The sequence below is a fragment of the Agrobacterium sp. ST15.16.055 genome (genome assembly GCF_027956555.1).
Lineage (GTDB): Bacteria > Pseudomonadota > Alphaproteobacteria > Rhizobiales > Rhizobiaceae > Agrobacterium > Agrobacterium salinitolerans.
In genome coordinates this window covers 56,948-114,618 of sequence record NZ_JAQKGN010000011.1, presented here as the reverse complement: position 1 = coordinate 114,618, position 57,671 = coordinate 56,948, and the positions used below count along the sequence as shown (strand labels likewise).

The 57,671-nt window shown below is 58.8% G+C and carries 49 protein-coding genes (1 of these 49 cut by a window edge); 24 read left to right on the top strand and 25 right to left on the bottom strand.

Annotation, left to right across the window (positions count from 1 at the left end):
• The first annotated feature begins 10 nt into the window (after positions 1–10).
• The 3 genes from PL599_RS16465 to PL599_RS16455 all read left to right on the top strand — a co-directional run bounded on the left by PL599_RS16465 (position 11) and on the right by PL599_RS16455 (position 3,422).
• Complete coding sequence (locus tag PL599_RS16465) at positions 11–466, top strand: cyclic nucleotide-binding domain-containing protein (RefSeq protein WP_271359332.1); 456 nt, start codon at positions 11–13, stop codon at positions 464–466.
• 191 nt (positions 467–657) lie between these two features.
• Positions 658–1,518 carry an MBL fold metallo-hydrolase gene (locus PL599_RS16460; protein WP_142913006.1) on the top strand — a complete coding sequence of 287 codons (861 nt, stop codon included), beginning with the start codon at positions 658–660 and terminating at the stop codon, positions 1,516–1,518.
• 209 nt (positions 1,519–1,727) lie between these two features.
• Complete coding sequence (locus tag PL599_RS16455; RefSeq protein WP_269824734.1) at positions 1,728–3,422, top strand: adenylate/guanylate cyclase domain-containing protein; 1,695 nt, start codon at positions 1,728–1,730, stop codon at positions 3,420–3,422.
• A gap of 34 nt (positions 3,423–3,456) precedes the next feature.
• On the opposite strand, the gene PL599_RS16450 is transcribed toward PL599_RS16455, so the two are convergent.
• The gene (locus PL599_RS16450) at positions 3,457–3,939 is read right to left on the bottom strand and encodes a class I SAM-dependent methyltransferase (RefSeq protein WP_077985552.1); all 483 of its coding nucleotides are present in this window, start codon (positions 3,937–3,939) and stop codon (positions 3,457–3,459) included.
• Between the two features lie 4 nt (positions 3,940–3,943).
• Complete coding sequence (locus PL599_RS16445; RefSeq protein ID WP_162520511.1) at positions 3,944–5,284, bottom strand: nucleotide sugar dehydrogenase; 1,341 nt, start codon at positions 5,282–5,284, stop codon at positions 3,944–3,946.
• A 127-nt stretch (positions 5,285–5,411) separates the two neighbouring features.
• Between PL599_RS16445 and PL599_RS16440 the strand changes: the two genes are divergently transcribed.
• Positions 5,412–6,509, top strand: a complete 1,098-nt coding sequence (locus PL599_RS16440) for a glycosyltransferase family 4 protein (protein WP_269824735.1) — start codon at positions 5,412–5,414, stop codon at positions 6,507–6,509.
• Complete coding sequence (locus PL599_RS16435; RefSeq protein ID WP_077985550.1) at positions 6,506–7,249, top strand: polysaccharide deacetylase family protein; 744 nt, start codon at positions 6,506–6,508, stop codon at positions 7,247–7,249. Before PL599_RS16440 ends, PL599_RS16435 begins: the two co-directional genes overlap by 4 nt.
• On the opposite strand, the gene PL599_RS16430 is transcribed toward PL599_RS16435, so the two are convergent.
• Entirely contained in the window at positions 7,241–8,203 is a 963-nt protein-coding gene (locus PL599_RS16430; RefSeq protein WP_162520510.1) for a glycosyltransferase family 32 protein, read from the bottom strand. The two genes, PL599_RS16435 and PL599_RS16430, sit on opposite strands and share 9 nt — an antisense overlap.
• 211 nt (positions 8,204–8,414) lie before the next feature.
• Between PL599_RS16430 and PL599_RS16425 the strand changes: the two genes are divergently transcribed.
• The 7 genes from PL599_RS16425 (at position 8,415) to PL599_RS16395 (ending at position 18,097) form a co-directional block, all read left to right on the top strand.
• Positions 8,415–10,307 (top strand): ABC transporter ATP-binding protein, encoded by a 1,893-nt coding sequence (locus PL599_RS16425; protein WP_142913002.1) that lies wholly within the window; start codon positions 8,415–8,417, stop codon positions 10,305–10,307.
• Complete coding sequence (locus PL599_RS16420) at positions 10,304–12,205, top strand: ABC transporter substrate-binding protein (protein ID WP_269824736.1); 1,902 nt, start codon at positions 10,304–10,306, stop codon at positions 12,203–12,205. Before PL599_RS16425 ends, PL599_RS16420 begins: the two co-directional genes overlap by 4 nt.
• 1 nt (position 12,206) lies before the next feature.
• Positions 12,207–13,205 carry an ABC transporter permease gene (locus PL599_RS16415; protein ID WP_077985547.1) on the top strand — a complete coding sequence of 333 codons (999 nt, stop codon included), beginning with the start codon at positions 12,207–12,209 and terminating at the stop codon, positions 13,203–13,205.
• Entirely contained in the window at positions 13,202–14,377 is a 1,176-nt protein-coding gene (locus PL599_RS16410) for an ABC transporter permease (protein ID WP_269824737.1), read from the top strand. Before PL599_RS16415 ends, PL599_RS16410 begins: the two co-directional genes overlap by 4 nt.
• A 72-nt stretch (positions 14,378–14,449) precedes the next feature.
• Positions 14,450–15,658 carry a glycosyltransferase family protein gene (locus tag PL599_RS16405; protein ID WP_137412242.1) on the top strand — a complete coding sequence of 403 codons (1,209 nt, stop codon included), beginning with the start codon at positions 14,450–14,452 and terminating at the stop codon, positions 15,656–15,658.
• A 43-nt stretch (positions 15,659–15,701) separates the two neighbouring features.
• Entirely contained in the window at positions 15,702–16,949 is a 1,248-nt protein-coding gene (locus tag PL599_RS16400) for a glycosyltransferase (RefSeq protein ID WP_269824738.1), read from the top strand.
• Positions 16,946–18,097, top strand: coding sequence for a glycosyltransferase family protein (locus PL599_RS16395; RefSeq protein ID WP_269824739.1), 1,152 nt, complete (start codon positions 16,946–16,948; stop codon positions 18,095–18,097). The genes PL599_RS16400 and PL599_RS16395 overlap by 4 nt, the downstream gene beginning before the upstream one ends.
• Here the strand turns inward: PL599_RS16395 and PL599_RS16390 are convergent.
• From PL599_RS16390 to PL599_RS16365, 6 genes are all read right to left on the bottom strand, one after another.
• Positions 18,063–18,803: a copper homeostasis protein CutC gene (locus PL599_RS16390; protein ID WP_269824740.1), complete on the bottom strand. Its 741-nt coding sequence runs from the start codon at positions 18,801–18,803 to the stop codon at positions 18,063–18,065. The genes PL599_RS16395 and PL599_RS16390 overlap by 35 nt on opposite strands.
• 26 nt (positions 18,804–18,829) lie before the next feature.
• On the bottom strand, positions 18,830–20,035 hold the full coding sequence (locus tag PL599_RS16385; RefSeq protein WP_269824741.1) for an MFS transporter: 1,206 nt from the start codon (positions 20,033–20,035) through the stop codon (positions 18,830–18,832).
• Between the two features lie 62 nt (positions 20,036–20,097).
• Positions 20,098–21,531 carry a M81 family metallopeptidase gene (locus PL599_RS16380; protein WP_269824742.1) on the bottom strand — a complete coding sequence of 478 codons (1,434 nt, stop codon included), beginning with the start codon at positions 21,529–21,531 and terminating at the stop codon, positions 20,098–20,100.
• A gap of 12 nt (positions 21,532–21,543) precedes the next feature.
• On the bottom strand, positions 21,544–23,463 hold the full coding sequence (locus tag PL599_RS16375) for a beta-N-acetylhexosaminidase (protein ID WP_269824743.1): 1,920 nt from the start codon (positions 23,461–23,463) through the stop codon (positions 21,544–21,546).
• 44 nt (positions 23,464–23,507) lie between these two features.
• A complete protein-coding gene (locus PL599_RS16370) occupies positions 23,508–24,290 on the bottom strand; it encodes an SDR family oxidoreductase (protein WP_271359327.1) in 783 nt (260 codons plus the stop codon).
• Positions 24,291–24,372: 82 nt separating this feature from the next.
• Positions 24,373–25,236, bottom strand: coding sequence for a MurR/RpiR family transcriptional regulator (locus PL599_RS16365; RefSeq protein WP_077985539.1), 864 nt, complete (start codon positions 25,234–25,236; stop codon positions 24,373–24,375).
• A gap of 243 nt (positions 25,237–25,479) precedes the next feature.
• Between PL599_RS16365 and PL599_RS16360 the strand changes: the two genes are divergently transcribed.
• Positions 25,480–25,965 carry a hypothetical protein gene (locus PL599_RS16360; protein ID WP_269824745.1) on the top strand — a complete coding sequence of 162 codons (486 nt, stop codon included), beginning with the start codon at positions 25,480–25,482 and terminating at the stop codon, positions 25,963–25,965.
• A gap of 152 nt (positions 25,966–26,117) precedes the next feature.
• Here PL599_RS16360 and PL599_RS16355 read toward each other — a convergent pair whose 3' ends face one another.
• The 5 genes from PL599_RS16355 to PL599_RS16335 form a co-directional block, all read right to left on the bottom strand.
• Positions 26,118–27,230: an ABC transporter ATP-binding protein gene (locus tag PL599_RS16355; protein WP_269824746.1), complete on the bottom strand. Its 1,113-nt coding sequence runs from the start codon at positions 27,228–27,230 to the stop codon at positions 26,118–26,120.
• Positions 27,231–27,418: 188 nt separating this feature from the next.
• Positions 27,419–28,651, bottom strand: coding sequence for an ABC transporter substrate-binding protein (locus PL599_RS16350; protein ID WP_077985536.1), 1,233 nt, complete (start codon positions 28,649–28,651; stop codon positions 27,419–27,421).
• Positions 28,652–28,689: 38 nt separating this feature from the next.
• Positions 28,690–29,547 (bottom strand): carbohydrate ABC transporter permease, encoded by an 858-nt coding sequence (locus tag PL599_RS16345; RefSeq protein WP_077985535.1) that lies wholly within the window; start codon positions 29,545–29,547, stop codon positions 28,690–28,692.
• Positions 29,544–30,428, bottom strand: a complete 885-nt coding sequence (locus PL599_RS16340; RefSeq protein ID WP_077985534.1) for a carbohydrate ABC transporter permease — start codon at positions 30,426–30,428, stop codon at positions 29,544–29,546. Before PL599_RS16340 ends, PL599_RS16345 begins: the two co-directional genes overlap by 4 nt.
• Positions 30,429–30,441: 13 nt before the next feature.
• A complete protein-coding gene (locus PL599_RS16335) occupies positions 30,442–31,623 on the bottom strand; it encodes a Gfo/Idh/MocA family protein (RefSeq protein WP_077985533.1) in 1,182 nt (393 codons plus the stop codon).
• 151 nt (positions 31,624–31,774) lie between these two features.
• Between PL599_RS16335 and PL599_RS16330 the strand changes: the two genes are divergently transcribed.
• From PL599_RS16330 to PL599_RS16310, 5 genes are read left to right on the top strand one after another with little or no spacing between them, the layout of a single operon-like run.
• Positions 31,775–32,077, top strand: coding sequence for a hypothetical protein (locus PL599_RS16330; RefSeq protein ID WP_271359325.1), 303 nt, complete (start codon positions 31,775–31,777; stop codon positions 32,075–32,077).
• A complete protein-coding gene (locus PL599_RS16325; protein ID WP_077985532.1) occupies positions 32,074–32,826 on the top strand; it encodes a GntR family transcriptional regulator in 753 nt (250 codons plus the stop codon). The genes PL599_RS16330 and PL599_RS16325 overlap by 4 nt, the downstream gene beginning before the upstream one ends.
• Positions 32,827–32,854: 28 nt before the next feature.
• A complete protein-coding gene (locus PL599_RS16320) occupies positions 32,855–33,877 on the top strand; it encodes an SIS domain-containing protein (protein ID WP_173990224.1) in 1,023 nt (340 codons plus the stop codon).
• Entirely contained in the window at positions 33,874–35,046 is a 1,173-nt protein-coding gene (gene nagA / locus PL599_RS16315; protein WP_269824748.1) for an N-acetylglucosamine-6-phosphate deacetylase, read from the top strand. The genes PL599_RS16320 and nagA overlap by 4 nt, the downstream gene beginning before the upstream one ends.
• A 3-nt stretch (positions 35,047–35,049) precedes the next feature.
• Positions 35,050–35,976: an ROK family protein gene (locus tag PL599_RS16310; RefSeq protein ID WP_137412251.1), complete on the top strand. Its 927-nt coding sequence runs from the start codon at positions 35,050–35,052 to the stop codon at positions 35,974–35,976.
• A 6-nt stretch (positions 35,977–35,982) separates the two neighbouring features.
• Here PL599_RS16310 and PL599_RS16305 read toward each other — a convergent pair whose 3' ends face one another.
• Positions 35,983–37,236 (bottom strand): FAD-dependent oxidoreductase, encoded by a 1,254-nt coding sequence (locus PL599_RS16305; RefSeq protein WP_269824749.1) that lies wholly within the window; start codon positions 37,234–37,236, stop codon positions 35,983–35,985.
• Positions 37,237–37,267: 31 nt separating this feature from the next.
• A complete protein-coding gene (locus tag PL599_RS16300) occupies positions 37,268–37,969 on the bottom strand; it encodes a phosphatase PAP2 family protein (RefSeq protein WP_137412253.1) in 702 nt (233 codons plus the stop codon).
• 188 nt (positions 37,970–38,157) lie between these two features.
• Here PL599_RS16300 and dxr point away from each other — a divergent pair, with 188 nt between their 5' ends.
• Complete coding sequence (gene dxr, locus PL599_RS16295) at positions 38,158–39,351, top strand: 1-deoxy-D-xylulose-5-phosphate reductoisomerase (protein WP_142912988.1); 1,194 nt, start codon at positions 38,158–38,160, stop codon at positions 39,349–39,351.
• Positions 39,352–39,386: 35 nt separating this feature from the next.
• Here the strand turns inward: dxr and hemA are convergent, their stop codons facing one another.
• On the bottom strand, positions 39,387–40,604 hold the full coding sequence (hemA, locus tag PL599_RS16290; protein ID WP_142912987.1) for a 5-aminolevulinate synthase: 1,218 nt from the start codon (positions 40,602–40,604) through the stop codon (positions 39,387–39,389).
• Between the two features lie 372 nt (positions 40,605–40,976).
• On the opposite strand from hemA, the gene PL599_RS16285 reads away from it, so the two are divergent.
• From PL599_RS16285 to PL599_RS16265, 5 genes are all read left to right on the top strand, one after another.
• Positions 40,977–41,228 carry a YMGG-like glycine zipper-containing protein gene (locus tag PL599_RS16285; RefSeq protein WP_004443753.1) on the top strand — a complete coding sequence of 84 codons (252 nt, stop codon included), beginning with the start codon at positions 40,977–40,979 and terminating at the stop codon, positions 41,226–41,228.
• 175 nt (positions 41,229–41,403) lie between these two features.
• Positions 41,404–43,329 carry an autotransporter assembly complex protein TamA gene (locus PL599_RS16280; protein WP_269824750.1) on the top strand — a complete coding sequence of 642 codons (1,926 nt, stop codon included), beginning with the start codon at positions 41,404–41,406 and terminating at the stop codon, positions 43,327–43,329.
• 45 nt (positions 43,330–43,374) lie between these two features.
• On the top strand, positions 43,375–47,535 hold the full coding sequence (locus PL599_RS16275) for a translocation/assembly module TamB domain-containing protein (RefSeq protein ID WP_269824751.1): 4,161 nt from the start codon (positions 43,375–43,377) through the stop codon (positions 47,533–47,535).
• A 226-nt stretch (positions 47,536–47,761) separates the two neighbouring features.
• Positions 47,762–48,238 (top strand): chemotaxis protein CheW, encoded by a 477-nt coding sequence (locus tag PL599_RS16270; RefSeq protein ID WP_003504949.1) that lies wholly within the window; start codon positions 47,762–47,764, stop codon positions 48,236–48,238.
• A gap of 331 nt (positions 48,239–48,569) precedes the next feature.
• Positions 48,570–50,345, top strand: coding sequence for a methyl-accepting chemotaxis protein (locus tag PL599_RS16265; RefSeq protein ID WP_077985524.1), 1,776 nt, complete (start codon positions 48,570–48,572; stop codon positions 50,343–50,345).
• Positions 50,346–50,391: 46 nt separating this feature from the next.
• Here PL599_RS16265 and fdhD read toward each other — a convergent pair whose 3' ends face one another.
• The 8 genes from fdhD to PL599_RS16225 all read right to left on the bottom strand — a co-directional run.
• Complete coding sequence (fdhD, locus tag PL599_RS16260) at positions 50,392–51,198, bottom strand: formate dehydrogenase accessory sulfurtransferase FdhD (RefSeq protein ID WP_269824752.1); 807 nt, start codon at positions 51,196–51,198, stop codon at positions 50,392–50,394.
• A gap of 354 nt (positions 51,199–51,552) precedes the next feature.
• A complete protein-coding gene (locus PL599_RS16255; RefSeq protein WP_003492358.1) occupies positions 51,553–51,963 on the bottom strand; it encodes a F0F1 ATP synthase subunit epsilon in 411 nt (136 codons plus the stop codon).
• Between the two features lie 129 nt (positions 51,964–52,092).
• Positions 52,093–53,547 (bottom strand): F0F1 ATP synthase subunit beta, encoded by a 1,455-nt coding sequence (atpD, locus tag PL599_RS16250; protein WP_269824753.1) that lies wholly within the window; start codon positions 53,545–53,547, stop codon positions 52,093–52,095.
• Between the two features lie 23 nt (positions 53,548–53,570).
• Positions 53,571–54,449: a F0F1 ATP synthase subunit gamma gene (locus PL599_RS16245; RefSeq protein WP_077985522.1), complete on the bottom strand. Its 879-nt coding sequence runs from the start codon at positions 54,447–54,449 to the stop codon at positions 53,571–53,573.
• Between the two features lie 31 nt (positions 54,450–54,480).
• Positions 54,481–56,010 (bottom strand): F0F1 ATP synthase subunit alpha, encoded by a 1,530-nt coding sequence (atpA, locus tag PL599_RS16240; RefSeq protein WP_077985521.1) that lies wholly within the window; start codon positions 56,008–56,010, stop codon positions 54,481–54,483.
• Positions 56,010–56,576: a F0F1 ATP synthase subunit delta gene (locus PL599_RS16235; RefSeq protein ID WP_170985684.1), complete on the bottom strand. Its 567-nt coding sequence runs from the start codon at positions 56,574–56,576 to the stop codon at positions 56,010–56,012. Before PL599_RS16235 ends, atpA begins: the two co-directional genes overlap by 1 nt.
• Positions 56,577–56,837: 261 nt before the next feature.
• Entirely contained in the window at positions 56,838–57,224 is a 387-nt protein-coding gene (locus tag PL599_RS16230) for an AGROH133_08824 family phage infection protein (RefSeq protein ID WP_137412261.1), read from the bottom strand.
• A gap of 80 nt (positions 57,225–57,304) precedes the next feature.
• Positions 57,305–57,671, bottom strand: partial view of a primosomal protein N' gene (locus PL599_RS16225; protein ID WP_142912981.1) — the 3' portion only. It continues 1,850 nt past the right edge of the window; only the last 367 of its 2,217 coding nucleotides appear in the window; its start codon lies beyond the right edge, outside the window; the stop codon is at positions 57,305–57,307.

Below are 57,671 nucleotides of genomic sequence, written 5' to 3'. Positions count from 1 at the left end.
GGGTAAGGCAATGCTGTTTAAAGACGAAATTCAGATGTTGAAGAGGGTCCCGTTTTTTTCGGAAATGGAACCGTCGAAACTCAAGCTGCTCGCATTCGCATCCGACCGGGTGTCCTATCACGCCGGGGATATACTCTTCCGCCAGGGGGATGTCGGCGATGCGGCCTATGTTCTCCTGACCGGAAAAGTGGATGTTCTGGTCGATTCCCCATCGGGCACACTGAAAGTAGCTGAAATGACCGGTAACGCCATTGTCGGCGAAATCGCCATCCTCTGCGACAGCGTCAGAACCGCAACCGTTCGCGCCTCCACCAATGTCGAGGCTCTGCGCATCGGAAAAGAGCAGTTTTTCAAGCTCATGTCAGATTTCCCCGACATCACAATCAAGGTCATGCGCGTTCTGGCGGAACGCCTCACCCAGACGACGACCGAACTGACCAAAGCACGGGCGGGCGCCAAAACATAACCAACAATTCCTTGCTACCGTGAATGGCGATATTGGAAAAATAAATGTCGTACTATTGCAATATAAATGAAATGCTGACTGAATAAGGGGTAAAGGCAGCCGCTCCTACGAGGGCGGATAATAAGAATCTATAGAGACAACGGGCTTCATGGGAGGAAGCGTGCAAGATTCCGTTGTTATTGGGGTGTGCTATGGCGTTGGATTCCGACACAACACGTCGGGAAAGTAATAGAAATTTTCGGGTAAAGATCTGGGGTGCGCGGGGAACGCTTCCTGTTTCAGGTGAAAACTTCCGAAAATACGGCGGGAATACCATCTGCATCGAGGTGAGATGCGGCGATCACGTTCTTTTGTTCGATGCGGGTTCGGGCTTGCATCCTGCCGGCCTTGCTCTGCGGGCGGAAGGCATTACTGACGTCAACCTGTTTTTCTCGCATTGCCATTACGACCACATTGTCGGCTTCCCCTATTTCAAGCCCTTTTATAACAGCTCCAACGATGTCGCCATCTGGTCTGGTCACCTCGCTGGCACCATGACCACCCGGGAAATGCTCAAGGACTTCATGAGCCCGCCTTGGTTCCCCGTGCCGCTGGAAATTTGCTGCGCAAAAATCGACACGCGGGACTTCATGCCGGGTGACGTGCTCGATGTGCATCCCGGCCTTTCGATCAGGACCGGAATGCTCAATCATCCAGGCAACGCCATCGGATACCGGTTGGACTGGGAAGGAAAGTCCCTCGCCATCATCACCGATACCGAACATGAGCCGGGCAGCATCGACGAAACTGTGCTCGATCTGATCAGGGACGTCGACCTTTTCCTTTATGATGCCATGTTCACCGATGAGGAAATGGGCCTATACCGTGGTTACGGCCATTCCTCCTGGCAACAGGCGATCCGCCTCGCCAAGCTTGCAGGTGCAAAAAATGTCGGCTTCATCCATCACGCCCCAAGCCGCAGCGACGAAGAACTGGATAATATCGAAAAACAGGCGAAAGCCGAGTTCAGCGGTGCGTTCGCGGCCATGGACGGGCAGATCATAGTGCTTTGACGCAATCTGGCTCCGGCGAAGTCAACTTGCGAGACCGCCTTCTCGAAATCCTGATTTCAATATCCTATGCGACGCGGGCATTCGAACACGCACAATTGACCGTTCCCGATCGATTGCTCCACGATATTGCCACGAGACGGCCTGCAATAAGGGTGCCACCACTTACGACATGATGATTCTGCGCCGAATGACCACATGATGGGATTTGCATGATCCGTTTCTTTTCGGAGACCAATTTGAGACGCGCCCGGATTTTATCCGGCCTCATCATATTTGCTTTCGTATTTTCCCACCTTTTCAATCACTCCCTCGCACTCATCTCCATCGATACCGCCGAACGGGCGCGAAAATGGTTCAGCCTGATCTGGCTCAATCCCGTCAGCAGCCTGCTTTTTTACGGTTCGGTCGTGCTGCATGTCTGTCTTGTTCTACGCTCGCTTTATTTGCGCAGAACACTGCGAATGCCGCTCCGCGAAGCACTTCAGGTCATCTTCGGTCTGTCTATCCCGTTCCTGATCATCGGCCACGCCGTCAATATCCGTGTGTCGCATATGCTTTATGGCATTGATGTCGGCTATTATTCGGTCATCCGCAGGCTGTGGATCAACAACCCGATACAGGGCGCCTGGCAAAGCCTCGCCTTGATCGTGATCTGGGTCCACGGATGCATTGGCCTCTATTTCTGGCTGCGTTATCGAGACTGGTATCCGCGAATAGCCGGGCTGTTCATGACGGTGGCCGTGATGCTGCCGCTTCTGGCGCTGCTGGGCTTCAGCGATGCCGGTCGATGGCTGGCGGAAATAGACAAAAAATACGCGCTTCCGCCCGGACTTGTCGACAATACGATTCAAAAGGACGAGCTGCCACTGCAGCGGGAAATGGAAACACGGATCCGTTTCATCACCGGCACAGCGGAGACGCTGTTCGTCGGCGCGGTGATGCTGGTCTTCGCCATGCGTGGCGTACGCAGCTTTCGGCAACGATTGACGGCGATAGAAATCCGCTATGAACACGGCGCGCAGGCGCATGTACCGGCCGGTCTCAGCATTCTGGAAGCGAGCCGCCTTGCCGGAATTCCGCATTATTCCGTCTGCGGCGGCAAAGGGCGCTGCTCAACCTGTCGTGTCAAGGTTCTGAACAGCAAAGGCCCGCTGCCGCCACCGGGAGACATTGAGCAAACCACATTGAGGCGCATCCATGCCGATTCCGATGTCCGGCTCGGCTGCCAGCTACGCCCCACCAGCGATATTGATATCGCGCTTCTCGTTTCGCCGCCCCAGCAGAGCGACCTGCCAGCCGATGCACAACCGGCCCGCCCCGGCCGGGAAGAAGAAATAGCCATACTTTTTTGCGATTTGCGCAACTTCACCACGCTTTCCGAAGCGAAGCTGCCCTATGATGTCGTCTTCCTTCTGAATCGCTATTTCACCATCGTCGGGCAGGCGGTAGAGCAGGCGGGAGGCCATCTCGACAAATTCATCGGCGATGGCGCCATGGCGCTTTTCGGACTTGGCGAGGACGCGGAACATGCCTGCCGCAAAGCCATGAAGGCGGCCGCAACCATATTGCGGGATATCGCAATCCTGAACGAGGGGCTGGAGAAACAATTCACCGTCCGCCTGGAAGTCGTCGTAGGAATTCATTCCGGTCCGAGCATCGTCGGCGTCATGGGATATGGCGCGGCCAAAACCCTCACGGCCATCGGCGATACCGTCAACGTGGCAAGCAGGCTCGAATCCAAGGCCAAGGAATTCGGCGCCGCCATCGTTGTTTCCGAACCGGCCATCATTCAGGCGGGACAGGAGATTGCCGATCTCAGAAGCGAAGAAATCGCCATCCGCGGCCGCAACTCGCAAATGAAGGTCTTCCTGCTCTCGAAAGAAGAGAGCGAGCGCTATTTATGAGATAGCCCAGACACGAGTGTCGGAGCGTCCAATCTCAAATCTTGCGATACAGAAAATAGCGGTCCGTCGGTACGCTTGCCGGCACCGGCAAAGGCTTCAGCATGGGATGATCCAGAGGCAAGCCGCTGACCGCGATGCCGCCTTTCGCCAGCATGCCCGCCGCAAGATCGGGCAACCATGTGAGGGTGACAGCATCCTTTTCCGGATAACCCGTGCCGATATCGGCATGCACGAACGCCGCTTCCTTGCCAATGAAAGCTGGAGCGGTTTGCGATATTTCACCGATCACCAGATCTTCCTGCACCGGAACGGAGGAAGCGTGCGCACCCATGGCCCTGTCGAAAGCGACAATGCGGCGGTTGGGAAACAGCTCCCGCAGATGATTGAAAGTGCGCCCGTTGCCAAGGCCAATTTCCATAAGCGCGCCTTCACCCGGCAGATCAAGATCAGCTGCAACATGGTTGAGAATATCCCGCTGCGCGGTCAGTCGGCGGATGAAACTATCGAGTCTGCTCATATTATCAGGCCTTGATGATGTGTTTTGCAGCCATATCCCGACGCGCGAAAACATTTCGCGTGTCAATGATAAGCGGCGCCCATTCGCTTAGAGCGGCATAATCGACGTTGTCATGGTCGGTCGCAACGAGAACGGCGTCGAAAGCGCCGATCGCCTCCCTTTCCCACGGCACGGATTTCATGCCCATCAGATGGCTATACTCCCGGGTTTTCGGGATTTCTGCAACAAAGGGATCGAAGTAGGCCGCTTCGCCGCCACGCTCCTGAATAATCTCGATGAGCTTCAGCGAGGGGCTTTCGCGAATGTCAGGCACATTCTTTTTATAGGCGAGCCCGACGACCAGCACCTTCGAGCGGCTGAGCGCCTTGCCGGAATGAATATCGAGCGCCTCCGCGACCCGCCCGATGACATGACGCGGCATGCCGGTATTGATCTCTCCGGCCAGCTCGATGAATCGCGTCGGCAATTCATATTCACGCGATTTCCAGGTGAGATAGAACGGGTCGATCGGTATGCAATGGCCGCCGAGACCCGGACCGGGATAAAACGGCATGAAACCGAACGGCTTGGTCTTCGCCGCATCGATCACTTCCCATATGTCGATGCCCATTGCCTCGTAGACGACCTTGAGTTCGTTGACCAGCGCGATATTCACGGCACGGAAGACGTTTTCGGTAATTTTTACCGCCTCGGCCGTGGCGTTTGTCGAGACGGGGACGATCTTTTTGACCACCGAACCGTAAAATGCCGCCATCAGCTTTCCGGCCGCCTCGCCATCGCCAGCGACAACCTTCGGAATTGTCGAGGTCTCGAAATCGCGATTGCCGGGATCTTCCCGTTCAGGTGAAAAGCCGATGAAGAAATCGACGCCGGAGACAAGCCCGGCACTTTCCAGAATGGTCTTTACCACCCCGTCAGTCGTACCGGGATAGGTGGTCGATTCCAGAACCACGAGCTGCCCCTTGCGCAGATGGGCGGCAATATCGCGGCAAGTCTTTTCGACATAAGAAAGGTCCGGCTCGCGATATTTCGTCAGGGGCGTGGGCACGCAGATGGCGATGACATCGCATTCGGCCAGCTTGGAGAAATCCGAGGTGGCGACAAAACCTTCATCCTGTCTCACACTCGCCAGCACCTCATCGGAAACGGCCTCGATATAGCTGCGCCCGGCCTCGATCGCGGTAATTTTGCCGGGATCGATATCGAAACCGACAACCTTGAAACCGCCCCTGGCGATCGTCATGGCAAGCGGCAGACCGACATAGCCGAGGCCGATCACCCCCGCTTTGGCGCTTTTGTTTTCAATACTGGAAAGCAGGTTCCGGGAGATGTCTGGGGAAGTCAAAGCGTGTCACGCTCCGCGCATGTGCAAAAGATGCCTCTCAGTTGGGCAAGAATGACGGACCTGTCAAGGCTCGGGCCTTTCAAATTCCGGTTGACGCGCGAGCCGCCGGCAACGCACAACCTTCGCCATGAAGATCGCCTTTTATGCGCCGCTCAAATCTCCCAACCATCCGGTTCCCTCCGGCGACCGGCTGATGGCTCGCCTGTTGATGAAAGCGATGACGATTGGCGGTCACGATGTTTCCGTTGCCTCGGAATTGCGCAGTTTTCTGAAACAGGCGGATGCCCCGGCAAGAGTCTTGCTCGCCGATGAGGCCGAGCGGGAAATCGAGGTCATCACGCGACGCTGGGAGCGGGAGGGCGTGCCGGATCTCTGGTTTTGTTACCACCCCTATTACAAGGCACCGGACTTGCTTGGACCGGAACTGGGCAGACGTTTCAGCATCCCCTATGTCACTGCCGAAGCGTCCTACTCGCCGAAGCGAAATGGGATGGGATGGCAGGCGGTCCAGGATGGGTTGCTGGCCGCATGGAACGCCGCCGCCATCAATATCTGCTTCACCGCACGGGATCGTGAAGGCCTCTTGCGGGCCTCGCCCGCCCTTCGCTGGGCCATGCTGCCACCTTTCATCGATGCCGAGGCCTTTCTCAGAAACTCACCCCAGCCGACACCTGCAAGGCTCATCACCGTCGCCATGATGCGGGCGGGTGACAAGCTCGACAGCTACCGCGCCCTTTCCGAAGCGCTCGCCCTGTTGCCGCAGGATCTCGACTGGACGCTGGATATCGTCGGCGACGGACCGGAACGCACGGCCGTGCAGGCCATATTCAGCGCGTTTCCCAATCGCCGTCTCGTCTGGCACGGGGAAAAAACCGCGACCGAGATCGCCATGCTTCTTTCAAAAGCCTCTCTCTATGTCTGGCCGGGCCATGGCGAGGCCTATGGTCTCGCCTATCTCGAGGCGCAGGCTGCCGGCCTGCCCGTTGTGGCCGAAGAAGTGGCTGGCGTCCCCGAAGTGGTAAAATCCGGCGCCACAGGATTACTGACACCAGAAAATGATAGAGCCGCCTATGCCGAAGCGATTAAAACCCTGCTCGGCGACGACACACAGCGCAAAGAACTGGCGCAGACGGCCCGGCAGTTCGTCAGGAATGAACGGTCTCTGGAAAACGCCGCAAAAGAACTGAACCATATACTGCTGCAAGCAAAGGCGCGAACATCATGAGTCTGGAAAAACTCGTTGCGGCACTCGACGAATGCGGGCGGCGCGGCATATCCGCCGATCTCTGGCTCCGCGACGACGATGCGGTGGAGCCGACGCCCGCGCTCGACACGTTGCTCGATCTTTGCGGCGGCTTTTCCGCTCCGGTCACGCTCGCGGTCATTCCCGAGATGACGACCGATAAGCTCGCACGGCATCTGGATGTGTCGGACATTGCCCAGGTCGCCGTGCATGGCTGGTCCCATACGAATTATGCCAGCGAGAAGGAAAAGAAACAGGAACTCGGATCGCATCGCGATCCCGCTGTCGTTCTCGATGAATTGCAATCCGGACTGGATAAACTCCACGACCTGCATGGCGGGCGTTTGGTGCCGATGCTCGTGCCGCCGTGGAACCGCATAGATCCCGGTATCGTGAAGGCACTCGCGGGCCTCGGATATCGCGCCCTATCCGTTTTCGGGCCGGAGAAAAGCACCTTGCCGCCCTGCCTGAACACCCATGTCGATGTGATCGACTGGCACGGCAGCCGCGGTGGCCGCGACGACGACGTGCTCTTTGCGGAAACCGCCGCCCGCATCCTGATGACCGCCGAAAACGGCGGCACGACCGGCATCCTCACCCACCATCTCGTCCATGATGACAATGTCTGGCGCTTTCTGAGACGGTTTTTCAAGGTGACCACCGATCATCCCGCCGCCCGCTGGCGCTCTTCAAGAGACCTCATCGACGAAATCTCACCATGATTTCCAGGCAATCAGCAACCCGCTCGCCTCGGTAGAAAGTTCCCGCCTGACCGCTTCCACCGCCTCAAAAGGCGCGCGATCGGGAAGGGACGCGGCAACGAACCCCGCCGGCGCGAGGCTGATGCTCCCTGCCCGGGCGATGACGGTGAAGATCAAGGGGCCGGTCGACCACCAGGCGGGCGCGCGCGGCATGTCTTCGATAATTCCGGGGAAGGCTTCCAGCATCCTGCTGAAAACAGGATGTCCGGCAGGCGCTGCTATGAAGGAATTGGCAAGCAGCATGCTACCCTGCCCCGTGTCCCGCGGGGTTTTTTCGTCAAACGCCGTCAGCCCCGTCAGAGGCAGGAATGTATCGAAACTCGCGTCGTCCCGTGCCGGATACCAGTCGCAATCGAGATAGATTCCGCCAAACCGCTCCAGCAGCATATAACGGGCCACATCCACCGCGCCCGGATAATCGCCCTTTTCCAGCATGATTTTGAAGACGCCGTTGGAAAACACGCCTTGCCGCTCAAGATCGGCCTCCCGCCAGAGCCGATAGCCGTAACCGTGGTTCGAAGCGTGGGCGGCCCATGCCTCAACCGACACTGGCGGAGCTTTCTCCCCGATCCATATCTGGTGGATGAGCCTTGGCACATCTTCACGGCTTTTGACACTGATCGCGCGACGGTCTTGCGTGGAAAACCGCACATATTTCTCCAGCACCTGCGGCGGTGGAACCAGCGTATATTGATAACCGATCTTGGCGATCACATCGCCCTCGGCCTTGGCGAGGCGCAGCCTCGCCGCATGCAAGCGGCGCGGCAGGCCGAGCACCGTCCGCTCACCCATCAGGTGGCTGTCCTTTGCTGCAACCAGCGATAAGAGAAGCGCATTGGCTTCTACATACTGGCCGCCATTTTGCAACTGCCGGGCTTTATCCAGCTGGGCGTCGTAATATTTCTTGTCGGACATGGACCCTCATCCAGAAACGCACGTTAACATATCGCCAAACAAAAGGCGTCAGGCAAGCCGTCGTGTTTCGGAAGCCGGCTTCGAATTTGCTAAACAATTCGATGTTTCAGAGGCATAGACAGACAACAAACCCTGCGATAACGTTGATTTAAGCCCTCCTAAGCAAATTGTCACAACGCAACGATAAAGAGACGGCAAGGAACCCTTTGGCATGAGCGCAGGCGCAGATTTGCTCCGTATTGAAAATCTGCAGGTCTCGTTTTCTCTCATGGGCGGCACCATCAATGCCGTCAGGGGCACAAGCCTTCGCATTCTTCCGGGGAAAGTCACAGCGCTCGTCGGCGAGTCCGGTTCGGGAAAATCCGTCATCGGCCAGACCATCATGGGCATCCATCCCAAGACGGCGCGTGTGAATGGACGCGTGCTATTCACCGATCCGGAAAATGGCGCGGCCGGCCCTGTCGATCTGCTGCAATTGCCGAAGGACGGCCGAGAAATCCGTTCGATACGCGGAAATCGCATCGGCCTGATCTTTCAGGAGCCGATGACATCTTTTTCGCCGCTGCACACCATCGGCAACCAGATCGACGAGGCGCTCAGGATTCACAGCATCCTGTCACCGGCCGAACGCGCGGAAAAAATGCATGAAACGCTCGACCTTGTGGGGTTTTCCAACCCCAAGAAGGTCGTGAACATGTATCCCTTCGAGCTGTCGGGCGGCATGCGCCAGCGCGCCATGATCGCCATGGCGCTCATCTGTCGGCCTGCACTTTTGATTGCCGATGAGCCGACGACGGCGCTGGATGTGACGATACAGGCGCAAATCCTCAAGCTGCTGCGCGATCTCCAGAGCCGGCTGAACATGAGCATGCTGCTCATCACCCACGATCTCGGCGTGGTGGCGAACATCGCCGATGAGGTCGCCGTAATCTATCAGGGCGAGATCATGGAGGCCGGAACCGTCGACGATATTTTCAGGGCCCCAGCCCATCCCTATCTCAAGGGCCTCATGGCGGCCGTGCCCCATTTCGACATGAAGCCCGGCGAAAGGCTGAAGGCGCTGCGCGAAATCAACATCGACCACGAAAGCCTCGTCGGCAAGAAGACGGCCGCATTCAATAAAACACCCGGCCCCCTCCTGACCGTGAACAATATCAGCAAGACCTTCACTACCCGGAAATCGAGCTGGTTCAGCAAAAGCGCCGCCAACGCCACCAAGGCTGTCGACAGCGTCAGCTTCGAAATCCGACGTGGCGAATGCCTCGGACTGGTCGGCGAAAGCGGCAGCGGCAAAACCACAGTCAGCAAAATCCTCATGCGCGCCGTACGCCCGGATGAGGGTTCGGTGACCTTTCACCGGCCTGAAGGCGACATCGATGTCCTCAATGCCAGGGATGGAGACCTGAAAGAGCTGCGGTCGAAGATACAGATGGTCTTTCAGGACCCGATATCCTCGCTGTCTCCGCGCATGACCGTGGGCAACATCCTGAGCGAACCCCTGGAAATCCACGGGCGGGGTGACGCGAAATACCGCGCGGAGAAAGTTCGCGGTCTCGTCAGGGCCATCGGGCTTGGAGAAAGTGCGCTCAACCGTTATCCCCACAGCTTCTCGGGCGGACAGAGGCAGCGTATCGGCATCGCCAGGGCATTGGCGCTCGGCCCCGAACTTCTCATCTGCGACGAACCCGTTTCCGCCCTCGATGTCTCCGTACAGGCGCAAATCCTCAATCTTCTTAAGGATTTGCAGCAGGATCTCGGGCTGACCTATCTCTTCATTTCGCACAATCTCGCGGTGGTGGACTATATGGCCGACCGCGTGGCCGTGATGTGCGAAGGCCGTATCGTGGAACTGGCGCCGCGCGAAATCCTGATGCGCTCTCCAGTCCATCCCTATACCAAATCCCTGCTGGCGGCCGTGCCTTTCCCCGATCTCGACCGCCCGCTCGATTTCCGCACCATCGGCAAGATCAGCGCGACGGGCAAATTCGACTGGGGCAAGCAATTCCGGGACGAGGGTGATGGCGACATGATTTCCGCCGATCTCGGCGAAGGCCATTTCGTCCTTGCAAACGGCAATGCCGATATCCGGGAGCTTCGCCCTTGATCACGCGTCGCACCACCCTTGCCCTCTTGGCTTCCGTCTTCCTGCCGGCCTACGCGCGGGCCGCCTACACCGACCCCAGCTATTTCAAGGAAAAACGGGAAAAGGGTGAATTGCCCGACGTGGCCGAGCGCCTGCCGAAAAACCCGCGCGTCATTGACATGAAAGCGCTTGGCCGCGAGCCGGGAAAACATGGCGGCTCGGTGCGTATGCTCATTGGCGGCCAGCGCGACATTCGCCTGATGCCGATCAGCAGCTATGCCCGTCTTGTCGGTTATGACGAAAAATTCGAACTGCATCCGGATATCCTCGAAAGTTACGAGGTTCAGGAAGAGCGCATCTTCACCTTCAAGCTGCGCGAGGGCCACAAATGGTCCGACGGCAGCGATTTCACCTCCGAGGATTTCCGCTATTTCTGGGAGGACGTCGCCCTCAACAGGGAAATCCACAAGGGCGGCCCGCCGATCGAACTTCTGGTCAACGAGAAGCCGCCGCTTATCGAAGTCATCGACCGGCAGACGGTGCGCTACACCTGGGATGGCCCCAATCCGGATTTTCTGGCGAAACTCGCAGCGGCCTCACCGGCGCGGCTGTTCCTGCCCGCCGCCTATATGAAACAGTTCCACATCAAATATCAGACGGCGGAAAAGCTCGCCAAGCTGATCAAGAAAAACAAGACGGATGACTGGAGCGGGCTGCATATCAAGATGTCGCGGCAGGTGCGGCCCGAAAATCCCGATCTGCCGACCCTGGATGCCTGGCGCAACACCACCGCGCCGCCCTCTGAGCAGTTCGTGTTCGAACGCAACCCCTATTATCACCGGGTCGACGAAAACGGCCTGCAGCTGCCCTATCTCGACCGTTTCCTGCTCAACGTCACCTCCTCCGATATCATCTCGGCCAAGACGGCATCGGGCGATAGCGACCTGCAATATTTCGGCCTCGATTTTGCCGACTACACCTTCCTGAAGGATGCCGAAAAGCGCTTTCCCCTGAAAGTCAATCTCTACAAGCGCTCCCAGGGTTCACGCATCGCGCTTTTGCCCAATCTCAATTGCGCCGACGCGGTCTGGCGCAGCGCTTTCCAGGATGTGCGGGTACGCCGTGCCCTGTCGCTCGCGATCAACCGGCATGAAATCAATATGGTCTGCTTTTACGGATTGGCCAAGGAAAGTGCCGATACCGTGCTCCCGGAAAGCTCGCTTTACCGGCAGGAATTTGCCGATGCCTGGAGCGCATTTGACCGCGCAACCGCCAACCGGCTGCTAGATGAAGCCGGTCTCGACAAGCGCGATGACGCGGGCTTGCGCCTTCTGCCCGATGGCCGCTCGGCTTACATCATCGTCGAGACGACAGGCGAAAGCACGCTCGAAACCGACGTGATGGAACTGGTGACGGATCACTGGCGACATATCGGTATTGCGGTTTCCGTCCGCCCCACCCAGCGCGATGTCTTCCGCAAGCGCGCCATGGGCGGCGAAGTGCTGATGTCCGTTTGGATGGGCATGGACAACGGTGTTCCGACACCAGACATGCTGCCTTCCGGCCTCGCCCCCACCGGCGATGACCAGCTGCAATGGCCGGTCTGGGGTGTGCATTATCTTTCGGGCGGCCGCGAGGGCAAGGAGCCCGATCTGCCGGAGGCGGCGCACCTGCTCGATCTGCTGAAAAAATGGCGCAGAAGCGTCACCGAGGAAGAGCGCGAGGCCATCTGGCTGGAAATGCTGGAGATTTATACGCAGCAGGTATTTTCCATCGGCATCGTCAACGGCGCGCTGCAACCCGTCGTTCACGTCAAACGCATGCGAAACGTGCCGGAAAAAGCGCTTTTCGGTTACGAGCCCACATCCTATCTCGGCGTCTATATGCCGGATAGCTTCTGGTACGACGGAGACGCCTGATATGCTGCGGTATATTTTAAAGCGCGTCCTCGTCATGATCCCCACGCTAATCCTGATCTCTATGCTGGTTTTCACCATCATCGAGCTGCCTCCGGGCGATTATTTCGAAAGCTATGTCGCCGAGCTGCGCGCCATGGGCGAAACGGCAAACCTTGCCGAAATCGAGGAGCTGCGCACCCGTTACGGTTTCGACCAGCCAGCCCCGATCCGTTATTTCCGCTGGGCAACCGGCATGCTGGTCGGCGATTTCGGTTATTCCTTCGAATATCAGCTGCCGGTCAGCGATGTGGTGGGAGACCGCCTGTGGCTGACGGTGCTCGTCTCCTTCGTCACCATCATCGTCACCTGGCTTATCGCCTTCCCGATCGGCATCTACTCCGCCACGCATAAATATAGCTGGGGCGATTATGGCCTCACCTTCCTCGGCCTGCTCGGCATCGCCATTCCCAACTTCATGCTGGCGCTGATCCTGATGTATTTCGCCAATATCTGGTTCGGCATCTCCATCGGCCATCTGATGGACCGGGAATATCTGAACCAGGCGATGAGCTGGGCGAAGTTCAAATCGATCCTCGAACATATCTGGATTCCCGTCCTCATCATCGGAACGGCGGGCACCGCCGGCATGATTCGCCGCCTGCGCGCCAATCTGCTCGACGAATTGCAGAAACAATATGTGGTCACCGCCCGCGCCAAGGGGCTGCACCCCTTCAAGGTGCTGACCAAATATCCGCTGCGCATGGCGCTGAATTTCTTCATCTCAGATATCGGTTCGATCCTGCCCGCTATCATATCAGGCGCGGAAATCACCGCTGTCGTCCTATCACTCGAAACCACTGGCCCCATGCTCATCAGGGCGTTGCAGAGCCAGGATATGTATCTGGCCGGTTCGTTTCTGATGTTCCTGGCATTCCTGACGGTGATCGGCGTTCTGGTGTCGGATATTGCCCTTGCCATACTCGACCCGAGAATCCGCTTCGGAGGTGGTAACGTCAAATGACTTCGTCCATTCCGAAACCCGGCGAAACGCTGCCCCATTACGTCTCGACCGCACCCTTCGATCCTTCGCTGATCGAACCCAACACATCTGGAATGGCCGCCTTCAGCAAGGCCTCGCAGCTGCGCCTCATGTGGTGGCAGTTCCGTCAGCACAAGATCGCCGTGTGGTCCGGCGTCTTTCTGGTGGTGCTTTATCTTTCGATCCTGATCTGCGAGTTTCTGGCGCCCTATAATCTCCACACCCGCAATATTGAAAATATCTACGCCCCTCCGCAGGCCATTCACCTGTTCAATGATGGAAAATTTGTCGGCCCCTTCGTTTACGGCCGGGAAATGACGCTCGACATGGAGAACCTGCGACGCGTCTACCGGGATGTGCCGACGGATATTCAACCGCTGCGCTTCTTCTGCAAGGGAGATACCTATCGCTTCTGGGGCATGTTCGAGGGCAGAACCCATCTCGTCTGCCCGGCCGAAGGTGGTGAAATGTTCCTGCTCGGCACGGATCGTCTCGGGCGTGACGTGCTGTCGCGCATCATCTATGGTGCGCGCATTTCGCTGACCATCGGCCTTCTCGGCGTCGCCATGAGCTTCGTTCTCGGCATTGTGATCGGCGGTCTGGCGGGCTATCGCGGCGGCACGTTTGACCTGATCGTCCAGCGCATCATCGAAGTGCTGCAATCCATTCCCAGCATTCCGCTGTGGCTGGCGCTTGCCGCAATCATGCCGGTGACCTGGAGCCCGATCCTTGTCTATCTCGGCATCACCATCATTCTCGGCATGCTGGACTGGACGGGCCTTGCACGCGCCGTGCGCTCGAAACTTCTGGCGCTTCGCGAAGAAGACTATGTTTTGTCTGCACAATTAATGGGTGCCGGCACGCCGCGCATCATCGGCAGACACCTTATTCCCGGCTTCATGTCACACTTGATCGCATCGGCCACTCTGACGATACCCGGCATGATTCTCGGCGAGACCGCACTGAGCTTCCTCGGCCTCGGTCTCAGACCACCGATCACAAGTTGGGGAATTCTGCTCACGGAGGCGCGCAGCGTCAGCGTCATTGCGCTATATCCATGGCTTCTCATCCCGACGATCCCGGTCGTTCTCGTCATTCTGGCCTTTAATTTCTTCGGTGACGGACTACGTGATGCTGCGGATCCCTTCAGATAAAATGGAACACCCTTTGATAAACTGCCCTTCCGCCATCGCCTTTTTTGTGAAAGGCAAAAAGAGGTGTGGCCCATGACCTCCCGTTTGAATGACGCGCGTATTCTCATGTACAGCCACGATTCCTTCGGGCTCGGGCATCTGCGGCGGTGTCGCACCATCGCGCATGCGCTGGTGGAGGATTATCGCGGCCTCAACGTCCTCATCATTTCCGGCGCGACGATTGCCGGCGCTTTCGATTACCGCGCCCGCGTCGATTTCGTGAAAATCCCGAGCGTCATCAAGCTGCGCAACGGCGAATATACGTCCATGGACAGGCATATCGATCTTCAGGAAACGTTGAAGATGCGCCGCTCCATCATCTACCACACCGCCGAAAGCTTCCAGCCGGATATCTTCATCGTCGACAAGGAGCCCATGGGCCTGCGCGGCGAGGTGGAGGAAACGCTTGCCTATCTCAAGGGACAGGGCACCAAGCTCGTCATCGGCCTGCGCGACGTCATGGATGCGCCGCAGTTGCTCGAGGCGGAGTGGAAGCGCAACAATGTCATGACAAAGATCGGCCAGTTCTATGACCACGTCTGGATTTATGGCCCACCCGATTTCCACGATCCGCTGACGGGACTCGACGTTCCGCACACCGTTCGCGACAAGATGGATTTCGTCGGGTTTCTGCAAAGGTCCAAGACCCAGGCCGAAACCGTATCGCATCGGCCGGAAGGCGATTATCTTCTCGTCACCACGGGCGGGGGCGGCGATGGCAGCGAATTGATCGACGACGTCATCAACGCCTATCGCCATGACAGCGAACTGACGCACAAGGCGCTGGTGGTGCTCGGCCCCTATATGCCAGCGGATCAACGCCAGCGCTTCATGAGCAGTGTTGCCGACATTCCGCATATCGAGATCATCGAATTCGACAATCGCATGGAAGATCTCGTCGCCGGCGCACAGGCCGTCGTCTCCATGGGCGGATACAACACCGTCTGCGAGATATTGTCCTTCGACAAACCCGCCCTCGTTGTACCGCGCACGGTGCCGCGCGAAGAGCAGCTTATCCGCGCCAGTCGCGCCTCGGAGCTTGGTCTTTTCGACATGCTTCTGCCGGAAGATGCCGAAAACCCGGCAAAAATGGCCGCGGCTCTGAAAGCCCTGCCGCACCGCGCGCCGCCCTCCGTCAATGCGTGCGGGCTGAAGCTGGACGGTCTTGAAAACATATCGCGCCGGATAGCCGAATGGCTGCCGCCCGAAAGCGATAAGGCACCGATTACGCTCTCCGCGTGACCGGTTCCCCGACAAACACGGCTTCAAAAGAGACACGCGCAACGTGACCGATACAAAAAAAATCGTGGTGCTCCTCAAGGGCTATCCGCGCCTGTCCGAGACTTTCATCGCCCAGGAACTTCTGGGACTGGAGAAGGCCGGGCTGAAGCTCGAACTCATGTCGATGCGCCGTCCGACGGATAAAAAGCGCCACCCCGTTCACGATGAAATCCGCGCGGCCGTGACATACTTGCCGGAATATCTGCATGAGGAGCCGCTACGGGTTTTGAAGGCGCTTTGGGCGTGCCGCGGGAAGCCGGGCTTCACCAAGGCGCTTCGCCGCTTTTTCAACGATCTGCCGCATGATCTCAGCCGCAATCGCTTCCGCCGTTTCGGGCAGGCTGCGGTGCTCGCGCATGAATGGCCTGAAGATGCCGAATGGCTGCATGTCCATTTCATCCACACCCCCGCCTCGGTCGCCGCCTATACTCACCTCATCACCGGCACGCCCTGGACGATTTCAGCCCACGCCAAGGACATCTGGACCTCCAGCGACCGCGACCTTGCCGCCAAACTGCAAAGCGCACGCTGGGCGGTGACCTGCACCGCTGGCGGCTTCCAGCATCTGCAAACCCTTTCCGGGCCCCGTCGGAACGTGCATCTGAGCTATCATGGCCTCGATCTCACCCGTTTCCCGCATTTCGACACGCCGCGAACGGCAAGAGACGGTTCAGACGCCAAAGATCCGGTGAGGATTTTGAGCGTCGGCCGGGCGGTCAAGAAAAAGGGCATCGATATTCTCCTGCGTGCGCTCGCCTCGCTGCCGCAGGATATGCATTGGCGCTTCACCCATATCGGCGGCGGCGATGAACTGGGCGGACTGAAGAAACTCGCAGACGAACTCGGCGTCGCCGACAGGATCGTCTGGACCGGGGCCATGGACCAGAAACAGGTGCTGGAGAACTATCGCGAAGCGGACCTCTTCGCTCTAGCTTGCCGCATCACCAGCGATGGCGACCGCGACGGCCTGCCAAATGTGCTGGTCGAGGCCGCGAGCCAGGCGCTGACCTGCATCTCCACCAATATTTCCGGGATACCGGAGTTTTTTGTCAGCGGTCAAAACGGCCTGCTGACGGAACCGGAAAATCCGGCCGCTTTCGCAGAGGCGCTGCGCATGGCCATCACCGATCCGCAATTGCGCCAGCGTCTTGGCAGCGCCGCCGAAGACCGTGTGCGCACCGCCTTCGACCATCGCACCAGCATTATCGAGCTGAAGGCCCTGTTCGAGAAAGAGTGGGAAAAAACGCCATGACCGATACGGAAAAACGCCCCTGCGTCTTCTTCTACGTCCAGCACCTTCTCGGCATCGGCCATATCGCCCGCGCCAGCCGCATTGCCAACGCCCTTCAGGCGAACGGTTTCGATGTCGTGCTGGTCACGGGCGGCACGCCTGTTCCGGGCTTTCCGGGCGAGGGTATCCGCCATGTCGAATTGCCGCCCATCGCCGTCAGCGACGGCAGCTTTGCTGGCCTGGTCGACAGCTCCGGCAAACCGGTGGACGACGACTTCAAGAGGCTGAGAACCGATATGCTGATCGGGGCCTATCACGGCGCCAAACCCGATATCGTTATCATTGAAGCCTTCCCGTTCGGCCGCAGGCAGGTGCGTTTCGAATTGCTGCCGCTTCTCGATGAGATAGAAGGCAGCGAACCGCGCCCGCTCGTCATGGCGTCGCTGCGCGATATCTTGCAAGAAAAGACGAAACCGGGACGGGATGAAGAGACCGTGTCGCTGGTTAAGAAACATTTCGATGCGGTGCTCGTCCATGGCGATCCGGATTTTGCCCGGCTGGAAGACACTTTTCCCCTCGCAGGCGAGATCAGGCAGCGCATCGTCTATACCGGCCTCGTCGCTCCTCTTCCGCCGCCGGAACCGGCGGAAAAATTCGATATCGTGGTTTCCGCAGGCGGAGGCGCCGTTGGCGCCGAACTCATCCGGGCCGCTCTCGAGGCTGCCCCTCTACTGGATGGCATCAAGAACTGGTGCCTCGTGACCGGTCCCAACATGCCGCAGGCGGATTTCGATGCAATCTCGGCGCAGGCGGCGGGCAATGTGTCCGTCTTCCGTTTCCGCAAGGATTTCGCAAGTTTGCTCGCCGGCGCACGGCTTTCGATTTCACAGGCCGGCTACAACACCGTCTGCGATATTCTTCAGGCAAAATGCCGCTCGCTTCTGATCCCCTTCGCAGCCGGAGGCGAAACCGAACAGAGCGCCCGCGCCGAACGGCTGGCGCGGCTGGGGCTGGCGTATGTGCTGGAGGAGAAGGATATTTCGGCGCAAGCGATGGCCGATGCCATCAAGACGGCATTCTCCCTACCGGCGCCCGGCACGATCGCGCTCGATCTCGATGGCGCGGCCGGAACAGCTAGAGCGCTGCGCCGCCTTTATGATGAGCGGTGAGGATCGTCTTCAACTCGCGAACCGCCGCCTCATCGGTAATCTTGCGCCCTGCGCCGGTGAAACCGAGCTTCGCCACCCTGCTGTCTAGATCATAGGATGGAACGGCGGAACAGGATGCGTGGATTTCCGTTATCGGAAAGCGATCCAGCAATGTCTGAACGCTCTGCGGACGCACCCCGGCGCCGGGCATGATGACGATCCGGCTTGCCGCCGTCTCGGACAGGTGGGCCAGAGCCTCAATCCCTTCAAGCGCCGAACGCGCCCCGCCTGAGGTGAGAATTCTTGAGAACCCCAATGCGATGGCGGCTTCCAGCGCCTCTTCCATGTCAGGCACGACATCGAAAGCCCGGTGCAGCGTAACATCCAGCCCGTCGGCATGACGACGCAGTTCTTCAAGTAAGCCGATATCGAGCGAACCATCGCCATGCGACGCGCCGAGCACCACGCCGGAAAGGCCGGCGGCACGCGCCGCGTCGATATCGCGTTTCATCACATCCGCTTCGTCGCGGGTGAAGACAAAATCACCGGCGCGCGGCCTGATCATGACGCTCACCGGCAACCCGCAGGACGCCGCACGCTGCATGAAACCCGCCGAGGGCGTCACACCGCCGCCGGAAAGAGCCGCACAAAGTTCGATGCGATCGGCCCCGCCGCTGACCGCCGCTTCCAGACCGGCGACATCGTCCACGCAAATTTCGAGAATCATCGTAACCTCTTTCATTTGGGTGGCCGTTACCTGCGGCGGCCCTTTCCATCAAGCGCGTAAAGCATATAAACGCCGCCCAGCCCCACCATCGCACCCAATATGGAAGTCCCCGAATAGCTGGAAACCAGTGTTCCAATGGCAAAAATCAACGCACCCAGACCGGCACCGAGGAAGATATTTACGGCGATCAGCGAGCTTCCGAGTCCCGGCCGGTCCGCGATCAGCTCCTGCAGGTAGGTAATTGGAATGCTGATGATCGCGGCAGCGCCCAGCGCACTGATGACCGTTTGGGCGTAGATATGCCACGGCGCTGAAGCAAGCCCCTGCAGAATGAGATAGATGGCGTAGAGCCCCGCTCCCGCCGCAAGTGTCAGCGTCTGCGGAACCTTTTTCTCGATCCAGCCCCACAGGAGAATGAAGACGATTTCCAGCGCAGCGACGATGCCCGCGACAATGCCGATATCCGCCACCGTGCCCTTGGCCTGTCCGGTTATGATGAGCGAACGCACGGAATCGTTGAGATGCAGCATCGAGCAGATGAGCGCGATGGCGATGATCCGGAGCAGCACCCGCCGGGATCCGATTTCCGCAAGCGAGGCGCGCAAGCCGAACCGCGCTTCGGTATTTGCCGATGCAGGCGTGGCGGCCCGCGGCAGGCAGAAGGCGACAAGCAGAAAGCAGACAAGCGCGCAGATGCCCGAAAACAGGAACGCCATCAGCATATTGCCGGAATTCACCAGAAAAACACCGACAATGCCCGGCACCAGCACCCAGGAAAGCGAGATGGTTGCCCGCATGATCGAATTCACCGCGATCATCTCACCCGTCGAAAGATTGCGCGCGTCGGCACGCACATGGGCGAAGATCAACGAATTCATCGCTCCGAAAATCGGCAGAAGCACCAGCTTTGCAGCGACGAAGGCGGTGGCGTTGCCGGCCAGATAGACCAGCATATAACCACTGACACCGAAGAGCGCGATATAGAGCATTGGCTTGCGATATTCACCCAGCCTGTCTGCAACAATACCCATCAACACGCTGGCGCTGACGTTGATGACGGCAGCAAATAGCATCAGCAGCGAATAGACGCTGTTGCTCAGCCCGATTTCGCGAATACCGATGACCGCCTGATAGGGGGCGGTCGCCGCATTCGAAAACCCGAAGAACAGGATGGCGAGCGCCCCGATGCGGATCGACGGATTGTTGATGACGATGGAAAGAGCCGACGGCATGGATATTCGCCTGAGATGATCCGGCGCCGCCGGATCGCTGGGTAAAAGCTACCGGACCGCTGTCATCGCCAGCGGGCCGAAAGGATGGGTTGAGGGGTATAATCGAAATGCGGCTTCCATGGGTAAAAATCGCCGTCCCGGCGGCGATTGGGAAGATTTTCGATATCCTGATTGATGACCCCTTCCGTCAGCGCCATGAGGTTGGGATTGGCGATAGGCGCAAGCTCCGGCGAAAGATAACCGGACTTGACGACCAGTAACCGCACCTCCTTTGGATTAAAGCCGAGACGGGTGAAATCGGAGATCATGTGATAAGGCCTGCGCCGCGCCGCCAGAATGACCGTGACGCCGCCGATGGCGACCACTGCCTGCCGCTGGTCAGCAGCACCTGGATCGTCCAGTTTCACAACGCGGGCCTCGACGGTCACGGACGGGCTCTGCGGATCGAGACTGCCACCGATCTTCAGGGAAAGGCTCGCACCTTCGCCGGCCGCAAAACAGGCTTCGACCGCCGGCCTGTCGGTGATGCCGCCCAGCAGCGCACCCTGCCAGTTGCGCGCAATCAGCGCGGCCAGAACATCGGCGCGATCGCCAACCCCACCGCCGGTTGGGTTATCGCCGGAATCGGCCAAGATGATCGGCCGCGTTGCCGTGTTTTCGGCGATATCCAGAACGGCCTCGAGCGGCTCCGTCACAGGCCCGAAACGAAAATCCTGCCGGGCATTCCAGTAGGATTGCGCAATCTCGGCCGCGACCGCCTGTGCGGCCGCTTTGTCCGTTCCCGTCACCACGGCGCAGGCCGTCGCCCGGGGTTCGTCCGCCCAGACGTAGCCGATCATGAAATTCGCATCCCATATGCCGGACCGCGCATCGTAATCAGGCAGCACGGCATAGAGGCTTTTGGCGGGTTCATCCTCCGTGGAGGTTTTTTCACCCGGCAGCAGAACAGGGATTTTCGCCCAGGTCACGCCGGGTCTTTCTCCCGACTTCAGAGCCTTGAGCAACATCGTCCATGCCCGCACCATCGTCTCGCGCACATCGATATGCGGCGCGGTTCGGTAGCCGGCAAAGATATCCAACTGATCGATAATCGTCTGGCTGACATTGCCATGCAGATCATAACTCGCAGAGACCAGGACATCCGGCCCGACGACGGCGCGGGCGCTTGAAATCCAGTCACCTTCCGCATCGTCCATGCCTTCGACATTCATCGCACCGTGCATGGCGAGATAAAGCCCGTCCAGCGGCAACGACGCCTTCAGGCGTTCGAGGAACTCCCGCTTGAAAGCGTCATAGGCCACGCGTGACACCGGACCACCCGGCACCGCCCGCGCATGCAGAAGCGGCAACACGTCCGCCCCGCCTTCACCGAGGAAACTGAAATACTCGGCCTCCAGCATTTCGGCGCCGCGAAAGACGCGGAAGTCCTGCTCGCCCATCAGCACCGGCGAGTAGGTGCTGCATTCGGTATGAATTCCACCAACGGCAATACGCATGTCGGTTTCCCCTCAATAAACCGGGCTCAAGGGGACGATGGCCGCAAAACGCAGCCAGTCCTTTTGCGCCCTTGGCGTCCACGCCGCCTCGGCAATCGCTGGCAGACGGGGGAAAACCAGATGGTTGAAATAGGCGCGATTGAGGAAATGTTCGGACCAGATGCAAGCCTGAACGCCCTTCATCCGCTCCTTCAACTCCTCGGGAAATTCGCCAACGGCTTCATAGGCATAAGTATGCGAAGGCGGAACGGTGCCGGCCCAGCTTGCCCCCGGCTCCTGCCAGGCTTCATCCTGCACCATGTCGAGATAATAGGCCTGACCCGGGGTCATCACCACGTCGTAGCCCTGCTTTGCAAGCTCAAGGCCGACTTCCGGCTTCTGCCATGCCATCAACAATGTTCCGGCCGGATCGACGCCACCACCATGGGAAACTTCGTCCCAGCCGGCAAGCTGGCGGCCGCGCTCATGCAGCATGCCCTGTATGCGCTTCATGAAATAGGACTGAATGCCGAAGGTGCCGTCGAGCCCTTCCTTTTCCATCAGCGCCTTGGCAAGCGGCGAGGCCAGCCACGACCCATCCGCAACCTCATCGCCGCCAATATGGATCAGCCGCGACGGGAACAGCTCCACCATCTCGTCGAATATCTTGCCGAGGAATTCATAGGTCGGCTCTATCGCTGGGTTGAGTGCATTGTTCGGATATCCCTGCACAGAGCGGTAGCTATCCGGCGCTTCCTGCCCATCCGTCAGCTCCGGATAGGCCACGAGAGCCGCCGTGCTGTGGCCGGGAATATCGACTTCCGGCACGATTTCGACGTTCAATGCCGCCGCATGCGCGACAACCATGCGCACCTCATCCTGCGTGTAATAGCCCGACACCGGCTCAGCCCCGTTACCGAGCTGCGGCAGGAGCGGCGCATCCGGGCCGCGCGTGGCGCCGACGGTGGTCAGCAGCGGATAGGCCTTGATTTCGAGCCGCCATGCCTCGTCATCCGTCAGGTGCCAATGGAAGCGGTTCATGCGCAGCCATGCGAGAATATCGATAAGCCGCAGGACATCGCCTGTCGGATAGAATTGCCGCGAAACATCGAGGTGGCAGCCACGCCAACTGTAACGCGGCGCATCGCTGATGGTGCCGGAGGCCGGGAAACGGAATTTCGGATCGATGCGCGCACCATGCAGCAGCTGCGCCAGAACCGTCAGACCATATTGCAGGCCGGCAGCGGCCGAATATTCCACGACAACGGCTTCTTTGGAAAAGCTGAGGCGATAACCTTCCGCTTCCAGTCCGCTATGCCGCTTGAAACGCAGCGGTTTTCCCTCGTGAACCGGCGCGAGGCTGAAAGGCACGTGGCCGACGGCAAAAAGCCGGCGGAACAGCGAAAGCACGGTTTCCACCGCAAGCACTTCTTCTGCGCCCGCATCTTCCGCCGGGAAGAGCGCGACGGGAAAACCCTCCCCCGGTTCTGCATCGATTTCAGCGGGCCATGGCTGGATCGAAAAGGGCAGATCGAGCTTGCCCTCCGGAAGCAGCACCGGCGCCGGCTCGCTGTGGCGTCCATCCATCATCAGGTCACCGACATCGACGGCGCGATGTGTGCCATCGGCAAGACTGATATAGGCAGATTTCGCGCCGTCTGTGCGATGTCGGGCGGGCCGCAGCAGGCCATCGACGGTGAAGCACCAGGATTTTCCGGACTCCAGCACGAAACCCGGCGGCGGTGCAAATTCATGGAAATTGGCATTGCGGCGCAGATAAACGGCATTGTCGCACGTAGGTTTGTCTACCGTCCGCGTCAACGACGTGTAGACGATGCGAAAATCCTTCAGCGGCTCGCGGGAAAGATTGACCAGCGTGAAGGTGAAGCCGCCGGATGCGGAGTCTGCGAGCGGATGCCACGAATTTTCAAGACGATACTGTGCGAGCGCCATGATGCTCCCCTTTATTGCGCATTGAACCCGTCAGCGGGTTTCGGTCAGTAATGTTCGGATTGCGAAAATGTCCGGGCCAGCGGCGCCTGCCCTGCCGTGAGACCACAATCGACCGGCAGGCACACGCCGCTGATGGCGGCGGCCTGCGGGCCGGCCAGAAAGGCGACGGCATTGGCCACGTCTTCAGGTTTCACGATGCGCTGCAGTGGATACCAATGCTTTGCTTCCTCAAAGACCTGAGGATTGCTTGCAGCCCGCGCTTCCCACGCCTGCGTGCGCACGGTGCCCGGTGCCACGGCGTTGGCGCGAATGCCGAATTTGCCGTATTCGACGGCGATCAGCTTGGTCAGATGGATCAGCCCGGCCTTTGCCGCGCTATAGGCAGGATGCCCGAACACCGCCATGCCATTGACGGAGGTGATATTAACCACCGCCCCCTGGGTTTTCTTCAACGCCTCTTCGAAAGCCATAAAGCAGAGAAACGGCGCTTCCAGATTGAGCGCATTGTCCTTGCGCCATATATCGGCGGTCGTGTCATGCAGGCTGACCGCCCTTGCGGCGCCCGCATTGTTGACGAGGGTTACAACATCGCCCAGCGCCGCAACCTCGGCGGCCAGCCTTGCAAGGTCCTGCGGGTCGGTGACATCGCAGGTTTTCGCAACGAAGCGGGGATCGGAAAGCGCCGATAGCGCGCTCGAAAGGGCGCCGCGGTCGATATCGACCAACACGACCTTTGCATGGCTTTCAGCGAGCGCCGCGGCAATCGCCCGGCCAATATCACCTGCCGCGCCGGTAACGACGGCGAGCTGGTCTTTCCTGTCCTTCATCTCCTGAAACTCCCTTGAAGCTTTCCGACCCGCCACAAAACGGATCTCAGGCAAAGCAGCCTATGTTGTTTGTCAGCCCGCCTCAGTCACCGAGCAATTGTTTGTCATCCGGATCGCGATGCTCCACCAACTGCTGCTTGATGTGACGTAACGTCACCATCGATCGTTGCCGTTGATGATAGGCAGCAAGCGTTGCCAGAACATCGACGGCGGCCAGATAGGCGTAGCGCGATGAAGTGGGGCGGAAGATATTGTTCCCCTCGGGCACATTGACGGCCACCACCATGTCGGCGGCCGCGGCAACAGGCGTGTCGCTCTGGGTGAGCGCAATGGTGGTGACCCCCATTTCCCGCGCCAGCTTGAAACACTTCACTAGTTCCATGTTACGGCCGGAAAAGGACGAGCCGATGACGACATCTTCCTTGCGCGCAGCGGCGGTCATCATCAGCTGCATGCTGTGATCGGCGCTGGTCGAAACGCGCAACCCCAGGCGGAACAGCCGGTTCTGGATTTCCGAAGCGATCATCGAGGAATTGCCGCCAGCGCCGAAGGCATAGATCATGCCGCTATTGGCGATCCTGATCGCCGCTTCATCGGCAAGGGCCGGATCGAGCGTCCTGTGCAGCAGGAAAAGCGCTTCCTGCGCCTTGGCGAGCACCTCTTCCGCAACATCGGAGGGTCCCGTGCTGGAGGGTTCGGAGGTGAGATATCGGATACCCACATAGGCCGTCTTGGCGAGGCTGACCTTGAAATCCGAAAAGCTCTGGCACCCCAGCCGGCGGCAGAACCGCGTCACGGTCGGCGGAGACACTTCCGCGCGCGCCGCCAGCTCGATGATCGAGGCATTGACGGCGAATTCGAAGTCCGAAACCAGAATATCGGCAATCCGTCGCTCAGACTGCGAGAATTGTCCCCTGTCTTCCTGTATTCTTGCAAAAATATCCATGTTCACCGGTCTCCGTTCCGCCAAAACTTAAGGCTTGGCCCCGTTTCCGATGCACCCTAAGAAAGCGCGCCCGTCAACCGCATAGATCCATGAGTCAAGGATGTTTCGTCTTGCTGACGACACCACGCACACCTTTAATTTGAAAATTATTTTCTTTGTTGATTGAGAGATGAGCATATGCCAACAATCAACACCAGAGAAATCTCCAAATCTTGAAAATAATTTCAACACCGGACCGAAACCATGCGTGATCCCTTCAAAAACCCTTTTCCCGAAACAGACATCGCCCGCCATTCCATCTGGGAGATGCTGGTAACGCGTGACATCGACGCTTTTCTGGCCGCCGACTGGTCGAAGGTCGCGGATGATTTCGTCGAGGACGGCTTTCTCGGCATCAACGCCAACCGGGATGCGAACCCGGACAATTGGCGCTTGTCCTTCCCTTCGCTCAGCGCCTATCGTGACGAGTGGCTGCGGCAGGCGCAGGATTTTCAAACCCAGCAATTCGCAGAGAACCCGCGCGATGCTATCTTTGCGACCACCACGCTGGAAGAAATCGAAGTGGAAGGTGAGACCGCGCTGGTGCGCAAGAAGTTCGACGGTGGGCTTCGCAAGGCCGATGGCAGCTTCGACGTCATGAAATGGCAGACGCTCTATTATTGCCGGCTGCATCAGGGACGCTGGAAGATCACCGGTTTCACCGGCTACATGCCCAACCCCATGCCGTGATCCAGAAGAAATCTTGACAAGCTTTGCATGCCGGGCCGAAAGCCCGGCTTTATTTTTTCGTCTGGAATGAGCAGGAAAATGCTGCTGGAGACGGATCGCCTCAGGAACAGCCGGGCATGGGGAAACAGAGAACATGGCCCGGCTCCTGCGCCTTATTGGATCAGCTTGAGGACTGAAAGATCGACGCGCCTTTCCAGCGCAACGCCGCTCTCATCAAACAGATGGCAGTCCGAAGCCTTGATACCGGTGACGATGGGCTCATCCACGACCACAGGTGCGGAGCCGGAAAGCAACGCGCAATAATTCTCACCCGTCGGCGCGACACCATAAGCAATGGTATTGACCCCGAGCCGCTCGATCACGCTGGGTGCGACCGTGACATTGAGGTCGGCCGGTTCGAGACCGGTATGTTCCGGGCGGATGCCGAGCGTCAGCTGCGCGCCTTCAAGACCGGCACGGGGTTCCACCGGCACGGTGACCGTCTGTCCATCATAGTCCACAGTCACACCCTCGGCGCTGACGGATTTGCAGGTGACCTTCAGGAAATTCATTTTCGGGTTGCCGATGAAGCCGGCCACGAACAGGTTAGCCGGCTTGTGATAAAGCTCGAGCGGTGCGCCGACCTGGGCAATTTTACCGGCGTTCAGCACCACGATGCGGTCGGCCATGGTCATGGCTTCCACCTGGTCGTGGGTGACATAGATCATCGTTGCCTTCAGCGTCCGGTGAAGATTGGTAAGTTCGATGCGCATGTCGGCGCGAAGGGCAGCGTCGAGGTTGGAAAGCGGCTCGTCGAACAGGAATATTTTCGGCTCGCGAACGATGGCGCGGCCGATCGCCACGCGCTGGCGCTGACCGCCGGACAACATGCCGGGGCGCTGCTGCAGACGCTGGTCGAGCTGGAGGATCTTGGCCACACCCTCGACCTTCTGCCTGATCTTGTCCTCTTCCATCTTTTCGACGCGCAGCGGAAAAGCAATGTTTTCAAACACCGTCATGTGCGGATAAAGCGCATAGGACTGGAACACCATGGCGATGCCGCGCTTGACCGGCGGCAAGTCATTGACCTTCACGCCATTGATGACGACGTCGCCGCCGGAAATATCCTCAAGACCGGCGATCATGCGCAGCAATGTGGATTTGCCGCATCCCGAGGGGCCGACAAAAACGACGAACTCGCCATCCCTGATGTCGAGCTGAACGCCCTTGATGACTTCGAAGTGTCCATAGTTCTTGCGGACGTTGTTGAGATAAAGCTGACCCAAGACTTGCCTCTCCCGTCAGCGGCCGACATCAGGCCGCGTTCAGAGATGTTCCGAAACAGGGGCAAAGCCACACCGGATCGGGACCGTTGAAAAACAGGGGGAAAAAGCATCCCGGAAGACGCAGGCGTTCCCTCGGCGAAACTTGCCGGATGCGGACGGCTCCCGCCCGCATCCGTGCTCATGAAAGATTATTTATACTGCTCGAGAGCCGAAGCCGCTTTCTTCGCGGCATCTTCCGGTGTTGCCTGGCCCGTGACGACAGACTGCACCATCTCGATCATCGTGTCCTGGAAACCCTTGTAGTCCGTGAAGAGCGGCTCGGGACCGCCATAGGCGATACCGTCGATCAGCGGCTTCCAGAAGGGATCCTTGGCGATGAACTCATCGACCTTCGGCGACGGACGCAGCGGGGTGAGGCCGGCGCCGCCCTGCAATTCGTATTCACCCTGCGGACCAGGCGAGGTGATGAATTTGGCGAATTCGGTCGCCTTTTCTTCCACGCCCGTTCCCTTGAAGATCGCAAGGCTGTCCGTGATGAGCAGCGTGCCAGGACCCTTGGCTTCCGGGCCGAGCGGCAAGGTCGCGATGCCCCAGTTGATCTTGGTTTCCTGCAGGCGCGTGGCCGCACCAGAACCTGCCTGGATCATGCCAACCTTGCCGTCGAGGAAGATGGCGCGAATTTCGTTCTGCTCATAGGCCGTCGGGCCTTCGACGGAATAGGGCGTGATGTCCTTGTAGGCTTTCAGTGCCTCGACAACCTGCGGGCTGTCGACCGTGATCTTGTCGCCGTCGATCACCTTGCCATTATTGGTATAAACCCAGTGCATGAACTGGTGCATGGTGTTGTCAAAGGTCTTGGCGGACAGACCGTAACCGGCAACGCCGGTCTTTTCCTTGATCTGCTTGGCAAAGGCGATTTCTTCGGCCCAGGTCTTCGGCGGCGTTTCAGGATCGAGACCTGCCTGCTTGAACAGGTCCTTGTTCCAGTAGAGCGCCTTGGTCGAGAAGGCGACCGGCACGCCCCACTGCGTGTCTTCGAAAGTGACCGTATCGACGATGTTGGGATAATAGCTTTTCTTTTCGTCTTCCGTCATCGGCACCGGAACGATGAGATCGTTCTGCGCGAACTGCTTCAGCGTGCGCGAACCGACATAGGCCATGGCGACCGGCGTGCCGGCAGCGGCGAGCGTGGTCGCCTTATCCTGGCACTGGGCCCAGCCGACGACTTCCGGCACGACCTTCCAGCCTTCGTTTTTGCCTTCCCATTCCTTGATGTACTTCTCATGGATGGGGTCCATCTTGTCGCCGCAATAGATCCAGCTGATCTCCTTGTCGGCGGCGTGCGCCGTCACCGTCGTAAGGGCAGTAGAACCGGCAAATGCGAAAGCGCAGAGCGCCAATCCGTAATGTTTCAGTGCCATAGGTAGTCTCCCGTTTTGGTGGTCGTTCCGGTTGTTGATTATTTCACCGCGCCGGCGGTAAGGCCGCTGACGAGATATCGTTGCATGAAGAAGATCACGACCATCGCCGGCGCAATGCCGACGAAGCTGGCCGCCATCAACTCATTCCAGATGACTTCCTGACGACCGAAATAAGCGAAGAGGCCGATGGGCAGCGGCATATATTCGGTCTTGGAATTGAAGGTGAGCGCGAAGATGAACTGCTGGGCATAGGCGCCGATGAAGGTGGTGATGGAAACCACTGCGATGCCCGGCATCGCCAGCGGCAGGATCACCCGGCGGAAAGTATAGAAATAGCTCGCACCGTCCACATAGGCCGCTTCTTCCAGTTCCCGCGGGATACGCAGCATATAGGTGCGCAAAAGCCAGATGGCGGTGGGGATCAGGAAGGCCGCGCCGGGAATGATCATTGCCAGATAGGTGTTCAGCACACCCATGTTGCGCATCAGCCGGAAAAGCGGGATCAGAAGCACGGCGCCCGAGAACATGTTGATCGCGAGAAATGCGCCAAGCAATTGCCCTCGTCCGCGAAACTTGAAACGGGCGAAAGCATAGGAGGCCGGCACCACCAGAATAAGGACGATAATGGTCGAAATGGTGGAGATGAAGAAGGAGTTGAAAACGTAGCGGGCAAAACCGGGAACGCTGACCCACATGGTCCGGTAGGCCTCGAAGGAACCGTTTTCCGGCCAGAACGTGTAGGGCGATGAGAAAAGCAGACTGAGCGGCTTCAGCGAAACCAGAAATCCTTCCACGAAGGGCGCCAGCACGAAAGTCAGGAATACGGCGATGCCGCAATAAATCCCGACGATTTCATACCACCTGTAGCGGTTGATCATCGCATTCTTGTCGGTCATCGGCTGGCCTCCTGCGAGATGCGGCTGGTGATGCGGAAGTAGAAATAGGTAAAGATCGACAGGAAGATGCAGATCAGCACGGCGCGCGCAGCACCTTCACCGTATTTGTAAGAACCGATCGCCGTCTTGTACGTGTCGATGATCATGGTCGTGGTCTGGCCAGTCGGACCGCCCTGCGTCAGGATCCAGATGATATCGAAGGAATTGAAAGTCGAAATCAGCGAGATCATCGACATAGTAATCATCGCAGGCAGCATGAGTGGCAACGTGATGCGGCGGAAGCGGTAGAGGCGGCTTGCCCCATCTGTCCACGCGGCCTCGTAGAGATCCTGCGGGATGGCCTGAATGGCGGCCAGCAGATAGAGCGTAACCATTGGCACACCGATCCAGACGTCGGTGATGATCGTTGCCCAAAAGGCCGTATTGCCGTAGGCGAGGAACGCGACCGGCCCATCCACCAGACCGATGTTCTGGAGCACGCCGGAAATCATGCCGAACTGGCCGTTATACATCCAGCCCCACATGAAGATGCCGATAGCCATCGGCACGATCCATGGCGGCATGGTCAGGAGACGGAACAGCGCCCGGCCAGGCACGGCCGAATTCAGCAAAACCGCACCCAGCGTGCCGATAATCATCTTTATCGAGACGGAAAAGAACGTCCAGATGAAGGTCCGCGTGATGACATCGGCAAAAGTCGCGTTGAAAATCTTCTCGTAGTTGATGAAACCGACCCAGTTCGTCGTTTTTCTAAGCGACGCATCGGTAAAGGACAGGATGAAGGTATCGACGAGCGGATAAGCAACGATAACCGTGATGTATAAAAGCGCCGGCAGAAGAAGAAGCCAGGCGAAGACGACCGCGCTGCGTTTCGCATCCATCGCGCCGCCCCCCTTAAGCAGATTTCGCGGCGGGGGATTTCAGCTGACCGTGCAGTGCAAGATCGTACTCCTCCCATACCGGCTTGAGATCGATCACCTTGCGGCCATGGCGCGCTTCGTCCATGGCAAGCGCCAGAATGCCGGCCTCAATCGCGTCGAGCGCGGAAACCGGCAAGGGCGCGCCCTTGACGATATGGGCGATGACGTCCTCCGCCATCTGCTCGTCCGCACCATAATGCTGTGAGAGCGCGGTTGCCGCAGAATAGGTCTTGGCGACGGTTTTTTCATTGGTCCGGGCATTGTGCACGTTCAGGAAGCCGCGCACGAAATCGCCCTCTGCCATGCCCTTGGCGCCGATGACGCAGAAACGGCGGAAATCGTCGGGAACGTTGAGATTGGTATGGAAGGCAAGCGATGCGCCGTTCTCATATTCGACGATGGCCGTCTGGTAATCGATGATGTCGCCGTCGCTGTCAAAAACCTTGTCGGAACCCATCCAGCCGCTCGGCTTGCGATGGTAGACCTCCATGTCGTTGATGCCGTCATTCTGCGGCGCGTTTGCCGGCGTGAAGCTCTTGCGTCCGCCAAAGCTCGACACGAAACGCGGCCGCGCACCGACCACGCCATTATAGAGATCGAGGTCGTGGCAGCATTTTTCCAACATGAACGAGCCGGAGTAATTTTCGTAGCGTCGCCAGTCGCGCATGAAGAATGCGCCGTGATAGGGCGGGATATGCTCCGAGGCCTCGATGGAAACGACATCGCCCAGCTTGCCTTCCGCCTGTGCGGCGCGCAGATCGCGGTAGAGCGGGGAATAACGCAAAACGAGACCAACGAGCAGCCGCTCGTGACCATGCTTGTTGAGCAACCGGGCAAGCTCGAGGCTTTCCTCGATGCTGACGACGATGGGTTTTTCCGAGAAGATGGTGCAGCCGGCCTCAAGTCCGATACGGATATGCTCCAGATGCATGTGGTTCGGCGAGCCGATCATCAAGAGATCGAATTTTTCGTTTGCGATCAACGCCTCGGGACTATCGTAAGTCTTGCCGGCCGAAATGCCCTTTTCCTGCAGGCCCGGCAGGCCCGCCGGCGCGGGATCGACGTAACCGACGATCTCAAAATCCTTATCGATCTCATGAAAAACGTAGCCCAGATAACCGAGACGGAATCCGAGTCCGATAATTCCCACCTTCATGAACTTTGTTCCCTGTTCATTCGTAATTCATTTTCGCAAACGCGACCATTTCTCTGCTGGTCGTCCAGATATCTGCGATAATTTCTTGCCACGATGAAATTAATTTTCACAACGGTCAAGCTAAATTCGATTTCGCAAACGCTGCCGCGAGTTGGAAACCGATTTTCCGGCGCGACGGATGCGAGACGGATCGCCGCCGACCACCGACGCAAAAAACAATACCAAAAAAATGCCAATCGTCCAGAGCAATTCCGTTATCGAGAAAATTTTTTTGGTTAATGCGAAAATATCAAGCATTAAGCCTCATTATTCGGCAAAAGATCGAAAAAACCACCGATTAATCGTACAAATACAGCAATGGTTCTATTTTGGTATTGCCGATTGCGCGGCATATGATATAGCCAGAGCCGGCCATATCGCCGACCACATGGATCGTGACAGAGGTTATGGATGAACGGGGCAGCGCTTAATCTGGACGACCTGCAATCAGGCGGCGGCCCGCTTTACCTGAAACTGCGCCAGACGATTGAAGACGCCATCAATGGCGGCCGCCTGAAGCACGGCGACGCCTTGCCGCCGGAGCGGGATATCGCCGAAAGCGCCTGCGTCAGCCGCGTCACGGTGCGCAAGGCGGTGGACGATCTCGTCCGCGACGGTCTTCTCGTTCGCCGGCACGGCTCGGGTACTTTCGTCGTCAAGCCCATCACCCGCATGCAGCAGCCCCTGACCAAGCTCACCTCGTTTACCGAGGACATGCGCCGGCGCGGCATGACGGCAAGCACCCGCTGGCTGGACAGGGGCCTGTTCCACCCGACCGGAGACGAGATGATGACGCTCGGCCTTTCCCAATCGGCCATGGTGGCCCGGCTCACGCGCCTGCGGCTTGCCAATGACCAACCTATCGCGCTCGAAGTCACAAGCCTGCCGGGCGATATTCTGCCTGACCCACAATTGGTGGAAAACTCGCTTTATCTGGAGCTTGAGAAAAACGGCATTCGCCCGGTGCGCGCCATTCAGCGCATCTCCGCCCGTAACCTCACCGATGAGGAAACATTGCTGCTTGGGGTTCCGCCGGGCTCGGCAGCGCTTTCCGTTCAGCGAATGGCCTATCTGGAAAGCGGGCGCCTCATGGAAATATCCCGCGCGCTGTACCGCAGCGACGCCTATGACCTCGTCGCCGAACTGACGATGGGGCCCGAGTGACAAATCTCTTGATCAAGGACACGAAACGATGACAACCCTGATGCGCCAGGAAATCGATGAGATTCCCGATGCAGTCGCTCGCCTGCTGGACAATGCCAATGCCGACTTCCACGAAGCCGGAGGCAGGCTGAAGGCCCGTGACCCGGCCGTTATCGTCACCATTGCACGCGGCTCCTCCGACCACGCCGCGCATTTTTTGAAATATGCGATCGAATTGCAGACCGGTCTACCGGTCGCGTCGCTCGGCCCCTCGCTCGCCTCGATCTACCAGACGAAGCTGCGGCTGGACCGGGCGGCGGCCTTCGCCGTCTCGCAATCGGGTAAAAGCCCTGACATCGTCGCTCTGTCGGAAAGCGCCCGCAAGGGCGGCGCGCTCACCTTTTCGCTTGTCAATACCCTGCCCTCCCCGCTCGGCGATGCGGCAAATCACGCCATCAATATCCAGGCGGGCCCTGAAAAAGCGGTGGCCGCAACCAAATCCTTCGTCAACTCCATCGTCGCCGGCCTCGCGATCCTTGCCGAATGGACGGAAGACAGCCTGCTCGCCAAAGCCGTCAACGCCCTGCCGCAGAATTTCGCCAAGGCCATCGCGCTCGACTGGAGCCAGATCAGCGAAGCGGTCAGGGGCGAGGAATCGCTTTATATGCTGGGCCGCGGTCCCGCCCTCGCCATCGCAGCGGAAGCTGCGTTGAAATGCAAGGAAACCTGCGAGCTCCACGCAGAGGCCTATTCGTCGGCGGAAGTCATGCACGGCCCCGTTTCGCTGGTCGCACCGAAATTTCCCGTCATCGCCTTTGCCGCACGTGACCGCGCCGAAACCTCGGTGACGGATATCGCGGCCGGCCTCGCCGGCAAGGGCGCAAGTGTTTTTGTCACCTCCGCAAAGGGCAGCCCGGCGAAGTCCCTGCCTTTCGTGGAAACCAATCATCCGCTGACTGACGCCCTGTTGCTGATCGCACCGTTTTACGGCTTCATCGAGCAATTGTCGCGTGCCCGCGGCTTCAACCCGGATGCGCCGGTGGCGTTGAAAAAGGTGACGGAAACCCAATGAGCAGCAGCAAGGCATTTGTCGGCGCCCGTATTTTCGATGGCGTCGCGTGGCACGATGGCAAAGCGCTCGTGACCGGTGATGGCCACGTTGCCGACATCGTCGACCGCGTATCCGTGCCCGCAAACGCCGACATCTTCGACGCGGAAGGACTGTTCATTGCGCCGGGCTTCATCGACTTGCAGGTCAACGGCGGCGGCGGCGTGATGTTCAACAACGAGCCGGATGTGGAAGGCATTGCCCGCATCTGCTCGGCCCATGCGCAATTCGGCACTACGGCGCTGATGGTCACCCTCATAACAGACAGACCGGATATCACAGCCAAAGCCGCCGAAGCAGGCATCGCCGCGCACGAAGCAGGGGTGCCCGGCTTTCTCGGCCTGCATTTCGAAGGGCCGCATCTTTCTGTCGCACGCAAGGGCACCCATGACCCGGCGCTGATCCGAAAGATGGAAACGGCCGATCTCGCTGTTCTGACGGGCTGCAAGGCGAAGCTTCCTTTTTTGCTGACAACCATCGCCCCGGAAAACGTAACCGAGACGCAGGTCGCAGCGCTGCACAAAGCCGGCATCGTCGTCAGCCTCGGCCATACCGATGTGGGCCTCAGCGTCGCGACGGCCTATGCCGAGGCCGGCGCATCCATGGTGACACATCTCTTCAACGCTATGAGCCCGCTCGGCCATCGCGAGCCGGGACTGGTGGGCGCGGCACTTTCCAACGGCAAGCTGGATTGCGGGCTGATCGCCGATGGTTTCCATGTCGATCCCGCAGCGATCGGCATTGCGCTTCGCGCCAAGAATGGTCCCGGCCGCATTTTCCTCGTCACCGACGCCATGTCTACTATCGGAACGGATGATGACGGTTTCGAACTGAACGGCAGGCGTGTCTATCGCAACGGCGGTCGGCTGACGCTGGCCGACGGCACGCTGGCGGGGGCGGATATCGATATGCTTTCCTGCATCCGTTTCATGCATGAAAAGCTGGCGACACCGCTGGAAGAGGCCTTGAGAATGGCGTCTGCCTATCCCGCCGAGGCGGTCGGCGCTTCCGGCAAGGGTAAGCTCCTGTCCGGATTCGATGCGGATTTCGTCATGCTGACACCCGACCTTCAGATGCATTCGACATGGATCGGCGCAGAAAAAATCCACGATGCCACCCGTTCCGGAGCCTGAATCATGATCGTTTGTTTCGATATAGGCGGAACGACCATCAAGGGCGCGATTGCCTACGCTCCCGACGATATTCGGCCCGTGCCGCGCATCCCGACGCCCAAGACCAGTTTCGAAGACTTCGCCGCCGGACTGAAATCCATCATCGACAATAGCGGCGGCACACCCGCCTGCGTGTCGCTGTCGATTGCCGGCGTCATCGACCCCGATACCGGCAAGGCCACTGTCGCCAATATTCAGAGCATCCATGGCAGGGTCCTGAAGGACGAGCTGGAAAAGGCGCTGAACCTTCCCGTCATCGTATCGAACGATGCGGATTGCTTCGTGATCGCTGAATCGGAAATCGGTTCCGGACGGGGTCATCGCGTGGTCTTCGGCGTCATCCTCGGAACGGGTGTCGGCGGCGGCCTGGTGATCGACGGCAAGCTCATCAACAGCCACGGCGGTTTCGCCGGCGAATGGGGCCATGGGCCGGTGGCCGCGACATTGGCCGGAAATCCGCCGGTTTCGCTGCCGCGTTTCGAATGCGGTTGCGGGCTTACCGGCTGCGTCGACGCAATCGGCAGCGCCCGTGGCATGGAAAAACTGCATTCGCATCTTCACCGGCAGGCGATGACCAGCGAGGACATCATTGCGGCCTGGCAGGCGGGCGATGCGAAGGCCGCAAGAACCATCGATGTCCTTATCGATATTCTCGCCTCGCCTCTGGCAATGGTGATCAACGTTACCGGCGCAACCATGGTGCCGGTCGGCGGCGGACTTTCCAATTCGAAAGCGCTTCTGGCCGCTCTGGACGAGGTGGTAAGGAGCCGCATTCTGAGGCGCTTCGACCGCCCTCTGGTCGTGCCCGCCATCTGCCGCATCGAGCCGGGGCTGATCGGATCCGCCGTTATCGGGCTGAAACATGAGAAAGAAGCCGAAGGCACTGCCTGAGCGGCGTCACATCGTCTCGATCTTTTCCCGGCGAAAACCCAGCCCTACCAGCCGGCCGGTCAGATGGGAAAGGAGCGGAAACCGCATGATGGCCAGCACAAAAGCTGGCGGTCCTTTCGGTTTTTCCGCATCCGCCCGTCCCTTCTTGCGGCCGATACGCATCATGCGCTGCAGAAATTGCGTGGCCTTGGTCGGGAAGGATCGCCGCTTTTCAATTGCGGCAAGATCCTCGTCGGTAACGGCGCGGCCGGATACGAGCACCGGCACCAATATATTGGCCGCCGCAACCGCATCCTGAATAGCCAGATTAATGCCGACACCGCCGACGGGGGACATGGCATGGGCCGCGTCACCAATGCAGATCAGACCCGGTTTCCACCAGCGCTTCAGCCGGTCGATACGGACGGTGAGGAGATGCACATCGTCCCAGCTCTTGAGCTCATCGAGCCTTTCGCGTGGGAAAGGGCAGATTTCCGCGACCCTGTCCCTGAAGGCTTCAATTCCCTGCAGCTTTATGTCGGCGAAAAATCCCTTTCGCACCACATAGCCGCATTGCCAGTAATCACCCCGGTTGATCATGACGAAACCCTGCCGCGAGCCGGCATGCCCCATGGTTTCCGTCGGATCGTCGGGCTGTTTGGAAAGGCGCATCCACAGCACCTCCGTCGGAATGCCGAAGCGCTGCACTTCCAACCCCGCCGCCTCACGGACGATGGAGTTGCGCCCATCCGCCCCCACCACCAGATCGGCTTCGATCTCGATGATGCCTTCAGGTGTGCTGACCGTGAGACCCCCGACATGCTCGCCGCTCTCGATCAGTCCGGTCACCGGCGCATTCATCAGCAATCGGAAATTTTCGTATTGCCCCGCCTTGCCGACGATGAAATTGAGAAAATCCCATTGCGGCATAAAGGCGATGAAGCGGTGGCGGACCGGCAGGCGGGAAAAATCCGCGATCGTGATACGCTCGCCGCCGATAACCGCATTCAGTCTTGGCGCGCGCGTATGAGGCAGGCTCAGGAACTCATCGATGAAACCGAGTTGCTCCATCAATTCAAGCGTTGAAGGGTGGATGGTGTCGCCGCGAAAATCGCGGAGAAAATCTCCATGTTTCTCAACGACGACAACATCTATACCGCTGCGCGCAAGCAGCAGGCCAAGCATCAAGCCCGCCGGCCCGCCGCCAGCCACGGCGACTGATGTACGGATATGCTGAACGGACTTGCCGTCATTTTCCGGAGCGTTTGTCGCTTCCTCCATCACCTTCCCCCTTACATCCTGCTTGAGGTCCTTATCGTGTATCCGCCGTCGGGAGGTTTGCATTCTTCGGCTGCGGCCAGCCATGCGCATCGAATCGGAACAGCATTTCGGACCGGGCAAAGATAAAGGCGAAGGCCATGGCCGTCCACATGCCGAGCAACAGCCCGGCGGCGACATCGCTTGGATAATGTGCGCCGACGATGACACGCGAAACACCGATGACAAGCGCAAGCAGGAGAAACACCCAGCGGAAGCGCGGCATCAACATGGCGAAAGCGCCGAAAAACACCCCGGCGGCGGTCGAATGGCCTGAGGGGAAACTTTCATAGAGATTGTCGCCGGTAAATGGAGTGAGGCTATAGGCGCCCATTTCAAGGAGAAGCTCCGGCCTTGCCCGCCCGATCAGGAATTTCAGCGTATGGACGAGAATGCTCGCCGTTCCGATCGTCAGGAAGAAATAAGCCAGAAGCCGCCATGCCGTCCTCAGCCGTCCATTGTAGGTCTGCGCCTTTAAAACCCGTGCGGCGACATAGGCCAATATCGCCAGAAGGCCGGTGGAATAGAGCATCCAGCGGAAGGTTCCGAAATCGGTAATCGCGCGGTTAAAGGAAACCACTCCGCCCGGCAGGGCCTGCGCACTTTCGGAAAGACGCGGATCAAAAGGAATGAAGGCAAGGACCAGCACAAGGCTTGCCGCAAAGACCCACCCACTGGAAACCAGAAAACGTCGCATCGATATCCTCTCATTGTTTTTCTTGCATATGGCTTTGCCTTCCGCAAAAACAATAGCCTGGGCTTTGTCCTTGTGATGGCTGGTTTTCGCGGGTAGAGGCTAAGGAATGTTGCCTGAAAGTGCATGGCGTTTTCGGGAAAACGACGTGCACCAAGGGGTGCGAACCGGAAACGACCGACGGACTGAAAATGACGAATGCCAGTGACATGCCACGCAAGCTGACAATATTGGGTTCGACCGGTTCGATCGGCGCCAATACGCTGGATGTCGTCCGCCAGCTGGGTGGCCGCGACGCGTTCGAGATCACGGCTTTGACCGGCGCGGGCAACGTCGCGCTTCTGGCAGAACAGGCGCGGGAATTCGGCGCGCGGCTGGCGGTCACCGCCGAAGACGACAAATACGAAGTGCTGAAATCGGCCCTTGCCGGCACCGGCATCGAGGTTGCGGCGGGCAAATCCGGCCTCGAAGAGGCCGCGTCGACGGATGCCGGCTGGGTGATGGCGGCGATTGCCGGAACCCCCGGCCTTGCACCTACTGTTACAGCCGCGCAACGTGGCGCAGACATAGCGCTCGCCAACAAGGAATGCCTGGTTTCGGCTGGCGATGTTTTCCTGCGCACGGTCAAGCAGGGCGGCGGCAGGCTGATCCCGGTCGACAGCGAGCACAGCGCAATCTTCCAGTGCCTGACGGGCGACCATAAGCAGGCCGTGGAACGCATCGTGCTGACCGCATCCGGCGGCCCGTTCCGCACCTGGTCGCGCGAGGAGATGGCCAATGTTACGGCGGATATCGCCCGCGCCCATCCCAACTGGTCGATGGGGCTGAAGGTCTCCATCGGCAGCGCCTCCATGTTCAACAAGGGGCTTGAAATGATCGAGGCGAAATACCTGTTCGATCTCAGGCCCGATCAGGTGGAGGTAATCGTCCATCCGCAGTCGATCATCCATTCAATGGTGGGCTACACCGACGGCTCCTATATCGCCCAGCTCGGCTCTCCAGACATGCGCACCGCTATTTCTTATGCCCTCACCTATCCGCAACGCGGCAATCTGAACGTTGAGCGGCTGGATTTCGCAAAACTCGCGCGGCTCGATTTCGAAGCGCCGGATGAAGCCCGTTTCCCGGCGATTCGTCTGGCCCGCACCGCGCTGGAACGCGGCGGTTTGCAGGGCGCCGCCCTGAACGCCGCCGAAGAAGCCGCCTTTCACGCCTTCGTTGCGGGCAATATCGGTTTTCTCGATATGGCCGAGATCGTTGAAACGGTCATGGACCGCATGCATGACGGCCGCTCCGCCGCCACGATTGAAGATGTATTCGCAGCGGATAAGGAGGCCCGTCGCCACGCCCGCGAATTGATCGCCACCAAAGAAAAGGCCGCTTAAACGCGGCCCGATCTACTCTTATCTAAACAGCGGCCTCACGCCACCGCACGCGCCAGTGCACAATGCGACCAAAGCTGATGCAGCGCGCCGACGAGATGCTCGATATCGGCATCGCTATGCAGCGGCGTCGGGGTAATGCGCAGACGTTCGGTCTTGCGCGGCACGGTCGGATAATTGATCGGCTGAACATAGACGCCGTGATTGTCCAGCAGGATATCCGAAATCCATTTGCACTTGGCGGCATCGCCAACCATGACAGGCACGATGTGACTCGGGTTGTCCATATGCGGAATACCGCGTGCATCGAGAAGACCACGCAGCTTGCGCACCCGGTCCTGATGGCGGGCGCGCTCGAAGGGGCTCGCCTTCAGATGTTGGATCGAAGCAATGGCACCGGCAGCAAGAGACGGCGGCAGGGCCGTCGTGAAGATGAAGCCGGAGGCGAAGGAGCGGATGAAGTCGCAGACCGCCGTGGATCCGGCAATATAACCGCCCATTACGCCAAAGGCCTTGCCGAGCGTTCCCTCGATGATCGTCAGGCGATCCATCAGGCCTTCGCGCTCGGCAATGCCGCCGCCGCGCGGGCCGTACATGCCGACAGCGTGAACTTCATCGAGATAGGTCATGGCGCCATAACGGTCTGCCAGATCGCAGATTTCCTTGATAGGCGCGATATCGCCATCCATCGAATAAACGGATTCGAAGGCGATCAGCTTCGGCGCATTCGGATCGGCGGCCTTAAGCTTGGCTTCGAGATCTTCGAGATCGTTGTGCTTCCAGATCACCCGCTCGCAGCGGCCGTAACGGATGCCTTCGATCATCGATGCATGGTTGAGCGCATCCGAGAAAATGATCAGGCCTGGAATTTTCTGACCGAGCGTGCCGAGGGTGGCCCAGTTGGATACATAACCCGACGTGAAGATCAGCGCCGATTCCTTGCCGTGGAGATCGGCAAGCTCCCGCTCCAGCAGGACGTGATAGTGGTTGGTGCCAGAAATATTCCGGGTGCCTCCCGCACCCGCGCCACAGTGATCAATGGCGGCCTTCATGGCTTCGATGACTTTGGGGTTCTGGCCCATGCCGAGATAGTCGTTAGAGCACCAGACAGTAACGTCCTTGCGTTCGCCATTGGCGTTGTACCGTGTGGCGCGGGGAAAATTGCCCTGCTGGCGCTCGATATCTGCAAAAACGCGATAGCGTCCCTCGGAATGCAGGCTTTGCAGTTCCGTCGTGAAAAATGCCTCGAAGTCCATGCCATGCTCCAGAATTGACCAGATCGTTTTCTGCCTCGTCGCCGGGACCGTCAACCCTTTCGGGCCACATTAACCGCGTCTGCGTCAATTCGCCGTTGTTTTGAACCATTCCAATAAAGCGCTTATAGGCGCCTATGAAAAGCGCAAAATTGATTCACATCAAAAAAGCGGATTTTTGGAACCTTTTTTGCGCCGCGCCGTTGTTTGGGGCACAATCGATTTACGCTCGGAGGAATGCCTGCAAAGAGGAGGCTTCCCTAAACGACATCGAATTGTTAGTTATCTGTGGCGGTCGGAGGTAGCAGTCGCCGCAGATAAATATGGGACGCCTACCGAGCCACAAGAGCTCATTGTAACGTTGGAGAGAGTTTCATGAAAAAGGCAATCATATTTGCGCTGGTCGGCCTGTCGCTCGCAAGCTGCACGCAGACCGAAAAGGGTGCTTCCATCGGTGCCGTTTCCGGTGCGGTCATCGGCGGCGCCGTGACTGGCAACGTTCGTGGTGCGGCAGTAGGCGCAGCAATCGGCGGCGTGGGCGGCGCCCTCATCGGCAATGCTTCCGAACCGGGCTATTGCTATTATCGCGACCAGTACGGTCAGCGTTACACGGCGCGTTGCCGCTAATCGCTTCGCGAAATACCGTTGCACAGAAGCCCCGGTCACCCGGGGCTTTTTGCGTTATGGCAGGCAAAACACAAGCGCAAGGGTCCTCAAAGCAGTTTATTTATGATTAAATTGCACTGTTAACGGACAGGAAACGGGTTAGGGCGACAATAAAGGCTCAACCATAAAGCAGCTTATGCGAAGAACACGAACTAACCCGAAGACAGGTATTGCGTATCGGAAAGCTGGCACCGCGCTTGCGGTCGCCGTGACGTTCGCCCTGTATCCGGCGTTTACCCGTGATGCATTTGCCTTCAAACTGTTTGGCATGCGCCTCTGGGGTTCGGAAGAACCGGAAGTGGAGGTTATAAACCCTGTCAAATTCACCGTCACGCTTGATGCCGCGGACGCCGATAAATCCCTGAAAAACAGCCTGGAAAACAGCTCGCTCCTCCTGGCTGACAAGGACAAGCCCGCCTCCGGCGATCTCGGACTTCTGATAAAGGCAAGAGACGACAGGGACAGGCTGATCGCGGCGCTTTATGAAAACGCCCGTTATGGCGGCATCGTCAATGTTACCGTCGCCGGCAAGGATGTGGATAGCCTGCCGCCCAATCCTGTGTTCGATCATTCCGCTCCCGTACCCGTGGTGATCACGGTTTCGCCCGGCCCGGTTTTCAAACTTGGAAATGTACGGCTGGAAGGCGATGTGACCGGCCGTAACCTTGAGGAATACGGCCTGATAGCCGGGGGTGACGCCGGTTCTCTCGCCATCATCCGCGCCGGCAACAAGCTGATCGATGACCTGAAGGCCGAAGGCCGTCCGCTTGCGAAGCTGACGAAACGCGAGGCCGTCGCCAACCACGCGACGAACACGGTGGACATTACCATGGCGGCTGAAGGCGGTCCCGTGGCACCCCTCGGCACGGTCACCGTCACGGGTGAAAAAACCGTCGACGGCGATTTCATCCGCCGTTATTCGCGCCTCAATGGCGGCGAACCCTATTCGCCGGAAAAACTGCGCAAGGCCGCCGACCGGCTGCGGCAGCTCGGCGTCTTTTCCAGCCTGACGATCAAGGAAGCGGGAACACTGGCGCGCGACGGCACCATTCCGCTGACCATCGAGGTTTCTGAAGGAAAGCACCGCTATTTCGGCGTCGGCGCACAATACTCAACCACGGAAGGCATCGGCCTTCAGGGTTATTGGGGCCACCGGAACCTGTTCGGACAGGCGGAATCGCTGCGTATCGAAGGTTCGGTTTCGCGCATCGCCGAAGCATCGAGCGTCGATGGCATGGATTATTCGGCGGGCATTACTTTCACCAAGCCCGGCATGTTCAATCCGCGAACCACCTTCAAGACCAGCCTGATTGCCAAGACCGAACACCCCGATACATACGACGCCAAGACAGTGACGGGCACAGCCGGTTTCGCCTACGAGCTCAACGATACCGATACAGCCGCAGCCGGCCTTGAGGTGCAATGGGCCGATACGGAAGACGCATTCGGCAAAAACGAATACCTCACTACCTCGATCCCGCTGGAATTCGTTCGTGATACACGCGACGACAAGCTCAACCCCACCGAAGGCTTCCGTGCCTCGCTGGCCGCCAAGCCTAGCTATGAAGCGCTGAACGGCACCTTCTTTTCCTCGTTCGAAGGCTCCATCTCGGGCTACAAGGGGATTGGCGCCGAAGACCGGCTGATCATGGCCGGAAAGCTTTCCGGCGGCGTGCTCGTCGGCGGCAGCGATCTGCAGGACATTCCCACCACAAGGCGCTTTTATGCCGGTGGCGGCGGATCGGTGCGCGGCTACAGCTATCAGGAAATATCGCCGTATAATGCCGCTGGCGACGCGACCGGCGGCCGTTCTTATGTGGTCGGCTCCGTTGAGGCCCGCATCACGGTCACCGAGACAATCGGCATCGTGCCATTCATCGACGCCGGCGTGGTTTCGGATGAGGTGACCCCTGATTTTTCCGATATCCGGGCTGGCGCCGGTATCGGCCTGCGTTACGCGACGCCCTTCGGGCCTCTGCGTCTTGATGTCGCCATGCCGCTCGACAAATATGACGGCGGCAACAGTTTCGGCATTTATGCTGGCATCGGTCAGTCTTTTTAAACGCCGCAGTCGAACACCCTTACAACAGAGTGTAGATTATCCTTTATGAAAACGTTGATTCGATTGCTGAAATGGCTGGGCTACGCTGCTTTATGCTGCGTGGTGCTGGTGTTGCTTGCGGTTCTGTTCGTCGGTTTCACGCCGATGGGCGCGAGAATTGCCGCAAAGCAGATTTCATCGCTCGTTTCCACACCCGATCAGGTAATCGATATTTCTCCCCCGAGCGGCCTTTTGACCGGCCGCCTGCGGCTCGACAATGTCACTCTTTCAGACCGGCAGGGACCCTATGCGCGCGTGAACCAGATCGCCGTCGACTGGTCGCCGCTTTCGCTGCTTGCCGGCACCTTCCATGCCGACCGCGTCTCGGCCGGATCGATCGATGTCGAGCGCAAACCGCTTGCGGCGGAGCAGACATCGACCAAAAGCTCCGGTAACTCCTCGTTGCCGATCGAAATCGCCGTCGACAATTTCAGCCTTCCCGATATCAGCCTTGGCACGCCGCTTCTCGGCCGTCCCTTCGACCTGAATGCGGAAGGCAGTTTGACGGCTGCGCAGGACGATATGCGGCTATCGCTCACCGCCCATCGGCTCAATGCGCCGGATGCGGAGGTGAATACCGACATCGCCTTCCTTCCGAATGAAAACGTCCTGAAGCTGAAAGCGGAGATGAAGGAGCCCGAAGGCGGTCTTCTCGCCACGCTGCTTTCGCTTCCCGGAACACCTGCGGTGGCGATAGACCTCAACGGCGAAGGCCCGCTTTCCAACTGGACAGGAACGCTGCGCGGCAATGTCGCCGGCAACCAAGTCGTCAACGTCACCGGCCGCCATCTTCTTGCTGATGATGGCACCCGCCGTATCGAAATTGCAGGCGGTGGTCAGCCCGATCTGCTTCTGCCTCCGGCCTTCCGCCAGCTTTTTGCCGGCGAGACAAAGCTCGACGCAAACGCCGCGCTTTCCCCGCAGGGCCGCATCGAAATCGGCAGCAGCACGCTGGAGACCGGCACCCTGCTGTTGACGGCGTCAGGCACGGTCGATCCGAACGGTCAGAACGATCTCGTCGCCAATCTCATCGGCACCGCCGGCCCCGTGGATTTTCGCTGGCCGCTGGAGAATGGCGAGGTTCAGGCCCTCATCAACGGCCTCGATCTTTCCCTCAAAGGTGGCGCAGACGCCGCGCATCTCAACACGACGGTATCGTTGCGCAGCCTTTCCCTGCCGCAAGGCAGGCTCGATGACGTCAAGCTGACGGCCGAGAGCGCCGATCTCAACATTGCCAACCGCAGCGGCACGATCGCGACGGTCCTGTCCGTGGCGCAATCCTCCTTCGTCAGCCCCGATATCGACCGGCTGGTGCGGGCGCCCCTCACCGTCAAGGCGCCGCTCAGCCTCACCTCTTCCGCCATAGGCTTTGATGGCGCGACGCTGGAAAGCGCCAGTGTCGGCGGAACGCTGAGCGGCAGTTTCGATCTCGCCAGCAATCGCCTGACCTCCAGCGTGCAGCTCTTCGCGCTGCCCGCCACCCTTCCACCGGTTCTCGCGGAAAAGTTCGACACCACCATCGCCCTCCAGGGCGATGTCGACGTGACCATCGGCGGACGCACCAGCCTTGAAAACCTCGTCGTCAAGTCGGGAACGATCGAAGCAACCGGCAATGTCGGCCTCGAAAACGATACATTGAGCGCCAGCCTGACGGGTAAATTTCCCGCTCTTGAAAAACTAACGCCACAGGCGAAGGGCGTCGCCGATTTTGCAATCGAGGCCAGCGGCGCGCTGGCAGCACCGGATTTCAACGTCACTCTGAGTTCCGAAAGCGCAATTCTTGCCGGACGAACACTCGAATCGCTGAAGGTCAATGCAACGGGCAAGGCCGATCCCGCCGCGCCTCAGGCAAAGCTCACCGCCAGCGGCAGTCTCGACCGACAGAAGATCGACGCCAATGCCGATGTGGTGCAGACCGAAAACGGCACGGCTATCCCCGAGCTGCACGTGGCAGTGGGACGGAATATCTTGAACGGACAGCTGCAATTCTCGCAGCAATTCCTGCCATCGGGCAATCTCTCCTTCAATTTCCCCGACCTTGCCCTTCTCGCCGCCCTCGCCGCGCAGCAGGCGGACGGCGATATTGCTGGCGATATCGCCCTGAGCAACGCCAATGGCCGGATCGCCGCAACGATCAAGGCCAATGGCGGCAGCATCCGTCAGGGCACAACAACGATCTCCAAGCTCGCCGCCGATATTTCCATCGATGACCTTCAGGCTCTCGCCATCAATGGCAAGGTCAGCGCCGATAGCGTCAATGCCGGCGCCGCCGCTATATCAGGCCTGAATGCCACCATCGGCCATTCCGGCACCACGACGCAGTTCGACGTCAACGGCCGTTACGACAACGCGCCACTGGTGGTGAAGGGCAGCGCCGAGACCGGCGGATCGCCGATGACGGTGCGCGTCGACGCCTTTTCGGCCGCCCCCAAGGGCATTGCGGTTCGCCTTGAAAAACCGAGCACCATCGCCATCCAGAACGGCACGGCCCGCATCTCCGATCTGACCGTCATCACGGGTGAAGGACGCGTCGAGGTCAACGGCACCGCCGGGTCGACGCTCGACATCAATGCCGATATCCGTTCGCTGCCCGCCAGTCTCGCAAATGCCTTCGCCGCCGGGCTGGATGCGGCAGGCAGCATCTCCGGCACGGTGACGGCCAAGGGAGACGCATCGAACCCCGCGGTCGAATACAATCTGAACTGGACCAATGCCGAGGTCGCGCAGACACGCGCGGCGGGGCTCGCTGCGCTCGGCATCAAGGCGAACGGTCGTTTCGCCGGCGGCACCTTGCAGATCGACACCAATGTATCCGGCCAGGGCGGCATGTCGCTTTCCGGCGGCGGCTCGCTCGGCATCGCCGGCAATCGTCCGCTTTCCATGGCGTTTTCCGGCAGGCTGCCCTTCTCCGCCGTCGCAGCACAGACCGCAGCGCAGGGTCTTGACGTCAACGGCACGGCCGCCATCGACGTGAAGATCTCCGGTAGCGCTTCCGCACCCGTCGTTACCGGCAGCATTACCACCGATGGCACGCGCCTGACAGACGTGCGGCGGAACCTGACCATCAACGATCTGGGCGCCACCATCACCTTCGACCGCGACCGCGCCGTTATTTCGCGACTAACGGGCAAGCTGGCGGGCGGCGGCACGATCTCGGGAACCGGCAGCGTCGGCATAGCCGGTGGCTCAGGTTTCCCCGGCGATATATCGATTACCCTTAATCGTGCCGGTTATAATGACGGCACGCTGGTGACAACGGTGGTAAGCGGCACGCTGACGCTGAAAGGCCCGCTGCTGAATTCCCCCGTACTGGGCGGCAACCTGACACTGGACAGAAGCGCCATCACCATTCCGGAAAAACTTCCGGCCTCGCTGACGGAAATCGATGTCAAGCACAAGAACGCCCCCCCGAAGGTACGCGCTCAGGCCAAGGCGCTCGGAGCCGATCAGGGCGGCAGCGGCAGTTCGTCCACCATCAATCTCGATTTGCAGGTGAACGCACCGAGCGGTATCTTCGTGCGCGGACGCGGTATTGATGCGGAACTGACCGGCAGTCTGACCATCCGTGGTACGGCAGCCGTTCCTGTCATCTCGGGCGGCTTTGAAATGCGTCGCGGCCGGTTGGAAATCCTCACCCGCCGCCTCGATTTCACGACCGGCAATATCACCTTCGGCGGGGGCCTCGTTCCGGTTCTCGATATGAAGGCCGACTCGACGGTGGGGTCGACCACGGTCACTGTGTCGGTGTCCGGCAACGCCAATGATCCGGCCTTTGCTTTCTCCTCCGCGCCTGCCCTGCCGCAGGATGAAGTTATGGCGCAACTGATTTTCGGCCAGTCCATGTCGAAACTCTCGGCTTTGCAGATCGCAAGGCTGGCCGATGCAGCCGCACAGTTGGCCGGCGGACGTTCCACTTCGCTGTTTGACAAGCTCAGAAGCAATCTCGGTGTCGACGACCTCGATATTTCGACCGATTCCGAAGGGCAGGCCCGCGTTTCCGCCGGTAAATATCTCAACGAAAGAACGTATCTCGAGCTGCAGCAAAGCGGCGAATCCGGCGCAAAAGCCATCATCAACCTCGATGTCGGGCGGGGCGTGAAGCTGCGCGGAGAAGCGGGCGGCAATGGCGAAGGCGCAGCTGGCATATTTTACGAGAAGGAGTATTAGCATTTCCACTAAGAGGGCGTAACGATTTGACGCCCGGACAATGCGCAAAATATTCCAGGGTCGCTTCGCATTTAGGTTTGCGAAACCATCTCATGCTACGAATCATCCATTGAAGACGGAAATATTGTTTCCGGCTGTTCAGGCACCAGGCAGAACGCCGAATCCGCATATGCAAGTGTCGGTGCACTTGCGCCGGCCTCCACAGCGAGCATTGGGAAGAATTCTGATGGCAATGATTAACTCTACCAATTTTGGCGGTGAGACGCTCGAGATCATCGCATTCCGCCTGCATGATCAGGAATTCTGCGTGAAGACGACGACCATACGCGAAATTCGCGGCTGGGCTCCTTCAACGCCCATTCCCCATGCGCCGAAAGACGTCATCGGCGTCATGAACCTGCGCGGGTCTGTCATTCCGATCATCGATCTGGCTCACAAGCTCGGTATGAAGAGCACCGTCGCCAATGAAAGAAGCGCGATTGTGGTGGCGGAAGTGCACAACATGGTCATCGGCATGCTCGTCGACCGCGTTTCCGACATTTTGACGATCCCGGCAAATCAGGTTCAGCCGGTTCCGGAGATCTCGGCCTCTTTCGACAAGTCCTATTCGGAAGGCATCATCGCCAACGAACACGGCATGATCTGCTTCCTCAATCTTGCGAAAATGTTCAAGGGAACAGAAGCGGAAGATCTCGCGGCCTAATCAGGCTTTTTCGTCTGGCCTCGCCGCACGAAGACTATCTATAAATCCAGGCCGCCGGAGCACCCGCCCGGCGGTTTTGTTTTTCTTCTTTACCTCGTTTCATCAAATAAGAACATTTTAATATTATGTATGTCTAATATTACGGACCCTAGATCAGTGTCGCGCCATTACGCATATAAGGCGAACCCGATACCTGACCGAGGCGGAAAGACGGAAGTGCCTGCCTTGCTGCCTTCGGCGGCAAAACCTGTTCATTGTTCAACATGATTCGATGTGGACCGCATGTCCTGTGCGCCACGCCGCGTTGTGGACCGATTTTGGGGGACGTATAATGCTGGGGTTAGGGAAAAGCGCAGATAACAGAAATATGCTCGACGCGATATCCAGATCGCAGGCGGTCATAGAATTTGATCTCAAGGGTAACATCCTCACCGCGAATAAAAACTTCTGCGCGGCGCTGGGTTATGATCTCACCGAGATCGTCGGCAAGCATCATCGCATCTTCTGCGACAGCGAGCTTGCCGGGTCGCGGGCTTATCAGGAATTCTGGGACTCTCTCGCCCGTGGCGAGTTCCAGGCAAAGGAATATCGCCGTGTCCGCAAGGACGGATCGGTTATCTGGATCGAGGCCTCTTACAACCCGGTTTTCCGTTCGGGCAAACCCTATAAGGTCGTGAAGATCGCCACCGACATCACCGCCAAGAAGATCAGGGCCGTGGACGACGCGGGCAAACTGGAGGCGCTCTCCCGTTCGCAGGCTACAATCGAGTTTTTTCCGGATGGCACCATCATCACCGCAAACCCGAATTTCTGCGCAACGGTGAATTACGACCTCAAGGAAATCGAGGGCAGGCACCACCGCATGTTCTGCGATCCGGACTATGCCGCCTCACCCGCCTACGGTAATTTCTGGCAGCGGCTGGCAGCAGGGGAGTTCATCTCGGATGAATTTGTCCGCTATGGAAAGAACGGCAAGGAAATATGGATACAGGCTGCCTATAATCCGGTGATGGACGAAGCCGGTAAGGTGGTGAAAGTGGTGAAATTCGCCACCGATGTCACGCCGCGCATGAGCGCCATTAGTGTGCTTGCAGATGCTCTGCGGGCGCTGGCCGAAGGCGATCTTGTGCAACGCCTCGACAGCAGCTTCGTACCCAGCATGGAAAAGCTGCGCGCGGATTTCAACGAAGTTGTCGCCAAGCTGCAGGCCACCATGCAGACCATCGCCCATAACGCTTCGACAATCGCCTCAGGCTCCGGGGAAATCCGCATCGCCGCCGATCAGCTTTCGCAGCGCACGGAACAGCAGGCCGCTTCACTCGAAGAGACAGCGGCCGCGCTGGAAGAAATCACCACCACCGTTACCGATGCCAGCCAGCGCGCCGGCGAGGCCGGAAAGCTGGTGTTGCGGACGAGAGAACATGCCGAACATTCCGGAGAAATCGTCCAGCAGGCAATTTCTGCCATGGACGCGATTTCGCGTTCCTCGGGCGAAATCACCAACATCATCGGCGTCATCGACGACATCGCTTTCCAGACCAATCTTCTGGCTCTGAATGCAGGCGTTGAAGCCGCCCGGGCGGGAGAAGCGGGCAAAGGCTTCGCCGTCGTGGCGCAGGAGGTCCGCGAACTCGCGCAGCGATCCGCCGTTGCGGCCAAGGAAATCAAGTCTCTTATCAACACGTCACGCGAACAGGTCGCCAATGGCGTTGATCTGGTGGGCAGAACCGGCGGCGCGCTCAGGGATATCCAGTCCCAAATGAGCGAGATCGACACCAATGTCTCGGCCATCGTTGAAGCTTCCCGCGAACAGTCAAGCGGTCTCAGGGAAATCAATCAGGCCGTCAACATCATGGATCAGGCTACCCAGAAGAACGCCGCCATGGTGGAGGAAACCACTGCCGCCAGCCATGGACTCGCAAATGAGGCGGAAATCCTGCACGAACTGCTGCGGCAGTTCAGAATATCGCATGAGGCATCGGCACTAACCGCCCGCCCGGCCGACAAAAAGCCCGCCCCTGTCACCCGGCTCCCGACACCGCAGCCGCGATACGCCGCCGCGCCAAGGTCTCACGGAAACGCAGCCGCCGAATGGGCGGAATTCTAGGCCCGCTCTGAAGCCAAGGGCCGCCGGGAAACGGCGGCCTCAATCTTTATAGAGTGATACGATCCGCCCGGGTGAAGATTTCAAAATCTTCACCCCGCACCAGCGCCACAAGTGTGATGCCCGAACTCTGCGCCGTTTCAATGGCAAGCGCAGTGGGCGCGGAGATCGCCGCCAGAATCGGGCTGCCAAGGATGGCTGTCTTCTGGACCATTTCCACCGACAGTCGGCTGGTGACCACCACAATACCCCTATCGGGCGATTGGTCCGCATTAACGACCGCACCTGCGAGCTTGTCGAGCGCATTGTGGCGGCCGACATCTTCGCGGACAGCAAGCAGCCCTTTTTTAGGATTGTAGAAACCCGCGCCGTGAACTGCTCTCGTTTCGCGATTGAGGTTTTGCGCTTCATTCAGCGCTTTCACCGCGGCGACGATGTCATCACCGTCAACGGAGACGTCCACGTCGCTCAATTCCGGTACCACACGAACCGCTTGCTCTATGGATTCGATACCACAAAGACCGCAGCCGACAGGGCCTGCCATATGCCGCCTTCTTGCCCTCAAGGCATCCGCATTGGCATCCTGCAAATCCACCTGAACATCGAAGCCCTGCCCCGCCTCGATCACCTCAATGGAACGGATTTCCGCCCTTGTGGATATGATGCCTTCCGTAAGACTGAAACCGACCGCGAAATCGACAAGGTCGGCCGGGCTGGCCATCATCACGGCATGGGTGCTGCCGCCATAGGAAAAGGCAACCGGCACCTCCTCGGGCACCGCCCTTTCGCCCTCCACTATGGCACCTTCGCGCAAAGCGGTTCTTGCAACCCTTCGGTAACTTGCCTTTGCCGACACGCGATCACTCCTCCATGACGAAAATCCGCCTCGTCTCGCTCAAGATACCAAAGCAGCATTTCTTCCCGGTATCATATCTAACCGAAAGCCCGGAAAATCGGAATCGATTTCCCGGATGCACCCGTTGAAGGCGCTACCCTGCCTAATCCATTGTCGGCGCGTCCATCACTGATGCGATCCCGCCAAGGCCATGCCGAAGCTATGACCAGGTCAACTGATGTTTTCTATGCGAGGCCAGCCATGCTTTGCCTGATATGGTGAGGAAACAGGCCAAAACAAAAAAGCGACCGAAACGGCCGCTTTCTGCTTTAGGTTTTTTGTGGGCAGTCATTCTTTCGAACCCGCCCGGTGCTTTCAAGCAGCGACGAGAACCTCATGCAGGTTCGTCAGTTCGTAAAGATGCTTTTCAAGCTTGGTCAAATGCTCGTGGTGATGATTACCCTCTTCGATTTCGGCCTTGGCCGCATCGATACGCTTCTGCAGCGTGTCGGGAGACATATCATCGGCCGAAACGGCCGATTCGGCGAGAAGCGTGCAGCCGGTCGGCAGAATATCGGCAAAACCACCGAAGACGACGTATTTGTGCGTTTCGCCAGAGGCAAACTTCACAGTCACCAGACCCGGCTTGATCGTGGTCATTGTCGGCGCATGATTGGCCAGAACCGTCATTTCACCCAGCGTAGCCGGAATGACGACTTCCGTAACCGTTTCGGAAACGAGCAGACGCTCCGGGGAAACGAGATCGAATTTGAAACTGTCAGCCATGGCTATTCACTTCTTTTCAATTACGCGGGCGTCGCAGACTTGTCTGTTACAACAAAGGCAAAGCCGTTCCGGTTTCGCCGTCATTGGCTGGAAGGCGCGCGGTTAAACCACGCGCCCGCCAATTTATTATTATGCAGCTTCGCCAGCCAGCTTCTTTGCCTTTTCGATGGCTTCTTCCATCGAACCGACCATGTAGAAGGCAGCTTCCGGCAGATTGTCGTATTCGCCGTTGACGAGGCCCTTGAAGCCCTTGATCGTGTCTTCGAGAGCAACCAGCTTGCCCGGAGAACCGGTGAAGACTTCAGCAACGAAGAACGGCTGCGACAGGAAGCGCTCGATCTTGCGGGCGCGGGCAACCGTCAGCTTGTCTTCTTCCGACAGTTCATCCATGCCGAGGATGGCGATGATGTCCTGAAGAGACTTGTAGCGCTGCAGGGTCGACTGAACCTTACGGGCCACTTCATAGTGCTCTTCGCCGACGATCATTGGGTCCAGCATGCGCGAGGTGGAGTCGAGCGGGTCAACGGCCGGGTAGATGCCCTTTTCAGCGATCGAACGAGACAGAACCGTCGTTGCGTCCAGGTGGGCGAACGAGGTGGCCGGAGCCGGGTCGGTCAAGTCGTCGGCGGGGACGTAAATAGCCTGAACCGAGGTGATCGAACCCTTGGTCGTGGTTGTGATGCGTTCCTGCATCTGACCCATGTCGGTTGCGAGCGTCGGCTGATAACCAACGGCCGAAGGAATACGGCCGAGAAGAGCCGACACTTCCGAACCAGCCTGCGTGAAGCGGAAGATGTTGTCCACGAAGAACAGAACGTCCTGACCTTCATCACGGAAGTTCTCAGCGATCGTCAGACCGGTCAGAGCGACGCGAGCGCGGGCGCCCGGCGGTTCGTTCATCTGGCCGTAAACGAGAGCTGCCTTGGAACCTTCGCCGCCGCCAAGCTTGTTGACGTTGGACTCAATCATTTCGTGGTAGAGGTCGTTACCTTCACGGGTACGCTCACCAACGCCGGCGAATACGGAATAACCGCCGTGTGCCTTAGCAACGTTGTTGATAAGTTCCATGATGAGAACGGTCTTGCCAACGCCGGCCCCGCCGAACAGGCCGATCTTACCGCCCTTGGCGTAAGGAGCCAGAAGGTCGACCACCTTGATGCCGGTGACGAGGATCTGTGCTTCGGTCGACTGCTCGACGTAAGACGGTGCGTCCTGGTGGATGGCGCGCTTGGAAGCGGTCACGATCGGACCAGCTTCGTCAACCGGCTCACCGATAACGTTCATGATGCGGCCGAGTGTTTCCGGGCCAACCGGAACCGAGATCGGAGCGCCGGTGTTCGAAACGCTCTGGCCGCGAACAAGACCTTCGGTCGAGTCCATGGCAATCGTGCGAACGACGTTTTCACCGAGGTGCTGCGCGACTTCAAGAACCAGGCGGTTGCCGTTGTTCTCGGTTTCGAGCGCGTTCAGGATCGGAGGCAGTTCGCCTTCGAACGCCACGTCGACAACAGCGCCGATAACCTGGGTAACCTTGCCCGCGCCGTTCACCGCTGCGGTTTTCTTGGGGGTAGCTGCCTTAGCCATTATCCTTACCCTCTTTCCTTACCTCAGAGCGCTTCCGCGCCCGAAATGATTTCAATGAGTTCCTTGGTGATCTGAGCCTGACGCTGACGGTTGTAGGAAAGCGTCAGCTTGTTGATCATCTCACCGGCATTGCGCGTTGCGTTATCCATCGCGCTCATTTTGGCGCCCATTTCACCGGCAACGTTTTCGAGCAGAGCCCGGAAAACCTGAACCGAAATGTTGCGCGGAATAAGGTCTTCCAGAATAGAAGCCGCATCCGGCTCATATTCATAGACGGCGCTCTGCGTCGCGGCATCCTCTTCCACAACAGGCGTTGCGGCGGGAATGAGCTGCAGGCCGGTCGGGATCTGGCTGATGACGGACTTGAATTCCGAATAGATCAGCGTGCAGACGTCGAACTCACCGGCGTTGAAGAGCGAGATCACCTTCTTGGCGATCTGGTCGGCATTTTCAAAACCGACCTTCTTCACGTCGCGCAGTTCGATGCGCTCGATGACGTTGGCTGCAAATTCGCGACGCAGGGCGTCGTACCCCTTTTTGCCAACCGTGATGATCTTGACCGTCTTGCCTTCCGAAATGAGCTTGCGGGCGTGATCGCGGGCAAAACGGGCGATTTGCGAGTTGAAACCGCCGCAAAGACCACGCTCAGCCGTGCAGACAACGAGCAGATGCACATCGTCTTTGCCGGTGCCGGTCATCAGCGCCGGAGCAACGTCCGCCTCGACCGCATTCGCGATGTTGGCAAGAACGGCGCTCATGCGCTGAGAATAAGGCCGGGCGGCCTCCGCAGCTTCCTGGGCGCGCCGAAGCTTCGCCGCGGCGACCATTTTCATCGCCTTGGTAATCTTCTGCGTCGCCTTTACGGAGGCAATGCGGTTTTTCAGATCCTTTAGTGAAGGCATCCGTTATCCGTCCGAGTAAAAGAGCCCTGATTTAAGAGAAAGACTTGGCGAAGTTATCAAGAGCGCCCTTGAGCTTGCCCTTGGTATCGTCGCTGATAGCCTTTTCCGTGCGGATGGTGTCGAGGATCGCCTTGCCTTCCGACCGGAGGTAGGAGAGCAGACCCTGCTCGAACTTGCCGACCTGCGCGACTGCAACCTTGTCAAGGTAACCGTTGACGCCGGCGAAGATCACCGCAACCTGTTCTTCCGTCTTGAGCGGCGAGAACTGCGGCTGCTTCAGAAGTTCGGTCAGGCGTGCACCGCGGTTCAGCAGGCGCTGCGTCGAAGCATCGAGGTCCGAACCGAACTGGGCGAAGGCTGCCATTTCGCGATACTGGGCGAGTTCACCCTTGATCGAACCGGCAACCTGCTTCATCGCCTTGATCTGGGCGGCAGAGCCAACGCGCGAAACCGACAGACCGACGTTAACGGCCGGGCGGATACCCTGATAGAACAGGTCGGTTTCAAGGAAGATCTGGCCGTCGGTGATCGAGATCACGTTGGTCGGAATGAACGCCGAAACGTCGTTACCCTGGGTTTCGATGACCGGCAGAGCCGTCAGCGAGCCAGCGCCCATTTCGTCGGAGAGCTTCGCAGCGCGCTCGAGAAGACGGGAGTGGAGGTAGAAAACGTCGCCGGGATAAGCTTCGCGGCCCGGAGGACGGCGCAGCAGCAGCGACATCTGACGGTAAGCAACAGCCTGCTTGGAAAGGTCGTCGTAACCGATGAGAGCATGCTTGCCGTTGTCACGGAAGTACTCGCCCATGGCGCAACCGGCAAACGGTGCCAGATACTGCATCGGAGCCGGATCGGAAGCGGTAGCGGCGACGATGATCGAGTACTGCAGCGCGCCGCGCTCTTCCAGAACCTTGACGAACTGGGCAACGGTCGAACGCTTCTGACCGATAGCGACGTAGACGCAATAAAGCTTGTCACCGTCAGGGCCATTGTCGTGAATGGCCTTCTGGTTCAGGATCGTGTCGAGAATGATGGCGGTCTTGCCGGTCTGGCGGTCGCCGATGACGAGCTCGCGCTGGCCGCGACCAACCGGGATGAGCGCGTCGATGGCCTTGAGGCCGGTCGACATCGGCTCATGAACCGACTTGCGCGGAATGATGCCGGGAGCCTTGACGTCAACGCGCGAACGCTTGGCGGCATTGATCGGGCCCTTACCGTCGATCGGATTGCCGAGCGCGTCAACGACGCGGCCGAGCAGTTCCGGACCGACGGGAACGTCAACGATAGCGCCAGTCCGCTTTACGGTGTCGCCTTCCTTGATGTCACGGTCGGAACCGAAGATAACCACGCCGACATTGTCGGCTTCGAGGTTGAGCGCCATGCCGCGGATGCCGCCCGGAAACTCGACCATTTCGCCGGCCTGAACATTGTCGAGACCGTAAACGCGAGCAATACCGTCACCGACGGAAAGCACCTGGCCGACTTCCGAGACTTCCGCCTCATTGCCGAAATTTTTGATTTGATCTTTCAGAATTGCGGAAATTTCCGCGGCGCGGATATCCATCAGCCAACCTCTTTCAGTGCAAGCTTAAGGGTGGAAAGTTTGGTGCGAAGAGACGTATCGATCTGGCGGGAGCCGACCTTGACGATCAGACCACCGAGGATCGACGGGTCGACGGTAACGGAAATCGTCACATCCTTGCCGGTAACGCTCTTCAGCGCCGCTTTCAGTTCAGTTTCCTGCGCCTCGTCGAGCGCATGTGCCGAGGTGACCTCGGCGGTGATTTCGCCGCGATGGGCGGCAGCGATGGTGCGGTAGGCGCGGATCATGCCGGGAACAGCGAAGAGACGGCGATTATTCGCAACAACCTTGAGGAAATTCAGAGCGAGACCGGAGATACCGGCCTTTTCGCAGATAGCGGCGATTGCCTTGAACTGATCCTCGGCGGAGAACACCGGGCTCGCAACCAGACGCTTCAAATCGTCGCTTTCGTCGAGAAGTGCGCCAAACTTGTCCAGCTCGGCCTGAACCGCTTCGACCGCACCCGCTTCCAAAGCAAGCTCGAAAAGCGACGACGCATACCTTTCCGCTACACCGGATGTTCCATGGGAGGTGTCTGCCACGGGCACTTTTTCCCTGCTAATCGTCCAAGACCATCAGCGATGGGGCTCCACCGCATCAAATTCTTGAAATCGTTTCAATTTCCCCGAAAAAGACCGGAATTCCCCCCTGCCTTTTCCCAATTTCGCGGTCCGTCTAGCATAGGACGCCGGGACTCGCAACACGCGTAATAGCGGAAAGCGCCGTTTGGGCAAGGGGGAATGCGTTTAAATTTTCCGATTTCGCTCAGGATGCGGCGCATCTGCGGCACAAAAGCCAAAAAGCCCGCCTCAGACCAGCCCGAAGACGTAGCTCAACGACAGCGCAGCGAGCAGAAAGTGCACAACCAGAAGTATGAAATTCCGCATGGTTGCGCCGCCATCGGAGAGTATGGAGAGAATGCCGCCAAAGACACTGAGGCCGAAAGCCGCACCAAAGGCGAGATAGACCATGGGCTGCGCGAGAAGCAGGGCGGCGGCGCCGAGACCGAGATAGAACCCGGCAAGCGACGAGCGCGCGAGCGTATAACCATCGCGGCGCTCACCCGCTGGCTGCAGCCCGAAGGCACGCAGCGTAATACCCGGTGCAAACATAAAAAAAAGGCCCATCATGGCCGAAACTACTGCCGCTCCGAAGGCCAGCTGCTCGCCGAACTCGGCGGGAAAATAAAACTCCATCTCGTTCCCCAAATCATCTTTGATTGCCTGCTGCGTTATGACACGGTCATGACAACGGGAAAACGCCCCGTCGGCGAGTTTCAAAGGAAACTTTGCGGGTCGATATCGAGCTGCACATGCACGCTGCCGCGCTCTTTCGGGCCATTGGCCAGAAGCGTGCGTAGAAAAGACTGCATGTCGGAATTGCGACGCCCGTGCACGAGGAGGCGGAAACGGTGGCGTCCGCGGATGAGAGCCAGCGGCGCTTCCGCCGGGCCGAGCAGCATGATGCCCGTAACTTGCGGCGCGGCCGCCCTTAAACCCCGTGCATGGGTTTCGGCCTCTGCACGCGTATCGGCGGAAACGATGATGGAGGCAAGGCGTCCGAAGGGGGGCAGGACAGCCTTTTCACGCTCCACGATCTCTCTTTCATAGAAAGCCGAAGCATCACCCGAAACGATGGCCTGC

What these genes read in the sequence shown, in the direction of transcription:
- PL599_RS16465 (WP_271359332.1), top strand. Translation starts at nt 11, where the DNA reads ATGCTGTTTAAAGACGAAATTCAGATGTTGAAGAGGGTCCCGTTTTTT.
- PL599_RS16460 (WP_142913006.1), top strand. Translation starts at nt 658, where the DNA reads ATGGCGTTGGATTCCGACACAACACGTCGGGAAAGTAATAGAAATTTT.
- PL599_RS16455 (WP_269824734.1), top strand. Translation starts at nt 1,728, where the DNA reads ATGATCCGTTTCTTTTCGGAGACCAATTTGAGACGCGCCCGGATTTTA.
- PL599_RS16450 (WP_077985552.1), bottom strand. Translation starts at nt 3,939, where the DNA reads ATGAGCAGACTCGATAGTTTCATCCGCCGACTGACCGCGCAGCGGGAT.
- PL599_RS16440 (WP_269824735.1), top strand. Translation starts at nt 5,412, where the DNA reads ATGAAGATCGCCTTTTATGCGCCGCTCAAATCTCCCAACCATCCGGTT.
- PL599_RS16435 (WP_077985550.1), top strand. Translation starts at nt 6,506, where the DNA reads ATGAGTCTGGAAAAACTCGTTGCGGCACTCGACGAATGCGGGCGGCGC.
- PL599_RS16430 (WP_162520510.1), bottom strand. Translation starts at nt 8,203, where the DNA reads ATGTCCGACAAGAAATATTACGACGCCCAGCTGGATAAAGCCCGGCAG.
- PL599_RS16425 (WP_142913002.1), top strand. Translation starts at nt 8,415, where the DNA reads ATGAGCGCAGGCGCAGATTTGCTCCGTATTGAAAATCTGCAGGTCTCG.
- PL599_RS16415 (WP_077985547.1), top strand. Translation starts at nt 12,207, where the DNA reads ATGCTGCGGTATATTTTAAAGCGCGTCCTCGTCATGATCCCCACGCTA.
- PL599_RS16410 (WP_269824737.1), top strand. Translation starts at nt 13,202, where the DNA reads ATGACTTCGTCCATTCCGAAACCCGGCGAAACGCTGCCCCATTACGTC.
- PL599_RS16405 (WP_137412242.1), top strand. Translation starts at nt 14,450, where the DNA reads ATGACCTCCCGTTTGAATGACGCGCGTATTCTCATGTACAGCCACGAT.
- PL599_RS16395 (WP_269824739.1), top strand. Translation starts at nt 16,946, where the DNA reads ATGACCGATACGGAAAAACGCCCCTGCGTCTTCTTCTACGTCCAGCAC.
- PL599_RS16390 (WP_269824740.1), bottom strand. Translation starts at nt 18,803, where the DNA reads ATGATTCTCGAAATTTGCGTGGACGATGTCGCCGGTCTGGAAGCGGCG.
- PL599_RS16385 (WP_269824741.1), bottom strand. Translation starts at nt 20,035, where the DNA reads ATGCCGTCGGCTCTTTCCATCGTCATCAACAATCCGTCGATCCGCATC.
- PL599_RS16380 (WP_269824742.1), bottom strand. Translation starts at nt 21,531, where the DNA reads ATGCGTATTGCCGTTGGTGGAATTCATACCGAATGCAGCACCTACTCG.
- PL599_RS16375 (WP_269824743.1), bottom strand. Translation starts at nt 23,463, where the DNA reads ATGGCGCTCGCACAGTATCGTCTTGAAAATTCGTGGCATCCGCTCGCA.
- PL599_RS16370 (WP_271359327.1), bottom strand. Translation starts at nt 24,290, where the DNA reads ATGAAGGACAGGAAAGACCAGCTCGCCGTCGTTACCGGCGCGGCAGGT.
- PL599_RS16365 (WP_077985539.1), bottom strand. Translation starts at nt 25,236, where the DNA reads ATGGATATTTTTGCAAGAATACAGGAAGACAGGGGACAATTCTCGCAG.
- PL599_RS16360 (WP_269824745.1), top strand. Translation starts at nt 25,480, where the DNA reads ATGCGTGATCCCTTCAAAAACCCTTTTCCCGAAACAGACATCGCCCGC.
- PL599_RS16350 (WP_077985536.1), bottom strand. Translation starts at nt 28,651, where the DNA reads ATGGCACTGAAACATTACGGATTGGCGCTCTGCGCTTTCGCATTTGCC.
- PL599_RS16345 (WP_077985535.1), bottom strand. Translation starts at nt 29,547, where the DNA reads ATGACCGACAAGAATGCGATGATCAACCGCTACAGGTGGTATGAAATC.
- PL599_RS16340 (WP_077985534.1), bottom strand. Translation starts at nt 30,428, where the DNA reads ATGGATGCGAAACGCAGCGCGGTCGTCTTCGCCTGGCTTCTTCTTCTG.
- PL599_RS16335 (WP_077985533.1), bottom strand. Translation starts at nt 31,623, where the DNA reads ATGAAGGTGGGAATTATCGGACTCGGATTCCGTCTCGGTTATCTGGGC.
- PL599_RS16325 (WP_077985532.1), top strand. Translation starts at nt 32,074, where the DNA reads ATGAACGGGGCAGCGCTTAATCTGGACGACCTGCAATCAGGCGGCGGC.
- PL599_RS16320 (WP_173990224.1), top strand. Translation starts at nt 32,855, where the DNA reads ATGACAACCCTGATGCGCCAGGAAATCGATGAGATTCCCGATGCAGTC.
- nagA (WP_269824748.1), top strand. Translation starts at nt 33,874, where the DNA reads ATGAGCAGCAGCAAGGCATTTGTCGGCGCCCGTATTTTCGATGGCGTC.
- PL599_RS16310 (WP_137412251.1), top strand. Translation starts at nt 35,050, where the DNA reads ATGATCGTTTGTTTCGATATAGGCGGAACGACCATCAAGGGCGCGATT.
- PL599_RS16305 (WP_269824749.1), bottom strand. Translation starts at nt 37,236, where the DNA reads ATGGAGGAAGCGACAAACGCTCCGGAAAATGACGGCAAGTCCGTTCAG.
- PL599_RS16300 (WP_137412253.1), bottom strand. Translation starts at nt 37,969, where the DNA reads ATGCGACGTTTTCTGGTTTCCAGTGGGTGGGTCTTTGCGGCAAGCCTT.
- dxr (WP_142912988.1), top strand. Translation starts at nt 38,158, where the DNA reads ATGACGAATGCCAGTGACATGCCACGCAAGCTGACAATATTGGGTTCG.
- hemA (WP_142912987.1), bottom strand. Translation starts at nt 40,604, where the DNA reads ATGGACTTCGAGGCATTTTTCACGACGGAACTGCAAAGCCTGCATTCC.
- PL599_RS16285 (WP_004443753.1), top strand. Translation starts at nt 40,977, where the DNA reads ATGAAAAAGGCAATCATATTTGCGCTGGTCGGCCTGTCGCTCGCAAGC.
- PL599_RS16280 (WP_269824750.1), top strand. Translation starts at nt 41,404, where the DNA reads ATGCGAAGAACACGAACTAACCCGAAGACAGGTATTGCGTATCGGAAA.
- PL599_RS16275 (WP_269824751.1), top strand. Translation starts at nt 43,375, where the DNA reads ATGAAAACGTTGATTCGATTGCTGAAATGGCTGGGCTACGCTGCTTTA.
- PL599_RS16270 (WP_003504949.1), top strand. Translation starts at nt 47,762, where the DNA reads ATGGCAATGATTAACTCTACCAATTTTGGCGGTGAGACGCTCGAGATC.
- PL599_RS16265 (WP_077985524.1), top strand. Translation starts at nt 48,570, where the DNA reads ATGCTGGGGTTAGGGAAAAGCGCAGATAACAGAAATATGCTCGACGCG.
- PL599_RS16255 (WP_003492358.1), bottom strand. Translation starts at nt 51,963, where the DNA reads ATGGCTGACAGTTTCAAATTCGATCTCGTTTCCCCGGAGCGTCTGCTC.
- atpD (WP_269824753.1), bottom strand. Translation starts at nt 53,547, where the DNA reads ATGGCTAAGGCAGCTACCCCCAAGAAAACCGCAGCGGTGAACGGCGCG.
- PL599_RS16245 (WP_077985522.1), bottom strand. Translation starts at nt 54,449, where the DNA reads ATGCCTTCACTAAAGGATCTGAAAAACCGCATTGCCTCCGTAAAGGCG.
- atpA (WP_077985521.1), bottom strand. Translation starts at nt 56,010, where the DNA reads ATGGATATCCGCGCCGCGGAAATTTCCGCAATTCTGAAAGATCAAATC.
- PL599_RS16230 (WP_137412261.1), bottom strand. Translation starts at nt 57,224, where the DNA reads ATGGAGTTTTATTTTCCCGCCGAGTTCGGCGAGCAGCTGGCCTTCGGA.